General features: G+C 72.0%; 41 protein-coding genes, 1 pseudogene and 1 riboswitch (1 of these 43 running past the window's edge). Of the genes and pseudogenes, 22 read left to right on the top strand and 20 right to left on the bottom strand.

From position 1 onward, the window contains the following. Nucleotides 1–420 carry the 3' portion of an SDR family NAD(P)-dependent oxidoreductase gene (locus JW613_RS28475; protein WP_209213752.1) on the top strand. The gene continues 360 nt to the left of window position 1, outside the view, so the window shows 420 of its 780 coding nt (coding positions 361–780); its start codon lies beyond the left edge, outside the window; the stop codon is at nt 418–420. A gap of 38 nt (nt 421–458) precedes the next feature. On the opposite strand, the gene JW613_RS28470 is transcribed toward JW613_RS28475, so the two are convergent. Then, nucleotides 459–2,759 carry an ATP-binding cassette domain-containing protein gene (locus tag JW613_RS28470; protein WP_209213751.1) on the bottom strand — a complete coding sequence of 767 codons (2,301 nt, stop codon included), beginning with the start codon at nt 2,757–2,759 and terminating at the stop codon, nt 459–461. 149 nt (nt 2,760–2,908) lie between these two features. Between JW613_RS28470 and JW613_RS28465 the strand changes: the two genes are divergently transcribed. Then, nucleotides 2,909–4,327: a cryptochrome/photolyase family protein gene (locus JW613_RS28465; RefSeq protein WP_307866076.1), complete on the top strand. Its 1,419-nt coding sequence runs from the start codon at nt 2,909–2,911 to the stop codon at nt 4,325–4,327. A 4-nt stretch (nt 4,328–4,331) separates the two neighbouring features. Here the strand turns inward: JW613_RS28465 and JW613_RS28460 are convergent, their stop codons facing one another. After that, a complete protein-coding gene (locus JW613_RS28460; protein ID WP_209213750.1) occupies nt 4,332–5,891 on the bottom strand; it encodes a hypothetical protein in 1,560 nt (519 codons plus the stop codon). A 112-nt stretch (nt 5,892–6,003) separates the two neighbouring features. Between JW613_RS28460 and JW613_RS28455 the strand changes: the two genes are divergently transcribed. Continuing rightward, entirely contained in the window at nt 6,004–7,404 is a 1,401-nt protein-coding gene (locus JW613_RS28455; RefSeq protein ID WP_209213749.1) for a molybdopterin-dependent oxidoreductase, read from the top strand. A 35-nt stretch (nt 7,405–7,439) separates the two neighbouring features. After that, entirely contained in the window at nt 7,440–7,952 is a 513-nt protein-coding gene (locus JW613_RS28450) for a hypothetical protein (RefSeq protein ID WP_209213799.1), read from the top strand. On the opposite strand, the gene JW613_RS28445 is transcribed toward JW613_RS28450, so the two are convergent. The 3 genes from JW613_RS28445 to JW613_RS28435 all read right to left on the bottom strand — a co-directional run bounded on the left by JW613_RS28445 (nt 7,904) and on the right by JW613_RS28435 (nt 10,172). Then, entirely contained in the window at nt 7,904–8,578 is a 675-nt protein-coding gene (locus JW613_RS28445) for a class I SAM-dependent methyltransferase (protein ID WP_209213748.1), read from the bottom strand. The two genes, JW613_RS28450 and JW613_RS28445, sit on opposite strands and share 49 nt — an antisense overlap. A gap of 179 nt (nt 8,579–8,757) precedes the next feature. Beyond that, a complete protein-coding gene (locus JW613_RS28440) occupies nt 8,758–9,492 on the bottom strand; it encodes a TIGR04282 family arsenosugar biosynthesis glycosyltransferase (protein WP_209213747.1) in 735 nt (244 codons plus the stop codon). Further along, nucleotides 9,489–10,172, bottom strand: coding sequence for a glycosyltransferase family 2 protein (locus tag JW613_RS28435; RefSeq protein WP_209213746.1), 684 nt, complete (start codon nt 10,170–10,172; stop codon nt 9,489–9,491). Before JW613_RS28435 ends, JW613_RS28440 begins: the two co-directional genes overlap by 4 nt. A gap of 155 nt (nt 10,173–10,327) precedes the next feature. Here JW613_RS28435 and JW613_RS28430 point away from each other — a divergent pair, with 155 nt between their 5' ends. Then, nucleotides 10,328–11,101 (top strand): response regulator transcription factor, encoded by a 774-nt coding sequence (locus tag JW613_RS28430; RefSeq protein ID WP_209213745.1) that lies wholly within the window; start codon nt 10,328–10,330, stop codon nt 11,099–11,101. A gap of 6 nt (nt 11,102–11,107) precedes the next feature. Next, nucleotides 11,108–12,247 carry a sensor histidine kinase gene (locus tag JW613_RS28425; RefSeq protein ID WP_209213744.1) on the top strand — a complete coding sequence of 380 codons (1,140 nt, stop codon included), beginning with the start codon at nt 11,108–11,110 and terminating at the stop codon, nt 12,245–12,247. Here JW613_RS28425 and JW613_RS28420 read toward each other — a convergent pair. Together JW613_RS28420 and JW613_RS28415 are read right to left on the bottom strand one after the other, a co-directional pair. Continuing rightward, nucleotides 12,207–13,436, bottom strand: a complete 1,230-nt coding sequence (locus tag JW613_RS28420) for an NAD-dependent epimerase/dehydratase family protein (protein ID WP_209213743.1) — start codon at nt 13,434–13,436, stop codon at nt 12,207–12,209. The two genes, JW613_RS28425 and JW613_RS28420, sit on opposite strands and share 41 nt — an antisense overlap. 52 nt (nt 13,437–13,488) lie before the next feature. Beyond that, the gene (locus JW613_RS28415) at nt 13,489–15,015 is read right to left on the bottom strand and encodes an MFS transporter (RefSeq protein WP_209213742.1); all 1,527 of its coding nucleotides are present in this window, start codon (nt 15,013–15,015) and stop codon (nt 13,489–13,491) included. Between the two features lie 164 nt (nt 15,016–15,179). Here JW613_RS28415 and JW613_RS28410 point away from each other — a divergent pair, with 164 nt between their 5' ends. Beyond that, nucleotides 15,180–16,100 (top strand): LysR family transcriptional regulator, encoded by a 921-nt coding sequence (locus JW613_RS28410; RefSeq protein WP_209213741.1) that lies wholly within the window; start codon nt 15,180–15,182, stop codon nt 16,098–16,100. 74 nt (nt 16,101–16,174) lie between these two features. Here JW613_RS28410 and JW613_RS28405 read toward each other — a convergent pair whose 3' ends face one another. Beyond that, a complete protein-coding gene (locus tag JW613_RS28405; protein ID WP_307866075.1) occupies nt 16,175–16,828 on the bottom strand; it encodes a TetR/AcrR family transcriptional regulator in 654 nt (217 codons plus the stop codon). A 141-nt stretch (nt 16,829–16,969) separates the two neighbouring features. On the opposite strand from JW613_RS28405, the gene JW613_RS28400 reads away from it, so the two are divergent. Continuing rightward, nucleotides 16,970–18,043 carry an aldo/keto reductase gene (locus JW613_RS28400; RefSeq protein WP_209213740.1) on the top strand — a complete coding sequence of 358 codons (1,074 nt, stop codon included), beginning with the start codon at nt 16,970–16,972 and terminating at the stop codon, nt 18,041–18,043. On the opposite strand, the gene JW613_RS28395 is transcribed toward JW613_RS28400, so the two are convergent. Next, on the bottom strand, nt 18,006–18,920 hold the full coding sequence (locus JW613_RS28395) for an SDR family oxidoreductase (RefSeq protein WP_209213739.1): 915 nt from the start codon (nt 18,918–18,920) through the stop codon (nt 18,006–18,008). The two genes, JW613_RS28400 and JW613_RS28395, sit on opposite strands and share 38 nt — an antisense overlap. Nucleotides 18,921–19,066: 146 nt before the next feature. Beyond that, complete coding sequence (locus JW613_RS28390; RefSeq protein WP_209213738.1) at nt 19,067–19,762, bottom strand: RNA polymerase sigma factor; 696 nt, start codon at nt 19,760–19,762, stop codon at nt 19,067–19,069. Between the two features lie 18 nt (nt 19,763–19,780). Between JW613_RS28390 and JW613_RS36035 the strand changes: the two genes are divergently transcribed. The 5 genes from JW613_RS36035 (at nt 19,781) to JW613_RS28365 (ending at nt 27,152) form a co-directional block, all read left to right on the top strand. Then, a complete protein-coding gene (locus JW613_RS36035; protein WP_245226432.1) occupies nt 19,781–21,754 on the top strand; it encodes a serine/threonine-protein kinase in 1,974 nt (657 codons plus the stop codon). Nucleotides 21,755–21,996: 242 nt separating this feature from the next. Beyond that, nucleotides 21,997–22,914, top strand: coding sequence for a DUF4232 domain-containing protein (locus JW613_RS28380; protein ID WP_209213737.1), 918 nt, complete (start codon nt 21,997–21,999; stop codon nt 22,912–22,914). Nucleotides 22,915–23,084: 170 nt separating this feature from the next. Continuing rightward, entirely contained in the window at nt 23,085–24,410 is a 1,326-nt protein-coding gene (locus tag JW613_RS28375) for a PP2C family protein-serine/threonine phosphatase (RefSeq protein ID WP_209213736.1), read from the top strand. A 149-nt stretch (nt 24,411–24,559) separates the two neighbouring features. Then, a riboswitch (cyclic di-AMP (ydaO/yuaA leader) is annotated at nt 24,560–24,733 on the top strand. A 12-nt stretch (nt 24,734–24,745) separates the two neighbouring features. After that, nucleotides 24,746–26,035, top strand: coding sequence for a M23 family metallopeptidase (locus tag JW613_RS28370; RefSeq protein ID WP_209213735.1), 1,290 nt, complete (start codon nt 24,746–24,748; stop codon nt 26,033–26,035). A gap of 169 nt (nt 26,036–26,204) precedes the next feature. Continuing rightward, nucleotides 26,205–27,152, top strand: a complete 948-nt coding sequence (locus JW613_RS28365) for an aldo/keto reductase (protein ID WP_209213797.1) — start codon at nt 26,205–26,207, stop codon at nt 27,150–27,152. A gap of 51 nt (nt 27,153–27,203) precedes the next feature. Here JW613_RS28365 and JW613_RS28360 read toward each other — a convergent pair whose 3' ends face one another. Beyond that, nucleotides 27,204–27,674 (bottom strand): PPOX class F420-dependent oxidoreductase, encoded by a 471-nt coding sequence (locus JW613_RS28360; RefSeq protein ID WP_209213734.1) that lies wholly within the window; start codon nt 27,672–27,674, stop codon nt 27,204–27,206. A 238-nt stretch (nt 27,675–27,912) separates the two neighbouring features. Beyond that, nucleotides 27,913–28,602: a hypothetical protein gene (locus JW613_RS28355; RefSeq protein ID WP_209213733.1), complete on the bottom strand. Its 690-nt coding sequence runs from the start codon at nt 28,600–28,602 to the stop codon at nt 27,913–27,915. A gap of 429 nt (nt 28,603–29,031) precedes the next feature. On the opposite strand from JW613_RS28355, the gene JW613_RS28350 reads away from it, so the two are divergent. The 4 genes from JW613_RS28350 to JW613_RS28335 all read left to right on the top strand — a co-directional run bounded on the left by JW613_RS28350 (nt 29,032) and on the right by JW613_RS28335 (nt 34,488). Further along, on the top strand, nt 29,032–29,736 hold the full coding sequence (locus JW613_RS28350) for a KpnI family restriction enzyme N-terminal domain-containing protein (RefSeq protein WP_209213732.1): 705 nt from the start codon (nt 29,032–29,034) through the stop codon (nt 29,734–29,736). A 5-nt stretch (nt 29,737–29,741) separates the two neighbouring features. After that, nucleotides 29,742–31,172: a ParB/RepB/Spo0J family partition protein gene (locus JW613_RS28345; RefSeq protein WP_209213731.1), complete on the top strand. Its 1,431-nt coding sequence runs from the start codon at nt 29,742–29,744 to the stop codon at nt 31,170–31,172. After that, a complete protein-coding gene (locus JW613_RS28340; protein WP_209213730.1) occupies nt 31,169–33,001 on the top strand; it encodes a DEAD/DEAH box helicase in 1,833 nt (610 codons plus the stop codon). Before JW613_RS28345 ends, JW613_RS28340 begins: the two co-directional genes overlap by 4 nt. A 200-nt stretch (nt 33,002–33,201) precedes the next feature. Continuing rightward, complete coding sequence (locus JW613_RS28335) at nt 33,202–34,488, top strand: DNA cytosine methyltransferase (protein WP_209213729.1); 1,287 nt, start codon at nt 33,202–33,204, stop codon at nt 34,486–34,488. On the opposite strand, the gene JW613_RS28330 is transcribed toward JW613_RS28335, so the two are convergent. From JW613_RS28330 to JW613_RS28310, 5 genes are all read right to left on the bottom strand, one after another. After that, complete coding sequence (locus JW613_RS28330) at nt 34,429–34,890, bottom strand: very short patch repair endonuclease (RefSeq protein ID WP_209213728.1); 462 nt, start codon at nt 34,888–34,890, stop codon at nt 34,429–34,431. The genes JW613_RS28335 and JW613_RS28330 overlap by 60 nt on opposite strands. A 58-nt stretch (nt 34,891–34,948) precedes the next feature. After that, the gene (locus JW613_RS28325) at nt 34,949–36,235 is read right to left on the bottom strand and encodes a PrsW family intramembrane metalloprotease (RefSeq protein ID WP_209213727.1); all 1,287 of its coding nucleotides are present in this window, start codon (nt 36,233–36,235) and stop codon (nt 34,949–34,951) included. Nucleotides 36,236–37,051: 816 nt separating this feature from the next. Then, nucleotides 37,052–37,786 (bottom strand): tRNA (guanosine(46)-N7)-methyltransferase TrmB, encoded by a 735-nt coding sequence (trmB, locus tag JW613_RS28320; protein ID WP_209213796.1) that lies wholly within the window; start codon nt 37,784–37,786, stop codon nt 37,052–37,054. A gap of 447 nt (nt 37,787–38,233) precedes the next feature. Further along, nucleotides 38,234–39,481, bottom strand: a complete 1,248-nt coding sequence (gene lhgD / locus JW613_RS28315) for an L-2-hydroxyglutarate dehydrogenase (RefSeq protein WP_209213726.1) — start codon at nt 39,479–39,481, stop codon at nt 38,234–38,236. Nucleotides 39,482–39,537: 56 nt separating this feature from the next. Continuing rightward, nucleotides 39,538–41,076 carry an NsdA family TPR-like regulatory protein gene (locus JW613_RS28310; protein ID WP_209213725.1) on the bottom strand — a complete coding sequence of 513 codons (1,539 nt, stop codon included), beginning with the start codon at nt 41,074–41,076 and terminating at the stop codon, nt 39,538–39,540. A 1,340-nt stretch (nt 41,077–42,416) separates the two neighbouring features. Between JW613_RS28310 and JW613_RS28305 the strand changes: the two genes are divergently transcribed. Beyond that, nucleotides 42,417–44,897, top strand: coding sequence for a macrolactam cyclase family protein (locus JW613_RS28305; protein WP_245226431.1), 2,481 nt, complete (start codon nt 42,417–42,419; stop codon nt 44,895–44,897). A gap of 294 nt (nt 44,898–45,191) precedes the next feature. Further along, nucleotides 45,192–46,403 (top strand): annotated as a pseudogene (locus tag JW613_RS37075) (AfsR/SARP family transcriptional regulator); the annotation flags it as partial. 2,072 nt (nt 46,404–48,475) lie between these two features. On the opposite strand, the gene JW613_RS37070 reads toward JW613_RS37075, so the two are convergent. Continuing rightward, entirely contained in the window at nt 48,476–50,224 is a 1,749-nt protein-coding gene (locus JW613_RS37070) for a sigma-70 family RNA polymerase sigma factor (RefSeq protein ID WP_443742845.1), read from the bottom strand. Between the two features lie 172 nt (nt 50,225–50,396). Further along, nucleotides 50,397–51,233 carry a TetR/AcrR family transcriptional regulator gene (locus JW613_RS28290; RefSeq protein WP_209213723.1) on the bottom strand — a complete coding sequence of 279 codons (837 nt, stop codon included), beginning with the start codon at nt 51,231–51,233 and terminating at the stop codon, nt 50,397–50,399. Nucleotides 51,234–51,559: 326 nt separating this feature from the next. Here JW613_RS28290 and JW613_RS28285 point away from each other — a divergent pair, with 326 nt between their 5' ends. Beyond that, a complete protein-coding gene (locus JW613_RS28285) occupies nt 51,560–53,149 on the top strand; it encodes an NAD(P)/FAD-dependent oxidoreductase (RefSeq protein ID WP_372448012.1) in 1,590 nt (529 codons plus the stop codon). A gap of 130 nt (nt 53,150–53,279) precedes the next feature. Continuing rightward, nucleotides 53,280–55,427, top strand: coding sequence for a SpoIIE family protein phosphatase (locus JW613_RS28280; protein WP_209213721.1), 2,148 nt, complete (start codon nt 53,280–53,282; stop codon nt 55,425–55,427). Between the two features lie 80 nt (nt 55,428–55,507). Here the strand turns inward: JW613_RS28280 and JW613_RS28275 are convergent, their stop codons facing one another. Beyond that, nucleotides 55,508–56,875, bottom strand: a complete 1,368-nt coding sequence (locus JW613_RS28275) for an MFS transporter (protein WP_307866078.1) — start codon at nt 56,873–56,875, stop codon at nt 55,508–55,510. Between the two features lie 161 nt (nt 56,876–57,036). On the opposite strand from JW613_RS28275, the gene JW613_RS28270 reads away from it, so the two are divergent. After that, nucleotides 57,037–57,573, top strand: a complete 537-nt coding sequence (locus JW613_RS28270) for a MarR family winged helix-turn-helix transcriptional regulator (protein ID WP_099882475.1) — start codon at nt 57,037–57,039, stop codon at nt 57,571–57,573. The last annotated feature ends 98 nt before the right edge of the window (nt 57,574–57,671 follow it).

Here is a 57,671-nt window from a genome sequence, read left to right as displayed (position 1 = left end):
ACCAACCTCTCCAGCGTCTTCGGCTGCACCCAGGCGGCGGCACCGCTGCTCGCCGAGCAGGGCGGCGGCAGCATCACGCACATCGCCTCCATCGAGGCGGCGCAGCCCGCGCCGGGGCACGCGCACTACGCCGTCTCCAAGGCCGCCGTCGTCACGCACGCCCGAGCAGCCGCGCTGGAATACGGGCCGCTCGGGGTGCGGGTGAACACCGTCTCACCCGGTCTGGTGGAGCGGGACGGCATCGAGGAGCAGTGGCCGGAGGGCGTACGGCGCTGGCGGGCGGCGGCCCCGGACGGCCGCCTGGGGACGGCGGAAGAGGTGGGCGACGCCTGCGTCTTCCTCGCCTCACCGCAGGCCCGCTGGATCAACGGCCACGATCTGGTGCTGGACGGCGGGGTGTCGGCGCGGCCCTCCTGGTGACCTCGGCCGCCGCGCCGCGCCAGGGCGGCGTTGCCCGGTCAGATGCCGGGCTGCCCGCCCTCCTCCCCCACGTACTCGCGCAGGTGCTGGGCGGTCAGCGTGCCGGCCGAGGCGATGAGTTCGGCCGGAGGGCCGGTGAACAGGACCTCGCCGCCGTCGTGGCCGCCGCCCGGACCCAGGTCGATGATCCAGTCGGCGTGGGCCATCACCGCCTGGTGGTGCTCGATGACCACCACCGAGTTGCCGTCCTCGACCAGCCGGTCCAACAGGGCCAGCAGCTGGTCGACGTCGGCCATGTGCAGCCCGGTCGTCGGCTCGTCCAGGACGTAGACGGCGGCCTTCTCCGCCATGTGGATGGCCAGCTTGAGCCGCTGGCGCTCGCCGCCCGAGAGGGTGTTCAGCGGCTGGCCCAGCCGCAGATAGCTCAGACCCACGTCGGCCAGCCGGCCGAGGATCGCCGCCGCCTGGCCGGTGGGGAAGAACTCGTTGGCCTCGGCCACCGACATGGCCAGCACCTCGCTGATGTTCTTCCCGCGCAGCGTGTACCCCAGCACCTCAGGTGTGAAGCGCTTGCCCTCGCACTCCTCGCACACCGAGGCGACCCCCGCCATCATCGCCAGGTCGGTGTAGACGAGCCCGATTCCGTTGCAGTTGGGGCAGGCGCCCGCCGAGTTCGCCGAGAACAGCGCCGCCTTGACGCCGTTGGCCTTGGCGAAGGCCGTACGGATCGGGCCCAGCAGCCCCGTGTAGGTCGCCGGATTGCTGCGGCGTGAGCCGCGGATCGGTGACTGGTCGGCCACCAGCACACCGTCCCGCCCGGACAGATAGCCGTGGATCAGCGAACTCTTGCCGGAGCCCGCCACACCGGTGACGACCGTCAGCACGCCCAGCGGTATGTCCACGTCGACGTTCTTGAGGTTGTGCCGATCGGCGCCCCGGATCTCGACCCTGCCCTTGGGCTCCCGTACCGTCTCGCGCAACTGGGCCCGGTGGCCCAGATGGCGGCCGGTGAGGGTGCCGGAGGCACGCAGCCCCGGGACGTCCCCCTCGTAGCAGATCCGGCCGCCGTCGGTGCCCGCGCCGGGACCGAGGTCGACCACATGGTCGGCGATGGCGATGACCTCCGGCTTGTGCTCGACCACCAGCACCGTGTTGCCCTTGTCGCGCAGGAGCAGCAGCAGGTCGTTCATCCGCTGGATGTCGTGCGGGTGCAGGCCGATGGTGGGCTCGTCGAAGACGTAGGTGACGTCGGTGAGGCTGGAGCCGAGATGGCGGACCATCTTGACGCGCTGCGCCTCACCGCCGGACAGCGTGCCGGCGGGCCGGTCCAGGCTCAGATAGCCCAGGCCGATGTCGACCAGCGAGTCGAGCGTCTGGCACAGCGTGTCGCGCATCGGCGCCACCGAGGGGTCGCTCAATCCGCGCACGAACGGGGCGAGGTCGCTGATCTGCATGCGGGCGCAGTCGGCGATGTTCACGCCGTCGATCTTCGAGGAGAGCGCCGCCTGGCTGAGTCGGCTGCCGCCGCACGCCGAGCAGTCGGCGTAGACGACGGCCCGGTCGGTGAACTCCCGGATGTGGGCCTGCATCGCCTCGCGGTCCTTGGACAGATAGATGCGCTGGATGCGGGGGATCAGCCCGTCGTAGGTGAGATTCGTGGTGCCGACCTTGACCTTCGTCGTCGGCTGGTACAGCAGTCCGTCCCACTCCTGCTGGGTGAAGTCGCGGACCTTCTTGTCCGGGTCGAAGAAGCCGCAGTTGACCATCACCTGCCAGAACCAGCTGTCCACCGCGAAACCCGGAGCGGTGACCGCGCCCTCGCGTACGGACAGCTCCCGGTCGACGACCTGGTCGATGTCGATGGTCGTGGTCTCGCCCAGCCCCTCGCACTCGGCGCACATGCCCTCCGTGCTGTTGAAGCTGAACGCCGTCGAGGTACCGATGTGCGGGGTGCCCAGCCGGCTGTAGATGATCCGCAGCATGGTGAAGGCGTCCGTGGCGGTGCCCACCGTGGAGCGGGAGTTGGCACCCATCCGCTCCTGGTCCACGACGATCGCCGCGCTCAGGTTGCGCAGGCTGTCCACCTCGGGGCGGCCCAGGCTCGGCATGAACGACTGGATGAAAGCGGTGTACGTCTCGTTGATCAGCCGCTGGGACTCGGCCGCGACCGTGCCGAACACCAGCGACGACTTGCCCGAACCCGACACTCCGGTGAAGACCGTCAGCCTGCGCTTGGGCAGGTCGAGGGAGACGTTCGCGAGATTGTTCTCCCGCGCACCCCGCACCTCGATCACATCGTGGCTGTCGGCGGGTACGAGCGGGATGGTCTGAGCCGGCATGTGTTTGCTCTCCTCGGTCCCTGGCCAGGCGCCCCGCACCTGGCCAGTCCTGCTGAAGCGACTGGTCGGCCAGCCTAGGCGCCGGGTCTGACAATCGGCTCGGTGCCGCCGTGCGTAACGCCTTGGCCCGTACGGGAGTTGGGGAACCCGTGACCCCCTCCGCCGCCCTGCCCGCCGTCGCCGTCGCCCTTCTCACCTCCGACCTGCGGCTGCGCGACAACCCCGTGCTGCACGCCGCGCTGGCCGGTGCCGAGGCGGCGGTGCCGCTGTTCGTGCGGGACCGCGCCATCGAGGAGTCGGGTTTCGCCGTGCCCAACCGGCAGGCCTTCCTCGCCGACTGCCTCACCGCCCTGGACGAGGGGCTGCGCGAGCGCGGTGGCCGGCTGGTGGTGCGCTCCGGTGACCCGGCGACGGAGACGGCGCGGCTGGTGCGTGAGTGCGGTGCGCGCGAGGTGCACATCGCGGCGGGGGTCAGCGACTACGCGCAGCGGCGCGAGACGCGGCTGCGTACAGCCCTGGAGGAGGTGGGGTGTGCGCTGCGGGTGCACGACGCGGTGACCACCGTGGTCGCCCCCGGCACGCTCACCCCCACCGGGGGACGGGACCACTTCGCCGTCTTCACCCCGTACTTTCGGCGCTGGGCCCGGGCAGGACGGCGGTCCCCGCTCGCCGCCCCGCGTACCGTCCGGGTGCCCGAAGCGGTGGGGTCGCTCCCGCTGCCCCGCGGACGGGACGTGCGCGGTACGGCGCCGGGGCTCGCGCGCGGCGGTGAGCGCGCGGGGCGGGAGCGGTGGGCGTCCTGGCGCCGCAAGGGCGGGCTCGACCGGTACGGGCAGCGGGACGGCGGCCAGAGCGACCTCGGCGCCGACGCCACCTCCCGGCTCTCCCCGCATCTGCACTTCGGCTCCCTCTCGCCCCTCGAACTCGTCCACGAGGCGGCGGCCAAGGGCGGGACGGGTGCCGACGCGTTCGTACGGCAGCTCGCCTGGCGGGACTTCCACCACCAGGTGCTGGCGGCCCGCCCTCGGGCCGCGCACGCCGACTACCGCCCACGCGGTGACCGCTGGCGGACCGACCGTGGCGGCGGTGCCGCGGCACAGGAGGTCGACGCCTGGCGGGCGGGCCGGACGGGCTATCCGCTGGTGGACGCCGGTATGCGGCAACTGCTGCACGAGGGGTGGATGCACAACAGGGCGCGGCTGCTGGCGGCCGGTTTCCTCACCAAGACGCTCTACGTGGACTGGCGCATCGGCGCCGCACACTTCCTCGCCCATCTGGTGGACGGCGACATCGCCAACAACCAGCTGAACTGGCAGTGGGCGGCGGGCACCGGCACCGACACCCGGCCCAACCGGGTTCCCAACCCGCTCACCCAGGCCCGCACCTGCGATCCGCAGGGCACCTATGTGCGCCGCTGGGTCCCCGAACTGGCGCACATCCAGGGCGCGGCCGTGCATCAGCCGTGGCGGCTGCCCGCCGCCGAGCGGGCCTCGCTCGACTACCCGGACCCTGTCGTGGACCTCGGCGAGGGACAGGCCCGCTTCCGGGCCGCCAGGCAGCCGGACTGAGGCCTCACCAGCCGGTCAGCAGCAGATGGTTGACCGCCAGCGCGGTCGCCGCCTGGGCCGCCAGCCAGTACCGGGCACCCCGGTGGGGCAGCAGCACGGCAGCGGGCAGCAGCCAGGTGAGGAAGGGCAGCCAGATCCGTTCGGTCTCCGCCTTGCTCATGCCGGACAGATCGGCGACAGCGATCGTCAGCAGGGCCGCCAGCACCAGTACGGCGAGCCGGTCACGGCTGCGGTGCCCCTCGCTCCGGGGGGCGCCCACCGCGTGCCGCTCCCGCAGCAGTGCCGCCGCCCGCCGTCCCGCCGCCGTACCGGCGACCAGTGCCCGCCGCGTCCCGGCCACCACCGCGGGCCCGACAGCCGTCACCGCGCAGGCGAGGTTGGCCCACACCCAGTAGCTGTACGGCCTGATGCGGGCGGCGCCCTGGTAGTAGCGCTCGGTCAGCAGCTGGTACCCCTCCCACCAGTTGAAGCCCGCGAGGGTGAAGACAGCGGCCACTGCTGCGACACCCGCCAGCACCCATGGGAGCGGCCGCAGGGTGCGCGACAGCGCGAGGACGGTGAGGCCGAGAAGCGCGCACAGGGTGAGCCCGTACGACAGATAACAGGTGAGTCCGAACAGCAGCCCGGCACCGAGCGCCGCCGTGCGCGGCGCTCGGATCGCGCGCTCGCCCGTCCGGGCGGACAGTGCGAGCAGGGCGAGCGCCCAGGCGGCCACCGCGGTGAAGTAGCCGTCGGCCGACACTCCCACCCACACGGCGGTGGGGGCCAGCACGAGGAACGGCGCGGCCCTGCGCGCCAGTTCCTCGCCGGTCAGGGCACGCAGCGCCACCAGTACGGCTGCGGCGGCCGACGACCCTACGGTGATGACCCAGGCGGACGCCCACGGGCCGCCGCCCAGCCCCACGCGGTCCAGCCCGACGAAGGTGAGCACGGCGGCGGGCGGATGGCCGGCCACATGCGGGACCCAGTTGTCGGGGGAGTGCAGCAGGATGTGGTCGGTGAAGGTGCGCAGGGCCGCGCCCACGTCCCCGAAGCGGTCGACCTCCTGCAGGTACTCGTAGGCGGAGGTCAGTTGGTTCTCCACGCCCCGGTGCCAGCCGTCCACCAGGGCGAGCGACCAGATCCACGCCATCGAGGCGCCCCAGGCGGCCGCGAGCAGCCGGCGCCAGGGCAGCCGGGCCGCGAGCGCGGGCCCGTACCCGAGCACCGCTGCCGCGACCAGCAGCGCGGCCGGGGTGCCCGGACCCAGGTGCGGTTCGAGCTCGGCGTAGTACGGCGGCCAGTGCACCCGCAGCGTGCCGTGCTCCCGCTCGATGGCCCCGCCGATGACGACGGCGGCGGCCACGAGCGCCCCGGCCACCGCCACGGCCCCGGCGTCCGGCACCAGGCCCCGCAGCCCACGCACGCGCCCGCGCCCGCGCCCGCGCAGCCCGCGCCCGGGGCCGCGTACGGCGGGGTCGGCACCCGGCGCCGAGGGGCCGGAGGACTCAGGTCGGGCGGGGAGCTCCGGGCGGTCGGCGGGCGCGGAGCGGTCGGGGCGGGTCGCGGAGGGTTCGACAGGCACATGGGCACGTTAGGCCGCGCGGGGCCGCACGGCGGCCACCGGCGGAGGATGTCAGCGTTTCGTCATGGGTCGTGTCCCCCTCCCGGGCCGTACCGGCGCTTACCGTCACCCCATGGGCGATCACCGCACCCTCTCCCGGCTCCGAACCGTCCGGCAGCACTCCGCCCGGCTCCCCTCGGACCCCGGCTTCTGGCGCAGTCCGATGCGCGGTCCATGGCTGACGGCGGTGCTCGGCGTCGTACTGCTGGCGGGCGTCACCGTGCTGTTCGTCACCGGCCTGCTGTCCTACGCCGCCTACAACCCGGATGTGGCGCCCTCCAACGACCGCACGCCCGATCGCGGGCTGCTCGGCTTCTACCTGTTCGCCTGGCCGACCGACCCGCACTGGCTCTACCGGCTCACCCAGGGCGTGCACACCACCCTCGGCGTGGTGCTGGTGCCGGTGCTGCTGGCGAAGCTGTGGTCCGTCGTCCCCAAGTTGTTCACCATGCCGCCCGCCCGCTCCGCCGCGCACGCGCTGGAGCGGATCTCGCTGCTGCTGCTCGTCGGCGGTGTGCTGTTCGAGTTCGTGACGGGGCTGTTGAACGTCCAGCTCGACTACCTGTTCCCCGGTTCGTTCTACCCGCTGCACTTCTACGGCGCATGGGTCTTCTTCGCCGCGTTCGTGGTGCATGTGGCGCTGCGGCTGCCGAAGGCCGTGCAGGTGCTGCGGGAGGGGGCACCGCGCGACTTCGCCTCGGGCCGGGGCGCCGGGAAAGGAGCAGGACGCGACGAACACCGCGGCGGGCACGGTGACGGACACCGCGACGGGCAGCGGGGGGACGAGGGGGTGCGCGAGCCGGATCGCGACACCGGACTGGTCGCGCCCCGCCCGGCCACCCCCACGCTGACGCGGCGCGGAGCGCTCGGCGCGGTGGGCGGCGGCTCGGTACTGCTGCTGGGGGTGACGGTCGGGCAGAACTTCGACGGCCCACTGCGCCGTACCGCGCTGCTGGCCCCGCACGGCGGCCCCGACCCCGGCACCGGCGCGAACGCCTTCCAGATCAACAAGACGGCCGCCGCTGTCGGCGTCACCCGCGAGGAGACCGGTGAGCGCTGGCGGCTGACCGTCGAAGGTCCGCACGGGCGCAGACTGCGCCTCTCGCGGGCCGAACTGCTGGCGATGCCCCAGCACTCCGCCGCGCTGCCCATCGCCTGTGTGGAGGGCTGGTCGACCTCGGACCAGCACTGGACCGGTGTCCGGCTGCGCGACCTGGCGGAGCTGGCCGGTTGCGCCCCCGGGGACGGGCTGCCCGGTGTCTTCGTCGCTTCGCTGCAGCGCTCCGGAGCATTCCGGCACGCGGGCCTGCGGGACAACCAGGTACGCGATCCACGGTCCCTGCTGGCGCTACGGGTGGGCGGTGAGGACCTCTCGCTCGACCACGGCTATCCGGCCCGTGTCATCGTCCCGGCCGCGCCCGGTGTGCACAACACCAAATGGGTGAACCGGCTGGCGTTCGGAGCGGACCGATGAGGGGCCGGGCCCAGGGGCCCGCCGCGGGCGGCCGGATGGAGGCCGGGCCCGCGCGGGGCGCCGGACGGCTGCGCCGCACGGTGGGCAGCCCGCTGCAGATCGCCCTGCTGCTGGCCTCTTTCGTGCTCACCGCCTACGCGGGTGTGCGACTGCTGGCGGACGACTGGCTGGGCGTGGCCGTATGGTTCGTGGGCGCGGCACTGCTGCACGATCTGGTGCTGCTGCCGCTGTATTCGGTGGCCGACCGGGTGCCCAGGCTCGCGGGCCGGTACGTGAACCACCTTCGGATTCCGGCCCTGTTCTCCCTTCTGCTGCTGTTGGTCTGGTTTCCGCTGATCACCGGACCGGCCGACCGGTACGCAAAGGTCACCGGGCGGCCGGAGGGCAACAACGGCTATGCGATGCACTGGTTGTGGCTGACGGTCGCGCTGTTCGCCGTTTCCGGAATCTGGCTGGCCGCGCGGACGGCGTTCGAGAGGAGACACCGGCGGCGAGTGGTTCAGGGGCGCCGCAGGGCGACGAAGGACCGCCCGCCGCACTCCCACTGACCCGCTGCCGACCACCCGGCGGGCAGTGCATACCGCAGCAGCGCGCGGGTGCCCAGCCGGGCCCAGGGGAACAGCTGTCCCCCGTCGGGGTGGGGGCACGTGCCCCGCCCGTCGTCGATGCGCACCTGTGCCCGCTCGTCCACATCCAGGGGCGAGGTCTCGGCCAGCAGCAACCCCTGCGGGGCGAGGAGCCGGGCGCAGCGCTCCAGCAGCGCCTCGGGGTCGCCGCCGATGCCGAGGTTGCCGTCCAGCAGCAGTACGCTCCCCCACCGGCCCTCGCCGGGCAGCGGGTCGAAGACCGAACGGTGCAGTGCCGTACCGCCGAGGCCGACCGTGCGGGCGACGGCTGCCGGGCTCACATCGATGCCCAGGACCCGGCGGCCGAGCGAGGAGAGGGCCGCGACGAGCCTGCCCGGCCCGCAGCCCACGTCCAGTACCGCGCCCTCGCAGCGGCGCAGCACCGACATGTCGGCCGTGTCCGCGCTCGCGCACCAGCGCTCCACCTCCAGCGGCAGCAGCCAGCCGTCGCTGCGGCGCAGGAACAACGGCCCTTGGCCGGTGCGCAGTGCGTCGGCGTACGGGTCGGCGTTCCAGGGCGCTATCGCTTCGGCTGCCGTGTCGGTCATCTCGGCCGTGTCGTCGGTCGTTCCGGCTGCTCGGGCGGTTTCGGCTGCTTCGGTCGCTTCGCCCGTCGTTTTCACCTCAGCAGTTGCCGCAGCAGTTGCCGCAGCAGTTGCCGCAGCAGTTGCCGCAGCAGTTGTCGTGGCCGTCGTCGTGGGCGGAGCCGTGGTGTGTGCGGTGGCTGTCATGGGGCGGCCGTCCGGTGCGCTGCCGTGCTGTTCGGGCGGGTCCGGCTCGCGGGGACGGCCGGGACGTGCTCGGGGCGCAGTGCGGCGAGCGCGGCGGCGGTCGCGGCGAACCGACTGCCGGGGGCCTCGGCGGCGACCTGTGCGGCGTCCTGGGCGGTGTCCACGTCGCGCAGCGGCGGCAGTCGGCGCACCCGCAGTCCCTTGTGCGCCAGTCGGGCGAGCTGGGCCCGTCCTGTCGTCGGGGTGGACATGGGAACTCCGCGCAGCAGTGCGGGATCGGGGCGGGCCAGACCGAGCGCCCAGAAGCCGCCGTCCAGTGCCGGACCGAACCAGGCGTCGCACTCCTGCCAGCTGTCCGGGCCGAGCGCGGGTGCCAGCAGCGCGGGGGTCAGCTGGGGGGTGTCCATGCCGACGAGCAGCGCCGGTCCGGTGCCCGCTTCGGCGAACGCTCCGGCGAGCCGTTCGTCGAGCCCGCCGGAGCGCTGCGCGACGACGTCGAAACCGTCCGGCAGCCAGGTGCCCGGCCGGCCCGACAGCACCAGCACCCGGCGCCTGGCGGGCATGGCGCGTACGGCCTCCAGGGTGTCGTGCAGTGCGGCTGCGGCCAGCCGGGCCGCCTGGTGCGGCGTACAGGGCGGACACAGCCGGGTCTTGACCTTCCCCGGCACCGGCTCCTTGGCGATGACGAGCAGCGTGGTGGCCCCCTCGGCGGGGCGGGAGGGCGGCGTCACCGGGCGACCCCCTCTCCGGCGGCGGCGGGCTCCTGGAGCACCGCCCGCATGTCGCGTACGGCGTGCCAGGTGCCCCGCCAGGTCCCGGTGACCTTGGACCTGCCGGTGCGGGGGCGGTAGGGCACGTCGCGCTCCTCGATCCGCCAGCCGGCGTCGGCGGCCCGTACGACCATCTGCAGCGGGTATCCGCTGCGCCGGTCGGACAGTTCGAGCGCCAGCAGGTCAGCGCGGCGGGCGGCGCGCAGCGGGCCGAGATCGTGCAGCCGGACGCCGGTACGGGCGTACAGCATGCGGGAGAGCGCGAGATTGCCCGCGCGGGCGTGCGCCGGCCAGGCAGCGCGCGTCTGCGGGCGCCTGCGGCCCAGCACCAGGTCGCTGCGGCCCTCGCGCACGGCCTCGACGAACGGCACCAGCAGGCCGGGGTCGAGAGAGGCGTCGCAGTCGCAGAAACAGACGATGTCGGCCTCGGCGGCCGTCAGCCCTGCGTGGCAGGCGGCACCGAAGCCGCGCCGGGGCTCTGAGACGACGGTCGCACCCCTCTCGCGCGCTGTGGCCGCCGAACCGTCCGTCGAACCGTTGTCCACGACGATGGCCCGCCAGCCCGGTGGGATCCGCTCCAGCACCCAGGGCAGCGCCTGCTCCTCGTCGAGGCAGGGGAGTACGACATCGACACCGGGCACGGGCGTGGCCTCCTTCGGGCGGGTTCGACTACGCCGCACACCCTACGGAGCCATACCGGACATTCCAGACTTCACCTTCTTACGAAACACGGACATCGCCCGTGCTGCCGTCGGCCCGTCTCCCCCTCGCAGCTGCGTGGTGCCACCCTGAGGCCATGCAGCCACCACCCACCGGGCGGGTCCTGGTCGTCGACGACGACCCCACTGTCGCCGAAGTCGTCACCGGCTATCTGCACCGCGCCGGGTACGCCGTCGACCGCGCGGAGACGGGCCCCGGCGCCCTGGAGCGTGCTGCCGCGCACTGGCCGGACCTCGTCGTACTCGATCTGATGCTGCCCGAGCTGGACGGCCTGGAGGTCTGCCGACGGCTGCGCGAGCAGGGGCCCGTGCCGGTCATCATGCTGACCGCGCTCGGTGACGAGGGCGACCGGGTGCTGGGTCTGGAGGTCGGCGCGGACGACTACGTCACCAAGCCGTTCAGTCCGCGGGAGCTGGTGCTGCGCGTCGAGTCCGTGCTGCGCCGCAGTCGGCACGCACAGGACGTACCGCGCCCGGCACCGCCGCTGCGTGCCGCGGGGCTGACTGTCGACCCGCGCGCCCGGAGCGCCACCAGGGGCGGCGTCGAGCTCTCCCTCACCGTGCGGGAGTTCGACCTGCTGGCCCATCTGCTGCGGCACCCGGCACGGGCCTTCTCCAGGGAGGAGCTGATGCGCGAGGTGTGGGGCTGGGACTTCGGCGACCTCTCGACGGTCACCGTGCATGTGCGCCGGCTGCGCGCAAAGATCGAGGAGGACCCCGCGCGCCCCCGGCTGATCCAGACCGTGTGGGGCGTGGGCTACCGGCTCGACCCGGGCGCCACCGCGCAGCCGGGCGCTCCCGTGCGGGAGGACTCCCACGCGCAGCCGGGCGTCACCGCGCAGGAGGACTGAACCACCGTGCGCGACATGCTCCTCATCGCCCTGTTCGCCTTCCTGGGTGCCGCCGGGGCCGGACTGCTGGGCGCACTGGCGCTGCGTGCGCTGCGGCACCGGTCGCTCGTCGTCTCGCTGACGATCGTCCCGACAGTCGCCGTGATCGCCATGCTCGCCGGGACGCTCGCCGTCGCCTGGGCGATGTTCCTGTCCCGGCACGACCTGTTCGTCGTCACCACCGTCGTCGCCATGGCGGCCGTCGTCTCGCTGGCGACCGCGCTGCTGCTGGGCCGCTGGGTGGCGGCGCGCAGCAACGCGCTCACCCTTGCGGCGCGTTCCTTCGGTGACGGGGGCAGCTTCCCCGCGCCCGGCGCGGCCGAGGCGGGCGATCCGGCGGAGTTCACGGCGCTCACCCGCGAACTCGCCGCCACCAGCGAGAAACTGGCCGCATCCCGGGACCGCGAACGTGCGCTGGAGAGCTCGCGGCGCGAGTTGGTCGCCTGGATCTCGCACGATCTGCGCACCCCGCTGGCCGGACTGCGCGCCATGTCGGAGGCGCTGGAGGACGGCATGGTGGAGGACACCGGACGCTGTCTGCGGCAGATCCGTACCGAGGTGGAACGACTCAACGCCATGGTCGGCGACCTGTTCGAGCTCTCCCGCATCCACGCGGGCTCACTCGCCCTGACCACACACCAGGTCAGCCTGACCGAACTCGTCGAAGAAGCACTGGCCGGCGCCGACCCGCTCGCCCGGCAGAACGGCGTCCGCCTGGTGGGTGACGCGGTGGCCGCCGTACCCGTCGAGGTGGACCCGCACGAGATGACCAGGGTGCTCGGCAATCTGCTCGTCAACGCCATCCGCCGAACCCCCGCGGACGGCACCGTGGCCGTGCACGCGCGCACCGCGGAGGAGGACGAGAAGGTCGTCCTGTCCGTGACGGACGGCTGCGGCGGCATCCCCGAGGAGGACCTGCCCCGTGTCTTCGACACCGGCTGGCGCGGCACCCACGCCCGCACGCCCCCGGGCGCGGGCCTGGGACTGGCCATCGTGCGCGGCATCGTCGAGGCCCATCAGGGCACGGCAGCGGTCCGCAATGTGACCGGCGGCTGCTGCTTCGAGCTCACCTTGCCGAGGGCGCTGCCGAGCGCGGAGACGGGGTGACGGGGCGGGTCCCGCCCGTGGTGCCGCGTTGCTCGGAAGGACGCGACGCCCGCGAGGCCTCGACCGACGCCTGCGACGCCCCGACCGACGCCCGAGGGGCCCCGGCCTCCGTGCCGGACGGTGCCCTCATGCCGGCCGCCGCGAACTCCTTCATCCCCTCCGCGAAACCGATGCGCGCGCGCCACCCCAGTTCGCGGGCGGCCCGCTGCGAGGACGCCGTGATGTGCCGTACGTCGCCCAGCCGGTACTCGCCCGTCACCACGGGGTCCGGGCCGCCGTGGAACTCGGCCAGCGCGGTGGCCATCTCCCCGATGGTGTGCGGGTCGCCGCTGCCGGTGTTGTAGGCCGCGAAGGAACCGGGGCCGTGCGCCGCCCCTCCCGTGTGCACCGCTTCCAGCGCCGTGAGGTTGGCTGCGGCGATGTCCCGCACATGGACGAAGTCCCGGCGCTGCGCGCCGTCCTCGTAGACGGTGGGTGCCGCCCCGCGGGCGAGCGCTGAGCGGAAGAACGAGGCGACCCCCGCGTACGGGGTGTCGCACGGCATCCCGGGCCCGTAGACGTTGTGGTAGCGCAGCGACACCGCACGCCCGTCGACGGCCCGGGCCCACGCCGCCGCCAGGTGCTCCTGCGCGAGCTTGGTGGTCGCGTAGGTGTTGCGCGGGTCCAGCGGCGCGTTCTCACCGACCAGCCCGGGCCGAAGCGCGGCGCCGCAGTTGGGGCACAGTGGTTCGAACCGCCCGGCGCGCAGGTCCGGCACCGCGCGTGGTCCCGGCCTGACGACGCCGTGCCGGGGACACTCGTAGCGGCCCTCGCCGTAGACGACCATGGAACCGGCCAGCACCAGTGCACGCACGCCCGCCCGCTCCATCGCGGTCAGCAGCACGGCGGTGCCCAGGTCGTTGCAGCTGACGTACTCGGGGGCGTCGGAGAAGTCCTTGCCGAGCCCGACCATCGCCGCCTGATGGCACACCGCGTCCACACCGCGCAGCGCCTCGTCGGCGACGTCCGGATCGCGTACGTCACCGCGCAGCTGCCGCACCCCCGGCACGGCGGCCGGTGGTTCGGCAGCTCTCCCGTGCGCCGAGGGCAGCAGGGCGTCCAGCACGACCACCTCGTGGCCCGCGACCGTCAGGGCCTCCACGACATGGGAACCGATGAACCCGGCACCGCCGGTGACAAGAACGCGCATACCGCCACGCTAGGCGCGCACGGGCGCCGTGGACCGGTACGCGGCGCCCGTGTCACCGCTCCGTAAGAACCCCGCCGCTACCGGACCGGCCCTGCGCGGCCGGTACCTCCGCCGCGTCCGGTGCTCCTGGTGTCCCCGGGTCTTGCGGCGTTCCCGGTGTTCCCGGACCTCCGGGTGCGGCCGGTGCGCGTCGGCGGCGCAGGCCGAACGCCCCGACAGCAGTGGCCAGCAGCGCCGCTGCCAACGGGACGAGGAGCCCCGCACGGTAGCCGTCCAGCAGAGCGGCGGGTGTCTGCGCACCGGTGCCCGCGGCGTTGGCCGCTGCCGCTCCGGAGAGGCCGAGCGCGGCTCCGAACTGGACGGAGGCGAACAGCAGGGCGCCGGCCACTCCCTGCTCCTCCTCGGCGATCGAGTCGGTCGCCATGATGGCCAGCGGCCCGTAGGCCAGCGCGAAGGCGAGCCCGACCAGGAGCAGGCCCGGCAACATCACCGGATAGGGCCACTGCGCACCGACCGGCAGGAACCAGGCGTAGGCCGCGGTGGCGGCCAGCAGCCCCGCGAAGGCCACTCGCGCACTCCCGAAGCGGTTGACCAGCCGCGGCACGACGGTGGGGGCGAGCACCGCGTCCACACCGGTCACCAGCATCGCCAGGCTCGTCTCCAGCGTCGTCCAGTCGCGCAGTTCCTGGAGGTAGAGGACGACGAGGAACTGGAAGCCGAAGAAGGCGGCTGCGAAGAGCAGCGCTGTCGCGTTGGCGCGCACGAGGGGGCCCGAACGCAGCATGCCCAGCCGTATCAACGGTGCGGCAGTGCGCCGTTCGATCAGCACGAACAGTACGAGGAGTGCCGCACCGGCGGTCAGCACGACCAGTGTGTGTGGCCAACTGCTGTGCGAGGCCCGTTCGATGCCGAGCACCAGCAACACGAGCGCCGCCGTGACCGTCACCCCGCCGGCCAGGTCGAAGCTGCGGCGCGGTGCGGAGCCGGTGCGCTGCCCGGCCTCCGTGCCGGTCCCGGTCCGGGGCTCGTGCGGGACGAGCACCAGCGTGGCGGCCAGTATCAGGGCGGAGAGCGCGACAGGGGCGAAGAACACCCAGCGCCAGCCGAGCATGGTCAGCAGCCCGCCGAGGACCAGCCCGGTGGAGAAACCCGCCGCACCGGTCCCGGAGTAGATGAGCAGCGCCTTGTTCCGCCGCCTGCGCTCGGTGAAGCTCGTGGTGATCAGGGACAATCCGGCCGGCGTCATGAACGCTGCCGCGACACCGGTGACGAAGCGGGCCGCGATCAGCGTCCAGCCCTCGCTCGCCAGGCCCGCGAGCGCGGAGAAGGCGAGGAAGACACCCAGCGACAGCACGAACATCCGCCGTCGGCCGTACAGGTCGGCCGCCCGCCCGCCCAGCAGCATGAAGCCGCCGTAGCCGAGCACGTAGGAGCTCATGACCCACTGCAACTCGCCGATCGGCATCCCGAGCTCGGCGCGGATGACGGGCAGGGCCACGTTGAGCATGGCGACATCGATGCCCTCCAGGAAGACGGCACCGCACAGCACCAGCAGGATGCCCCGTTCACGGGTGGACATCCGGGTTTCTGAGGAATCACGGGTTTTCTTGAGAGTTGGCACGCTCTCACCCTCCGCCGAGTGGGCGGGGGGAACAACGGCGAACAACGCAACGTTGCGTTCAGCCGGACTGAACGATCCGGACTGAACGATCCGGACTGAACGATGCGGGGGGCGTCACGGGGATGGAACGCGATGAAGTGACATGCCTGCTGATCCTGGCCGAAGAGCTGCACTTCGGTCGCACCGCGGAGCGCATGCACCTCTCCCGGGCCCGCGTCAGCCAGCTCGTGCAGCGGCTGGAGAGACGGGTGGGCGCTCCGCTGTTCCACCGTACGAGCCGCACCGTGACCCTCACCGGACTGGGGCGGCAGTTGCGCGACGACCTCGCGCCGCACCAGCGCGCCATGGACGAGGCGTTGGCGCGCGCCGCGGCGACGGCCGCGCGGCGGGCGGGAGAGCTGCGGGGCATCCTGCATGTGGGCTTCTCCGGGCCGCTGGCCGGTGAGGTCGTGATGCGTGCGGCGAAGCTTCTGGGCGAGCGGTGGCCCGGCCTCGCCGTCGAGCCCTGCGAGGTGCCGCTGGCCGACCCGTTCGGCAAGCTCAGGGCGGGAGCCTTCGATGTGCAGCTGGCCGAACTCCCGGCCGGGGAGGCCGACCTGGTGGAGGGGCCCGAACTGTTCAGCGAGCCACGGGTGCTGGCCGTGCCCGCCGGGCACCGGCTGGCGCTGCGCGGCGAGGCGTCCCCGGAGGACCTGGCCGAACTGGGGGAGACGCCCCTGCTGACCCTGCGCGAGGGGGTGCCGGTGCTCTGCCGCGAGCAGTTGGCCCCCGCGCGGACGCCCGGGGGCCGCGCGATCCCGCCGGGGCTGCCGGTCACCAGCGTGCAGGAAGCCCTGGTGCTGGTGGCGGCGGGCAAGGGCGCCCTGCTGTCGGGCGCGCACGCGGAGACGTACTTCGCCCATCCCGGGGTCTGCTACGTCCCCGTACCGGAGGCCGCGGCGCTGGCGTACGGGCTGGTGCGCCGGCGCGGTCCACTGGCGCCCCAGTTGCAGGCGTTCACGGAAGCGGTGGCCGGGACGGCACCGCCCGCCGGACGGCCGTAGGGGGCGGGTCGGGACCGGCCCCGGCAGGCAGGGCCGCAGGGGCTCCCCTGGGGCCCACTCAGCCCGCCGCGCGGTCACTGCTCGCGGCGGAAGACTCCCGCGCAGGCCGCTGCGTACGCCGACCGGGCCGCGCGCTCGGCGGCTGCCCGGTCGAGCGGGGCGCCGGTGGTCAGCAGTTGGTAGTACAGCGGCGCGGAGACGGCGCGGATGACCTGTTCGGGGTCCGTGTCCGCCGGCACCTCGCCCCGGTCGGCGGCCTGCCGCACGCATGGGGCCCACTCGGCGACCCGTGCCGCGTAGAACCGGTGCAGTGCCTCGGCGGCGGTGGTGTCGCACGTCGCGGCGGCGATGACGGCCTTGAACAGCGCACCTTGCCGGGGGTCGGTCAGGGTGCGGCACACCAGCGCGGCGTTGGCCGCCAGGTCGTCGAGCAGGGTGCCCGTCTCAGTACGGGGCTCGGACTGCTCGGCCATGTCGTCGAGCAGGTCCGCCAGCAGCGCGGTGACGGTTCCCCAGCGCCGGTAGACGGTCGTTTTGCCGACCTGCGCGCGGCGGGCGACCTCGGCGAGGTCGAGGTGGGCGAAACCGTGCTCGGCGAGCGCGTCTCCGGCGGCGCGCAGCACGGCTTCGCGCACCCGCGCCGTGCGCCCTCCGGGGCGCACCGTGCCGGGCACGGCGCCGGTGTCCGGGGCGGTCGTCTTGCGCCGGCTCTCCGGCCCAGATGTCACAGCGGGTCTCCAGTTCCCTTAACGGCTTCTCCCTGTTACGGTACTGGCAGCAGTTAACGGAACTCCGGTCCCGTTAACACCTGGCCCGTGCGCGCAGAAGCATGTATGCGGGCACCTGTAAAGAGGAAGAGGGAACGAGCCATGGAATACCGACAGTTGGGCGCTTCCGGCCTGCGGGTCCCGGAGCTGAGCCTGGGAACCGGTGCCTTCGGCGGCCGGGGCCCGCTCTTCGGGGAGTGGGGCGACACCGACGCCCGCGCCGCCCGCCGCCTGGTGGACATCGCCCTCGACGCCGGGATCACGATGTTCGACAGTGCCGACGTCTACTCGGCCGGTGCCTCCGAGGAAGTGCTGGGCCAGGCCGTCAGGGGTCGGCGCGACCAGGTGCTCATCTCCACCAAGGCGGGCCTGCCCATGGGCGAGGGGCCCGGCGAGTACGGCACCTCACGGGCCCGCCTCATCAGGGCGACCGAGGACGCCCTGCGCCGCCTCGGCACCGACTACATCGATCTCTTCCAGCTCCACGCCCACGACGCCGCGACCCCGCAGGAAGAGGTCCTCGCCACCCTCGATCAGCTCGTCCGCGAGGGGAAGATCCGCTACACCGGGGTCTCCAACCACTCCGGCTGGCAGCTGATGAAGTCCCTCGCCACAGCTGACCGGCACGGCTACCCCCGCCACGCCGCGCACCAGGTCTACTACTCCCTCGTCGGCCGGGACTACGAGTGGGAGCTGATGCCCCTGGGGCTCGACCAGGGGGTCGGCGCCCTCGTATGGAGCCCACTGGGCTGGGGGCGGCTGACCGGAAGGATACGGCGCGGGCAGCCGCTGCCCCAGGAGAGCCGCCTGCACCGCACCGCCGCCTTCGGCCCGCCCGTCGACGACGAACTCCTCTACCGCGTGGTCGACGCACTCGACGCCGTCGCGCAGGAGACCGGCAGGACGGTGCCGCAGATCGCGCTCAACTGGCTGCTGCGCCGTCCGACCGTCTCCTCCGTCATCGTCGGCGCCCGCGACGAGGAGCAGTTGCGCCAGAACATCGGCGCGGTCGGCTGGAGCCTCACACCCGAGCAGGTCGCCAGGCTGGACGAGGCGAGCGCCAAGGACGCGGCGTACCCCTACTTCCCGTACCAGCGGCAGGAGGGCTTCGCCCGGCTCAGCCCACCGCCCGTCACCCTCAACCAGCCGACTCCGGCCGGTCACCAGGCGGCGTGATCCGGGACGGTTCGGGTCGGTCCGGCCGCCGGGCCGCCAGGAACTCGGCGAAGGTGACCGTCCCCGCTGCGTGGTCCGGGGCCAGATTGCCGCCCCGGCGGAAGGCCCGGGCCGTACGACCGGGAAGGGGGAGGTCCACCACCCGGCGGGTCCGCCCGGTAGCACGAAGCGTCGCCTCGGCCAGTTCCCGTGCGGTGTGCACCGCCGGCCCTCCCATGTCCGGCACCCGGCCGGCGGGCTCGCCGCGCACCAGATCGGCGAGGCGGTGGGCGACCTCGGTGACCTCCACGGGCTGGCAGCGGAATCCGGCGGGCGAGAGGACGAAGGGCAGCCGCCGCTGCGCGGTGGTCACCCTGGCCACCAGATCGTGGAACTGCGTCGCCCGCAGGATCGTGTACGGCAGCCCGGATTTCTCCAGCAGTCGCTCGCTCGCGAACTTGGCCTTGTAGTACGGCAAAGGGACCCGGTCGACGCCGACGATGGAGATGTAGACCAGGTGCGGAACACCGGCCTGCTGCGCCGCCTCGACCACTCGGGAGAGCACTTTCGCCTCCCGCCTCTGGTCGGTGGCACAGTGCACGATCGCCCGTACACCGCTGACGGCGGCGGCCAGCCCGATGCCCTTGGTGAGGTCGCAGACCGCCCACTCGCAGGGCCGGTCGTCCTCCGCCGGACGCGGGTGCCTGCTCATGACGCGTACGGGGACACCGCCCGCCAGCAGCTCGGCCACGAGCGGACGGCCGAGGGTGCCCGTGCCACCGGTCACCAGTACGGGCCCGTCGACGGGGGCGGGCTCAGGATCGGGGCCGGGGCCGGCGCCGGGGCCCGGCCCGGAGGTCGGATCGGCCGGGCTGTTCGAGTCGTTCGCGGGGGCCATGGAACGCGTACCTCCCGGGTCGGCGTCGCGCTGTCTTCCTGGGACTCGTGGGGGCTTATGGGACTCGTGGGAGTCGCGCTGTCCTCATGAGAACGGGACAACGGCCCCAAAGGTGACAGCCCGCCGGGCGGGAGGCCCCGGAAGGGTCACAGCTCCTGCGAGGTGAGCCACGGCCGGATCTGGCGACGGGCGTGGTGCAGCCGGGACTTGACGGTGCCCAGCGGGATGCCGAGCCGGTCGACGATCTCGGCGTAGTCCATCTGGCACAGATCGCGGTAGACCAGCGGCGCCACCAGATGCGGACTCTCCTGCTCCAGCCGCTCCAGCGCTTCGAGGAGATCCACGCGGGAACCGGCGATCACACTCGTCGTACGCGGATCCGGGCGGTGCTCCGGCGCCCCCGTCTGGTGGGGGAGCGCGGGCTGCTCGACCGCGCGGCGCTTGAGCTCGCGGTACTTCTGGCGTGAACAGTTTGCAACGATCGTGTGCAGCCAGGTGCTGAAACGGCTGCGACCTTGGAAGCGCTCGATGTGCCGGGACACCTGCAACAGGACGTCCTGGGCGGCTTCCTCGGCGTCCTCCCGGAAGAGCAGGAACCGGCCGCAGTGCCGCACCACGTCGGGGCGGATGGCGCGCAGCAGGGCGTCCAGTGCCGCGCTGTCGCCGGTCGCCGCACGGGCGGCGAGGGCTTCGGTGTCGTTGGGCGCGGGCGGTTCACCGGCCGTCGGCGGACCGCCGCCGGCCGCCGACGGACCATCGGGCGTCGACGGACCGCCGGAACCCACTGGCTCAGGCCGTCCGGATGGCTGGTTCACGGCGCGGGGAGAGGACGGTGGGCACATCCAGGCATCATAAGGGGCATGCCTTCACCTGATCAGATCGGCCGCTACCGGGTCGACCGTCGTCTCGGCTCCGGCGCCTTCGCAGTCGTGTGGCTCGCACACGACGACCGGCTGGAGGCGCCCGTCGCGGTCAAGGTGATGGCCGACAACTGGGCCCACCGCATGGACATCCGGGAGCGCTTCCTCGCCGAGGCGCGGCTGCTGCGCAAGGCGTCGTCGGGCGGTGTCGTCCAGGTCTTCGACGTGGGGGAGCTGGACGGCGAGAAGCCGTACTTCGTCATGGAGTACGCGGACCGGGGAACGGTCGCCGACCGCATGGCGGCCGGACCGCTGCCGGTGGACGAGGCGGTACGGCTGACCGCCGAGGCGGCCCGTGGCGCCGAGGCCCTGCACGAGGCGGGGGTGGTGCACCGCGACATCAAGCCGTCCAATGTGCTGCTGACCAGCGGGGGACCCCAGGGGCGCGAGCGGGTGCTGGTCGCGGATCTGGGCCTGGCCAAGAACCTCGCGCACGCCTCGGGGCTCACCGTGGTCGCCGGCTCGGTCGGATACATGGCACCCGAGCAGGCCGAACCCTTCGAGGGCATCGACGCCCGTGCGGACATCTACAGCCTGGGCGCCGTGCTCTACCACCTGGTGACCGGCGCGACCCCGGGAACGCCGGACCGGGTGATGCCGCTGGACGAACTGCGACCCGGACTGCCCTGGGCGGTGACGGAGGCGGTCGCGCGGGCGATGGAGCCCGACCGCGAGCGCCGCTGGCCCACCGCCGCCGCCTTCGCGAACGAGCTGGACCGTATCGCACACGAGTTGGAGCGGGCTGCGGCCGGAGCGGAGCGGACCGGGGACGACCCGGAGCCCGGGACGCCGGGCCGGAGCCAGGACGCAGGTCCGGCCCCGGCTGCCGCGGACCCGGACCCGGACGGACGTGACGGCAGCGGCGCGGGATCGTCCATCGGCGCCGACCGCCGCACGTCCGCGGCCGCCCCGCTCTCCTCCCTGGCCGTACGCCCCGCGTCCGAGGGAGCCGGACAGCCGCCCGCGGTCGCGACGGAGTCGCCGTCCCCCGCGCCGGGCGGCGCCGCCTCCGAGGCGTCCTCCGCAACCTCCTCCGAGGCGTCCTCCGGGCCTTCGTCGGAGGCGCCGAGGTCCGCCGCGAGGGAGGCGCCGACGACGGACGCGTCCGTGGCGCGGGACGTGCCTCCCGCCGTGAGCGCGCCGGAGCCGGAGCGGGAGCCGCAGTCGCAGTCGCAGTCGCAGTGGAAGCCGCCCGAGGGTGACCGGTTCCGGACCGCTGCCGCGGACGAGGGGTCGCCGCGCCGTCGCCGCAGGTGGCGTGCCGTGGCCATGGGGACCGTCGTCGTCGTGCTGACGGGCGTGGGGGTGGCCAGCGCGGTACTGGCGCCCGACGGTTCGCGGAAGCCGTCGCAGGTACGGGTGAACGACGCCAGCGGTCGGATCAGCGTGCGGATTCCGGGGGAGTGGGCGAAGGAGACGGCCGACTCGGGCTGGCACCCGTCCTCGCTGGGCCTGCCTGTGAAGGACGCTCCCGGGCTGCTCGTCGCGCAGGATGTGAGCCGCTGGCAGGACCTCACCTCGGCCACGAACGGGGTTTTCGTCGGGCTCGGTTCCTCCCCCGAGGACGAGGACAAGAGCGGCGCGAGCGCCCAGGACAGCGGTAACAACGCGGGCAATGCCGACAACGCGGATAGTGCAGACAGTAGTGCGTCGGAGACGTTGCCCGCCAAGGTGGCCGAACTCGACCACCGAGGCTGCCAGTACGCGGGGAGCAGCGAGTTCAAGGGCGGGGACTGGCAGGGGCACGTTCGTACGTGGTCGGCCTGCGGTTCCCCCGGACACTCGCTGAAAGAGATCGGCCTGACCTCTCGGCAGAAGGGAAAACCGCCGGTGTACGTACAGATCCGGTGCGACGAGGACTGCTCGGCCAGAACGGACCAGGTGCTGAACAGCCTGCGTGTCGACGTCTCTTAGCTCGCTCCCACCCGTCTCGTCGAGCGACTTCCGACTCACCTGTCCCAGCGCTGTGTCCCCCACATCGGGGGCTTGTGAAAAAAGGTCGCGGCGGCCGTGAACTTTCCCGCCAAGCCGGTCATCTAACGCGGTGTACGGCGCGAAGGCCCGGGGACACGCTGGGTACGAGAGCCGGCAAGCGTGTGATGCCGCCGGGCAGTTGGACGACCGCGAGACGCGACGACCAGGGAGTGACGGCAGCCATGACGAAGCGCCAGGACCCGACGACGACCCCGCAGCTCTCCTCGACCCCGCAGCTCCCACGGATCTCGCCGAACGCGTCGGCTGCGCCGGCCTCGTCGGCCTCGCCAACCTCGTCGGCTTCGTCGACTCCGCAGACCTCGCCGCCCGGCGCGCGATACGCCCCGTTCCGGCGGCGGCGCCGGGTGGCTCGTGTCGCCGCCGCCGCGACGGCGGTGCTGGCGGCGGGCGCCCTGGTGGTCGGCTGCAGCAACGACTCGGAACCCGACCCGCACAAGGTCAGCGGCGAGGCCACGCCCGCGGGCGGCGAGGACTCCGACGGCGCCTCCAAGGGCGGTGACGGCACGAGCGGCAGTGAGGCCGGCAGCGGCGAGGACGGAGCCGCGGGCGGTTCGGAGGGCAGCGACTCGGACGGGTCGGGCGGATCCGGTTCGGGCGGCGACGACTCGTCCTCCTCGGCCTCCTCCTCGTCCGGCCGGAGCGGCTCGGGGTCCGCCTCCGGGTCCCGGTGCCACACCTCGGATCTGAAGGCCTCCTTCGGGCGGAACCATCCGGGTGCCGGACAGAAGAATTTCGCCGTCATCCTGACGAACCGGTCCGACAGCACGTGCACCGTACGCGGATACCCGGGGCTCGCGTTCGTCAACAGCAGCGGCGAGCAGGTCTCCTTCGACCCGAACCGGACGGGCGGCCAGGTACGGACCGTCAAGCTGTCGCCCGGCAAGAGCGCATGGGCTTCGCTCTCGTACACCAATCCCGAGATGACGAACGTCACCACCGTCACGCCGAGCGCCGCGAAGATCACCCCGCCCGACGAGCGGGCCTCGTTGCGGGTGCCCTGGTCCGGCGGACCGGTCACGAACACCGGCAAGGCGTCCGTACCCAAGATCGGCCCGCTGGCCCCCGGCACCGGCGACTAACCTCCCTCTCCAGCCCGCCCCCTCCCCCCTTCCGGTCCCTTCCCCCGCCCGGTTCCTGAGTGGCCTACGTCGGCAGGTGGTCGGGCCTGCCGCGTGGTACGGAGCCGGCCCGTACCCACTTCCAGCGCTCCCGACTGGCCGGGAGCCCGCTCTCGGGCGAGATTGGGAGCGTGCGGCAGAGGGAGGCCGGGACGGAGACGGCGACCGGGTACGACGACAGCGGCGGACGGCTGTGGCGCTTGGCGCGGCAGCTTCCCGCCGCGCTGTTCGCCCTGGGCATCGTGCTGGAACTGGCGACACCCAGGGATGTGGCCATCTCGGCCCCCTTCGCCGCAGCCCCGTTGGCTGCCGCGGCCGTCCTCTCCCTCTGGGGCACCGTCCTGACGAGTGTCCTCGCCTCCAGCGCCACCATTCTGTTCGCCTTCTTCCACGACACGGGCAGCACTGTCGAGGCCGAGGCCAGGTCCGTCACCAATCTGACCGTCTCCGCCCTCGCGGTGGGTGTCAACTACGTGCTGCGACGCAGCGGCAGCCGACTGGCTTCGGCGCGCGGCGTGGCCGAGGCGGTCCAGCTCGCCGTGCTGCCCGCTCCGCCTTCCCATGTCGGCGACCTGGTGGTGGCCACCCGCTACCGTGCGGCGCAGGCCGAGACCCGGGTCGGCGGGGACTTCTACGCGGCCGAGGAGACCCCGTACGGCGTACGGCTGCTGCTCGGTGACGTACGGGGCAAAGGACTCGACTCGGTGGCCGCCGTCGTCCTCCTCGTGGGGGTGTTCCGTGAGGCCGCCGAGCAGGAGGAGACGCTTTCCGACGTGGCCGCCCGGCTCGACCGGGCCCTTAGGCGGGAGGGGCGGCGCCAGCCCGGCACGGCAGGGCTGGAGGGCTTCAGCACAGCCGTGCTGGTGGAGATCTCGGCCCCGTCCGGCAGTCCGGCCGCCTCCGGCAGCACAGCTCCGGCCGCCTCCGGCAGTACAGCTCCGGCCGCCTCCGGCAGTACAGCTCCGGCCGCCTCCGGCAGTACAGCTCCGGCCGCCTCCGGCAGTACAGCTCCGGCCGCCTCCGGCAGTACAGCTCCGGCCGCCTCCGGCAGTACAGCTGGTGGCGGCCCCGCGCGCGGCGAGGGCTCCGTGCTGCGCCTCGTCAACCGGGGTCACCCCGCACCGCTTCTGCTGCACCGGGGCAACGCGTCCCCGCTGGAGCCGACGGTTCCGGCGCTCCCGCTCGGGATGTCCGATCTGGGGTCGTGGCCGGAGCACATCGACGAGTTTCCCTTTCCCCGGGGTGCCCAGCTGCTCCTCTACACCGATGGCCTGTCCGAGGCCCGCGACTCCGACGGCGACTTCTACGACCCGATCGAACGGCTGTCCAACAGCTACTTCGACCATCCCGAGGAGTTGCTGGAGACGGTGCTCATCGACGTCGCGGCCCACACGGGCGGCCGTTCGGTGGACGACTTGGCACTGCTCGCCGTCGCCCACGACTCCTCGACCCCGTAGAACGTCGGCGGACCGGGCGGCCACCACCAATTACCGGGAACAGCTTGGAATCACAGCCACTGTTCTATTAACGTCCGATAACGCAGCACGGTCGTCACTGTCGTCACGGAAGACGGCACCGTGCGCCGTCGCCGAATCCCGCATACGGGGCACCAGCAGCGCCCAACTGCCTGGACAGCACCGTGGGAACCGGGGAACCACCCCTTCTCGTCAGCCGGACGAGGAGGATGGGGTGAATCGGACGCCCTTGCGTGAGGACGCCCGTAGGAGACCTTCCTGCTCCGAACCCGTCAGCTAACCCGGTAGGCGAGAAGGAAGGAAAGGAGAGCGCCCCCGTGGCCTCCAGAACGCAGGGCTTCGCCGGCCAGGCCCCCGAGGTCGTCGCGTACGACCCGCACCTCGACCGCGCCGGCACCCCCACCAACTACGGCCCCTCGACCCCCTCCACCCCCTACGGCTCCACCCCGTACGGCTCCGCAGCCGCGCAGCCGGCCGCCCCCGCCCGGTCCGCCGCCCCCGCCCGGTCCGCCGGTCCCCACGTACCGTCCGAGGCGCCGCCGGAGGGCGAGCCGTGGGACGAGTGGAACCCCACCGAGGAGTCCACCCGGTCCCTGCGCGGTCGGCACCGGGTCGCCAAGCAGCGCGCCGGAGGCATGGCGCGCGGCGGTGCCGTACTCGGGGTCGGAATGATCGCGGCGGTGGGTGCCGGTGGTATGGCCACCGCGCAGGACAAGGACCCCGGGACGATATCCGTGCCGGACCTGGACACGGCGGCCGACGCCGTCCGCGACCTTCCCGACCAGCTGCCCGACGCCGAGGACCTGCCCGGCATCGGCGCCCTGGTCGCCGACGACGAAGCGGACGGCGCCACGGGATCGGACGGTACCGGGGACGGGTCCGTCGGTCCCCTCACCCAGGCCGGGCTCTCCGCCGAGGACAAGGCGGCGGGCAGGACCGACGCCGGCGAGGTGCTGCGGGCCCGCATCCTCGCCCAGGCCGAACAGCACCGTGCCGCCGCCGACGAGGAGGCCCGGGAGGAGGCCGCACGGCAGGCGGCGAGCGAGGCGGCGGCGGAAGCCGCGAAGCGGGCGGACGCCGAGGAAGCCGAGGAAAAGGCCGAGGCCGAACGCGCGCGGGAGGCAGCGGCCGAGAAGAAGCGGGAGGCCGCCGAACGGGCTGCCGAGCAGCAGCGCAAGGCGGAGGCCCGGCGCCGCGCCGAGCTCGCCCGCAGCTACACGGCGCCGCTGGCCTCGTACCAGCTCACCGCCGGGTTCGGGCAGGCAGGCGGCATGTGGCAGAACGACCACACCGGCCAGGACTTCGCCGCGCCCAACGGCACCCCCGTCAAGGCCGTCCACAGCGGCACGATCAAGGAGGCGGGCTGGGCCGGTTCGTACGGCTACCGCATCGTGCTGAAGCTGGAGGACGGGACCGAACTATGGTTCTGCCACCTGTCGTCCATGACCAAGTCGGCGGGCGACAAGGTCGGCACGGGCGATGTCATCGGCCGCGTCGGCTCCACCGGAAACTCCTCGGGCCCGCATCTGCACGTCGAGGTGCGGCCCGGTGGCGGCGACCCGGTGGACCCGCTGTCGTGGCTCCGCGACAAGGGCGTCAACGTCTGAGGCGGTGCGGGCGCCGATGACCGATGCCGCCCGAGTGCCGATGTCGCCTGCGGCCCGTCGGCCCGTCGACCCGATGGGCTGATGGGCTGAGGGCCGAAGGGCCGCCGGGGGCGGTCCGGTGCGCGGTCTGTGTCACCGTCCGCCCCCGCGTTACGGTCGCGGCATGCAGATGAATGCCGACAACAAGATCGGTCAGCTGTCCGTCTCGCCGCTGGTGCTCGGCGGCAACGTCTTCGGCTGGACGGCCGACACCCCCACGTCGTTCGCGGTGCTGGACGCCTACACCGACGGCGGCGGCAACACCATCGACACGGCCGACGTGTACTCGGCCTGGGTGGAGGGCAACCAGGGGGGCGAGTCCGAGGCGGTCATCGGCGAGTGGCTCGCCGCACGCGGCCCGTCCGTACGGGACGGTGTCGTCATCGCCACCAAGGTCGCTCGCCACCCCGACCACACGGGGCTCGCCCCGGCCACCATCAAGGCCGCCTGCGAGGACTCGCTGCGCCGGTTGCGGACCGACCGCATCGATCTGTACTACACGCACTTCGACGACGAGTCGGTGCCGGTCTCCGACATCATCGGCGCTCTCGACGACCTGGTCAGGGAGGGCAAGGTCCGCGAGATCGCGGCCTCCAACATCTCGCCGTCCCGCCTCGACGAGTCGCTGGCGTTCAGCGACCGGGAGGGCGTCGCCCGGTACGTGGCGCTCCAGCCGCACTACAACCTGGTCTCGCGCGACACCTACGAGGGAGAGCTGGAAGAGCTCGCCCGGCGCGAATCCCTCGCCGTACTGCCGTACTACGCGCTGGCGTCCGGCTTCCTCACCGGCAAGTACCGTCCGGGTGAGGCGGCGCCCGAGGGGGCGCGCGCCGGCAACGCCGCCCAACTCCTCGCCACCGAGCGCGGGCAGCGCGTCCTCGCCGCGCTGACCACCGTGGCCAACGCCCACCAGGTCTCCGAGGCCACCGTCGCCCTGGCCTGGCTCGCCGCCCAGCCGACCGTCACGGCCCCCATCGCCAGCGCCCGCACGGTCGAACAGTTGCCCGCGCTGATGGCCCTGGCCGATCTGCGGCTCACCAACGACGAACTGCGCCTGCTCACGGACGCGTCGGCGTAACCCTCCCCGGCCTCGGGCCAGGGAGGGAGCCGGGCGGGACTGGGCGCCGGCTCAGCCCCGCCGCGGCTGCCCGTACACCCGCTCGACGCCGAGCCGCACCACCTGCCGCTGGTCCGCCACCATGGCGGCCCGGTACTCGTCCCAGTCCGGGTGCTCGCCCTGGATCGCGCGGAAGACCTCGATCAGCTCCTCGACGGTCGCATCGTGCGGATCCCGCGCGACGGGCGTCAGCTCCGCCGTCCCGTCCACCACCGTCCACGCCCACCCGTCGCTGGACGTCACGTGGTAACTGGCCCGCGGATCCCGCGCCAGATTCCGCGCCTTGGCGCGGTTCGCCGTGACGGAGACGCGCAGCAGCCGCCTGTCCGGGTCATAGGTGTGGTTGACGTTCGAGAGCTGCGGCCTGCCGTCCCGCCGCAGCGTGGCGAGCACCCCGCGGTCGTACTCCGTCAACAGCCCGAGCAACACACCCTCGACCCGCTGCTGGGAGCCGTCACCTTCAGTATCGGTGGTGCTGGCCATGTGAGCCTCCTGAAGCTCTCAACCTCCGGACACTGTCCAGCCCCATGTTCCACGTCCCACTCCAATCCGCCCATCAACACGACCACAAAGACAAAGAGGAGCCACCCCACAAGAGGCTCCCTCCAGTCGGCGTCTCGCCCCGATCGGAGCGGCCACTGACGCTGTTCTCCGGGCATTGGGCCATGAGCGCTGCGCGACTCCGGTCCCGCTGTGGATGTTGTATCTGCTGCCGGAGTCCTCACGTGGCGTTGCCGGCGTGGCCAGGGGGCATTGCGGCGGTGAGCAATCTGGAGGCAGCGCTGGGCAGGTCGTAGGGGTCCAGGAGGTCCCGGGCCGCATGGATCACGCTCAGCTTGTCCTGCTCCCGCCCATAGATCCGGGCGAAGTCGTCCGCCAGCGCTCGCTTTCCCTGGTGCTGCAGGCTGGCCACAATGTTTGCGGCCTCGGGGGGGCCGAGTACGTCGGCACCGGCGTGGAGGACGTCCAGTGTTTGGAGTGGACGGCATCCTTCCTGCTTAAGCAGGTCGGCAAGGAAGACTTCTGTGCGAGTGCTCGAAGCGCGCACCTGCCGGTCCCCCCTCGGAGGGGGGACCGGCAGGTGTTTCCTCGCCCGCTTGTGCTCCTTGAGGCAGCGTTCCGGTGCGCTGAGAGCTGCTTGGTAGTGCAACGTCAGCAGTTCCCGCCGACTGACGGGTGTGTGGCCGATGAGGCGGCACGCCACCTCGTGCAGCTCCACTGTGCGATCGCCGACTATCTGTGAGCCGGACAGCAGCTTGGAGAGGTAGCCGGGGCTGCAACCCATCTCATGGGCAAACTCCTTGTCTGAAAGCTGAGTAGCGTCGACCAGTGTCCGGAGCTGGCAGACGTGCGCCCGGACCTCGTCGGTGGCTGTGTCATCAATCGGACAGCGCTGATTCTTTCTTGGCATGGTGGTGCCTCCCCTGCCGGTGGAGACGAGACGGCTGGGACTCCCACTAGTCAGACGCGTAGGGCAGCGGGGCCACACGTGTGGTGACGGTGTGACCTAGAGCCCGCCAAACGAAATGACAGATGATTGCCGCGTAGTCCCCCTGTGGAAAACGACTGAACACCAACATTTATCAGACGGTGAGCCGGAATTCCAGATGTCTGCCGTCGCGAGAAGTGTTTCCAGTTAACTGGAAACACCGGCTTGCGTTGTGGAATTGGAAACATGCCCTGGCAACTGGAAAGACCGGATATTTTGCGGATACCACTGGACTTTCAGGCGCCAGCTCAGGTATTGATGGGTCTGGTCCCGCAGGGCTGCGGGCCCAACAGGGTGCCGTCATTCCATACCCTTGCCGAGCCCTGCCTTCCACGAGCGATTGGAGCCTCCATGTCTCTTCCGGATTGGCGTGACTCAAATAAATACGGCAGCATGATCAGGGCGGCTCTGTGGCTGGAGGCAGAGGTAGGTGAGGGCGGCATCTTCACCAAGACGGAGCTGCGTAACGCGTTCTCGGACGTGTCGCAGATCGACCGGCGGATCCGCGACCTGCGCGACAGGGGATGGCAGATCGACACTCGGCGCGAGGACCCCACTCTGAAGCTGGATGAACAGCGTTATGTGAAGAGGGGTGCCGAGGTCTGGATCCCCGGACAGGGGAAGGCGGCAACCAAGTCAAAGGCCAGCATCACGGCAACGCAGCGGGCGAAGACGATGCGGGAGGACAACTACCTCTGCCGGTCCTGCGGTATCGGCGCCGGCGAGGAATACGGTGATGGGGGCGCCCGTTCGCAGTTGGACATTGCCCGCCGCCAGGTCAGGCTGGCAGACGGCACCTTGACGACGCAGTTGGTCACGGAGTGCAACAGGTGCCGTATCGGTGGCCGTTCGAGGGCGGAGGATATTCAGGCGCTGCTAGGGGAAATCAAGACCCTGTCGAGCATCGAGAAGGATGCGCTGGCGCGGTGGATCAAGGCGGACCGGCGTGCCCTCAGCGCACTTGAGCGGCTGTGGGGGCTCTACCGGACGCTTCCTGAGGAGTCGCGTGCGGCGGTGGCCGCCGCAGTGAACGATGACGCAGCACAGGAAGGCTGAGACGGATGAGCACGGCACCCGAGTACCCGCTTCCTCCGCGTAAGGAGCGGTTCGAGCATCTCTTGAAGTTGCGTCTGGATGAGACCAGAAAGGCGGGGGGAACGCGGGAGACAGTAACTGTCGACTGGAATGGTAAGTCGCTGCACGTCGATGTGATTGACTTGCCGCTGGACGAACTCCTCTACAACCCGGCAACCCATCGCATTCGTGCTCAGTGCAGCCACGACAGGGCTCGGCAGCGGACACTTGAAACCGAGCCCTGGCGGACAGAAAGCCAGGACTACCTCGGGTCCTTGCTGAAGGCTACGCCGACGGACCCCGGAAAGCGGGACCCCGACTTTGACAAATTGAAGGAAGACCTCCGCGAGTACGGGCAGAATGAGCCCGGGCTCGTTACGCACCACGGCATTCTGGTCAACGGCAACACGCGCGCTGCGGCTCTGCGAGAACTTGGCATCACGACAATGCGGGTAGGCGTCCTGCCAGCCTCCTTCACTTGGGATGACATCACCGCTGTGGAGCTTTCTCTACAGCTTCGGAACGATAGCCGCCGAGAGTACTCGTACATCAACAGGCTTCTGGCTATCGACGAACGGATCAAACTCGGCCTCTCCCGCGAGGCGATTGCCAAGGAGTTTCGCTGCACCACGAAGACCGTGGATCAGCACGTATGGGTCCTTCAGCACATCAGGGATCAGATCGCGCGCAGCGAGTCAGAAGGGGTGGCCCTCCCCCTCGTCGTCTTCGAAGGTATGCAGGAGCGACTGAAGGAGCTGCACCGGGACTACATGAACTTGGCGAAGACTAACCCCGATGGCGCGGAAGTGCTGAAGGAGTACCGAACGTCTGCCATACTGCTCGACTTCGCCAAGACGGACGTGCGCTTCATCGACGAGGGGTTTTTCGACGACCATCTCGCCAAAGAGCTGCCTGAACACTTGGTACCCACCGTTGCTGACTCGCCGGGGGCCAAAGTTGCTATCCCTGGCCTCGATGTTTCCATGCCGGCGGTGTCGCCACGGGTCGAGAAAGCCCGGAGCATCACCAGGCAAATCCGGCAGGCCAGGGCGCGGCTCAGCGCCCGTCACGTGGATGAGGGTGCGAAGCGCGAAGCGCTGAACGTACGAGAAGAGTCCAGGAAGGCCTTTGACGAGGCGCTGACCTCCGCCGGCCGGGTGGCGCGCCTCCGCAAACGGAAGCAACTGGCTCCCGAGCGGCTCAAGGAAGCGACGGCTTCCCTTGAGCTGTGTATCGGAGAGATTGTGAAGGCCAAGGGTGCACGAGTCTTTGACGAAGAGGATTTCGATGAGGCCGTGCTGCAATTCCGTGCTGTTTTCCAGCAGCTAGCCACTCAGGCTGGCAGGGGCAATGACAGCCCCGGGGCTGGTGTCTCCTGGCTGCTGAAGGCCGCAGCCCTCAGGGAGGACCACGAGTGAGCGTTCCGGCAGAAGAGTTCTCACTCCAGCTTGGCTTCGATGTGAGCCGGACTAAGGCGGAGCTTCGGGTTCCGGAACAGTATCGCTCTGACCTTGTCCAGCTAACCGCCCGATTCCGTACCGGTCGGCAGTTGGGTCCCACCTCGGCCCTCGTGGACCTTGAAGACCTTCTGTCGGGGATCAATGTTCTGGCGAGCTGGCCCGCCCCCGAAGAGGTGCAGTGGGACTCAGATCTGAGTGCCCTGGTCGTGTCCAGTCTGCAGGACGCCGAAACTGCTGAGAAGCAGCTCAGTTCTGCTGACACTGACACGGGCCTCCTCACCCGGGAAGAACTCGATATCCGTCTCGGTTCTGACTGGTCTGCGCCGCTGACTGAGTTTCAGCGACGGGATATCAGCAAGTTGCTTGCTCTCCGGCACGGGGCCAATTTCAGTGTCCCTGGAGCGGGAAAGACCAGAGCCGCTCTGGGACTCTACGCCGTGGTGCGGACGGAGGGCGCGGCTAAGAGGCTGCTCGTCATCAGTCCCAAGTCTGCGTATGAGTCATGGATCTATGAAACTGGGACGTGTTTCTCTCCTGGCCTGCGCTACTGCAAGCTTGACAGTGGTGAGGACCCCCATGCAGAAGTGCTGATCGCGAATTACGAGCGCTTGGACCGTAATCTCGCCTACCTCGCGGCGTGGCTACGCGAAGAGCCGTCCGTGCTCATCCTCGATGAGGCACACCGGATGAAACTCGGAGCCAAGGGCACTTACGGGGCGGCGTGTATGGCACTCGGGCCTCTTGCGAAGCGGCGGCTCATCCTGACAGGTACGCCGGCTCCGAACGGAGCCAAGGACCTTGAGAACCTTCTGGGCTTTGTCTGGCCAGGGCACGGGCAGCGGGTGGTGACTCAAGCTGTGGCCGGCGGGGACCTGGCCCACGCGAGCGCCGTTCTCAGGCCGCTCTTCACCCGGACGACCAAGCAGGAACTCGGGCTACCGCCAGTTACGGCTCACATCGAGCGAGTGGACCTGCCTCCGCTTCACGATGAGATCTACCGTGCCTTGGTGGGGGATCTCTCGGCGCGGGCGGAAGCGTCATCGGATGACTTCGCGGCATTGGGTAAGTCAGCTCTCCGCATGCTGATGGCCGCCACCAATCCGGCGCTGCTGCTTGAGGGAAGCACTAAGCATGAGCCGGTTGAGTACAGGCTGCCTCCTCTGGACGTCCCCGAGAACGGGTCCCTGTACCAGTTGCTGCAGGACTTGCCTGACTACGAGCTGCCCCCCAAGTACCGTGCGGCCGTGGGTCTCGTGGCGGAAAACGTCGCCCGTGGCCGTAAGACTCTCATCTGGACCACTTTCGTGCGCAGCCTTACCTCGTTGGCGAAGCTGTTGGAGGGCGAGGGATACCCGGCAGCAGTTGTGTATGGCGGTACTCCCAACCGGGAGGAGGAGATCCGTCGGTTCAGGGAAGACCCCGATTGCATGGTGCTTGTGTCGAACCCAGCCACACTCGGCGAAGGAATCAGTCTCCATCAGGTCTGCCACGACGCAGTCTACGTAGACCGGGACTTCATGGCCGGCCGCTACCTGCAGAGTCTCGACCGTATCCACAGACTGGGACTGGCTGACGATGTGGAGACGCGGATCACAGTGCTGGCCGCCCGTGACACCATCGACGAGGTCGTTGAGACCCGGCTGAGGGACAAGCTGGAGTTCATGTCAAAGGTTCTGGACGATCCGGAGGTTCAGCAGCTTGCGGACCTCCAGGACGCGCCTGCGGGGGTGGGAGGTCTGGATATCGCCGATGTGCGAGCGGTGCTCAAGCATATCGGGAAGGCGTAGCGGGTCCGGCCCGCAGCGGCCAGGCGGATGTGTGGCCTGGCCAGCACAGACAGTGTCCAGAGGTGACGGAACCCTGGCGTGCTGCGGGACTTCCGGCAGCAGAGACGGGCACATGGTGTGTTGCCAGCTCCTAGTAGTGACAGAGAATTCTGCGAAACTTGGTGCAGTTGCTGTGAGTCACGCTGGAAGGAACCACGCCGATGAGTGCGAGCGATCGCGGTGCGCAGGAGCCGCTGACCTCGGTAGAGATCTGCGCCGGGGCAGGCGGACAGGCGATCGGGCTGCATCGAGCGGGCTTCCGGCACCTGGCTCTCCTCGAGATCGATCAGTACGCATGCGCCACCCTCGCTGAGAATGTCGGCAATGACGATGAGTGGGAAGGTTGTGAGGTTCTTCAAGGGGACCTGAAGGACTTCGATGCGGGCCGGAAGATGACAGCGCTCCCCGCCCCGAAGGGACAGAAGGGCGGTCGCCCCCTTGAAGAGGGCGAACTGGACCTTCTGGCTGGGGGAGTGCCGTGCCCGCCGTTTTCCGTCGCCGGGCATGGGCTTGGCCGGGACGATGAGCGGGACTTGTTTCCCGCCATGCTGAAGCTCGTTGGGGCGTTGATGCCTCGCGCTGTCCTCATCGAGAATGTGCGCGGGATTCTGCACGAGAAGTTTGACACGTACCGTTCAGAAATCACGCACGAGCTGTCAGAAAAAGGGTACGCCGTCTGTGGGTGGCGATTGCTGGAAGCTCGTGACTATGGGGTTCCGCAGCTTCGCCCAAGGTCCGTTCTCATTGCCATTCGCAACGATGTCATGGTGGGAACCGAGAAGTTTCCTTGGCCAATTGGTGTTGCGGGGCAGCGGGCTGATCTATTCGAGGCGCTCCAGCCAGAAATGGTCAGACGGCGGGATCTTCTCGTGCAGAAATTCCCAGCCCGTGGTGCCGAAATCAAAGCGGCGTACGAGAGGTGGGAGAAGCGAGCGCGGGAGAGCGTGCGCATCGCACCTACGCTGGTCGGTGGCTCGAAGAAGCATGGCGGCGCGGACCTCGGCCCCAATCGCGCCAAGAAGAGCTGGCTGAGCTTCGGAGTGAACGCGATGGGAGTGGCGAACGAGCCAGAAGAGGTGAAAGATCTAGACCGGGATTTTCTGCGGCCAGAGGGGCCGATGCTGACCGTGCGACAGGCCGCCAGCGTGCAAAGTTTCCCTGCCCATTGGAAATTTTCCGGTGGAAAGACGGCGAAGTATCGCCAGGTTGGAAATGCTTTCCCTCCGCCAGTTGCCAAGGCGCTGGGACTGGCCATTGCATCGGTCCTGCGTCCCGAGTTGAAGGATCAGCTTCTCTCGGAGCTTGAGGTCGATTACTGCAGCGTGCGGCGAGGCGAGCCAGAATTTATGCAGACAGAGCTCGTTGAGGAAGTGGATGAAATCTCTGCCTCACTTGTTACGACGCCTGTTTCTTACCGCAGTGATGATTTTTTCAGCGCAAGCGTCTGACTCCTCGTGCTCCCAGAACCGGAGCACGAGCCAGCCAGCCTCTCTGAGCTTCTGATCAGTGTCGCGGTCGCGTGCGATATTGCGCGCTACCTTGTCTGACCAGTACCCCGAGTTGGTTTTCGGCGGCACGTAATGCTCGGCGCAGCCATGCCAGTAGCACCCGTCAATGAAGACCGCGATCTTCGCTGAACGAAAGACCAGGTCTGCGGTGCGCCGGAGGTCGGGCAGCGGACGCGCGCTGACGCGGTACCGGGCGCCCCGTGCGTGCACGAGTTGCCGGATCCTTCGCTCGGGAGTGGTGTCGCGACTCTTGATTGCCTGCATGTTCCGCCGACGCGCTGCGGAGGACGCCCACGATCCCTCGGGGAGCGATTCAGTCTTGACGACTTCGGAAGAGGACACAGAGAGAGCCTAAACAACCGGCTGGGTCAGGGAGGCCGGAGCCGAGCAGTTATGTGCCTCAGCGCGGTGGCGGGTACGGCGCCCACATTGGGATGGTCGGGCGGCTCAGGGCGAGGGCGGCGCTGGTGGTGGGGGGGCCGGCCAGGGGGCGGTTGGTCCAGAGGCGTTGGAGGAGTTCGTGCTCCCGGGCGGCGAAGTCGGGGGCGGTGGCGCCGTTGTCGGCGCGGGAGCGGAGCTGGGCCAGGGCGGTGGCGTCGTGCTGGTAGGCGGTGACGGTGCGGGCCGCCTCGGGGCCGTGGCTGCGGCGGGCCATGGCGCGGGCCATGGAGCGGGCCCGCATGGAGGAGAGGGACCAGGGTTCCGGCTCGCTGAACCAGCCGGCGGCGGCGTAGGCGGGCAGGGTGTCGCGTACGACGCGCAGCTCGTGCAGCCGGGACCAGATGGCCAGCCAGGTCAGCGCGCCGAAGACGGGGATCATGAAGAGGCCGTACACGGCGAGGAACGTGTAGTTGGCGAAGGACGCGGAGCCGTTCCATATCGCGTGCAGCAGCACCGCCGTGAACCAGCCCAGCAGCGGCAGTATCCAGCGCAGGGCACGCCGTCGTCGCGGCAGGGCGGCGATCATGCCGAAGGCGATGCCCGTCATCGCCGTGAACAGCGGGTGCGCGAAGGGCGCGAAGATGATGCGGATGAGGAAGGTGCCGGCCGTCGCGGAGCTGGAGAGGCTCTCGGGGTCCAGCATCGTGTCCTCCCCGTACGCGGTGCCGAGGTAGAGGATGTTCTCCGTGAAGGCGAAACCGGCGGCGGTGATGCCGGCCGCGGCGATGCCGGAGACGACGCTGTCGAGGTGGTGGCGGCGGAAGAGGAAGAGCAGCAGGATGGCCCCTGCCTTGGTCGTCTCCTCGACGATGGGGGCTATGACGGTGGCGCCCAGCGTGTCCGCCTGGTGCGGTGAGTCGACGACGACTGAGGATGCCAGCCAGTCGGTGGCGAAGCCGTTGGCGAGGATGGCCACCAGTGTCGCGGCGCAGGCGCCCCAGGCGAAGGCGAAGAGGTGGTTGCGCCACGGCGCGGGCTGCGGCGCGTTCAGCCAGCGGAAGGCCGCCAGCAGCAGCGGTACCGGGAAGAGCGCCAGGCCGAATCCGACCAGCAGGCCCTGCGTCCCCGTCTGTTCGCGGACCAGCGCCAGGATCATCAGTCCGCACAGCCCGAGCAGCACGATGACTGCTGTGGCGCGGAGGGGACGCTGATTGCGCTGCCACCAGGACGGCACCGGGTGCGTCTGCATGGTGTGCGCGGGACCCTCCTGCCCGGCTCCGCCGGCGCCCGTGGGGGTGGTGCGCATGTTGTCCGTGGACGACGGGTGGGGCGAGGAAGGTGAGTGGGCTGCGGGGTACGGGTACGGGTTCGGTGGCGCGCCCTGGCCCTGGCCCGGTGGCGCGGCCACCTCCGGGTAGTGGGGGCCTGCCGGGGGAACGGTGCCGGCCGCCCGGGGGGCGCCCATCGCGCCGGCGCCCTCGCCCGCAGCGGGCTTCGGCCCACCGGGTGCGGGGGGCTGCGGGGTCGCCGCGGGTACGGCCGGAGGCGTCGCGCTGTACGGGGCAGGGCCGCCGTGTGGGGTTGTGCTGTGCGGGGCCGGGCCGTACGGGGCCGGGCCGTGCGGAGGCGCGCCGTACGGAGAGGTGCCGTACGGGTTCGTGCCAGGGGGGCTCTGCGGCGTCGGCGCGTACGGATCCGTGGGTGCGTACGACTCCGCGGGTGCGTACGGGTCCGCGGGCGCATAGGGGTTCGCCGGTGCCGGGTCGTGCGTGGTCGCGGGCATCGGCGGGGGCGTCCAGGCAGGCTCCGGCTGTGCCGACTGCGTGCCGTCCTCGGGCCGCGATCCACCCCGCTCCGTCTCCGGTACCCGGTCCTGGGGGCTCTCCGGCCGGCCAGGAGGTGCGGGCGGGACGGACGCGGGGCCGTCGGAAGGCCCGGGCGTCCTCGGGTTCGGCGGCGCGCCGGGGGCGCCGTTTGCCTCGTCATGCACCCATTGACAGTAACCAGTGTGGGTGACGGCCGCTGCGGCAGCGCCACAACCGGTGCCCGGCGGCCGTAACGCCTCAGCCACCGGTGCCGGGGCCGGGCGGGTGTCACCGCCGCGGCGTACCGCGTGCGGCGCTCAGCGGCGTCGGAAGAGCAGGTCGCGGACCTTGTGGCCCTTGTCCAGCCCCTGCCCCTCGAAGCGGGTGAGCGGGCGGTTCTCGGGCCGGGGCGCGAAACCGCCGTCCGCCTGGGTGTTCTCGTACTCGGGATGGGCACTGAGTACTTCGAGCATCTGCTCCGCGTAGTTCTCCCAGTCCGTCGCGCAGTGCACGAGCGCGCCGGACCGCAGCGGTCCGGCGGCGAGGTCGAGGAACTCGGGCTGGATCAGGCGCCGCTTGTGGTGGCGGGCCTTCGGCCACGGGTCGGGGAAGTAGATCCGCAGTCCGGAGAGCGAGTCGGGGGCCAGCATCTCCCGCAGCAGGATGATCGCGTCGCCGTTGCCCACCCGTACGTTGCTGAGGCCCTGCTCGTCGGCGAGGCGCAGCAGGTTGCCCTGGCCGGGGGTGTGGACGTCCACGGCGAGTACGCCGGTGGCCGGGTCGGCAGCCGCCATCCGGGCCGTGGCCTCGCCCATTCCGAAGCCGATCTCCAGCACGACGGGCAGCTCCGGGTCGCCGAAGAGCTCACCGAGGTCGAGCTTGTGCAGCCCGTCCACGTCGAACCCCCATTGGGGCCACAGCCGCTCCAGCGCCGTGCGCTGCCCCTTGGTCACCCGGCTGCGGCGGGGCTGGAAGCTGCGGATACGGCGTTCGTGGTGGGAACCTGCCGGGTCGGGGGAGGGCCCGGCACCTGGTGGGAACATGCGCGCCATCACCCGTGGTGCCCGTCCGCCACCGGACCCGGCCGAGCCGTCGTCGGCCTGCCGCGGACCGTCGTGAACGTCCTTGGAGCCGTCATCATCAGCGTCCTTCGGTTCGTCTCGGGAGCCTGCCGGGTCGACCGGAGCACGGTCCTGGTCGGGCTGAGGGGCCGGGTGCACCCGGCCGTCGGCGTGGGCGTGGGCGCGGGCGTGCGGGACGGCGGGGTCGTCGGGCTGGGGGAGGTTCTTGCTGTCGGACACGGTGTCTCAATTTTACGGGGAGGTGGCGAGGCGGAGGCGCGAGGCTCCGACAGCCACCGTAGGCACCCGCCCACCGTAGGCACCCGCCCACCGTAAGCACCCGCCCACCGTAGGCACCCACCGTGGGTCCCCGCCCACCGTAGGCGTGCCCGAGAACGGAACGAGGCCCGCCCGCGGGCGCCGACCCCGAGCCCGTGGTCAGCCGTCGCCCAGTGCTCCGGCCACCCGGCGGGCGATCTCCCGTCCGATGGGCAGCGAGGCGGTGGCCGCCGGGGACGGTGCGTTGAGGACGTGGACGGTGTGGGGGCCCTCGGCGAGGAGGAAGTCGTCGACGAGCGTCCCGTCCCGCAGGACGGCCTGGGCGCGTACGCCGGCGGGTGCGGGGCGCAGATCGGCTGCCGTCACCTCGGGCAGCAGGCGCTGCACGGCGGCGGTGAACGCCGGGCGGGAGAGCGAGCGCCGTACCTCGCCGGCTCCGTACCGCCAGTGGCGGCGGGCCATCCGCCAGGTGCCGGGGTGGGTGAGGAGCCCGGCCAGTTCGGCGGGGCGTACGGTCGGCCACGCGTATCCCTCGCGGGCCAGTGCCGGGACGGCGTTCGGGCCGACGTGTACGCCGCCGTGCACGCCGCGCGTCAGGTGGACGCCCAGGAAGGGGAACGCCGGGTCGGGTACCGGGTAGACGAGTCCGCGCACCAGATGTTCCCGCTCGGGTGCCAGTTCGGAGTATTCGCCGCGGAACGGGAGGATACGGGCCTGCGGGGCGTCTCCGGCGAGTCGGGCGATGCTGTCGCAGTGCAGCCCGGCGCAGTTGACCAGGGCGCGCGTCCGCACCACCGCACCGTCGGCTGTACGGACGGCGACCCCGCGGCCCGGGCGGCGGTCGATCGCGGTGACCTGGCCGGCGGCGCCGTACCGGGTCTCGGTGCCCGCGTCCCGCGCCAGCCGGGCGAGCTGGGCGGTGACGGCGGCGAAGTCGCACACGCCCGTCGTGCCCACATGGATGGCCGCGAGGCCGCGTACATGCGGTTCGTGCTCGGCGATCTGGACCGGCCCCAGCTCCCGTACGGGGATGCCGTGCTGTCTGCCGCGTTGGATCAAAGCGTGCAGCCGGGGCAGTTCCCGGTGTTCGGTGGCGACGATCAACTTGCCGGTCACCTGATGCGGAATGCCGTACTCCGCGCAGAACTTCACCATCTCCGCCGCGCCTTCGAGCGCGAACCGAGCCTTGAGGGAGCCGGGCGGATAGTAGATGCCGCTGTGGATCACGCCGCTGTTCCGCCCGGTCTGGTGCCGCGCGGGGCCGGGCTCCTTCTCCAGGACGGTGACCCGGGTGCCGGGCGCCCGGCGGGTGAGGGCATGGGCGGTGGACAGGCCGACGATGCCCGCGCCGATCACGAGCACGTCGCAGTCGAGTCTTCCGGACGTCGAGGACACGCCCCCCATCATGAACTGCCTCCGCCTTCCCGGCTCACGTGCCTCCCCGGCTCACCCGTCGGACCCCCTCACGCCGGGGTCATCAGCAGCGGTCGCGCCCGCTCGCGCAGCTCGGCGACGCGGGGCTCGTCCCCGTACGGCTCCAGGCGGTGCAGCAGATCGCGGACGTACTCCGTGGTGCGTGCCGAGGAGATCCGGCCGGCGACCTCCACGGCGCGTACCCCGGCGGCGCAGGCGGCATCCAGGTTGCCCGACTCCAGCTCGGCGACCGCCGAGACGACGAGCCGCAGCCCGTGCGAGCGGACGAACTCCTCCTTCGGCTGGGAGAGCGCCTTCTCGGTGAACCGGCGCACCTGGCGGGGCGCCTTGAGATCGCGGTAGCACTCCGCGGCGTCGGCGGCGAGCCGGTCGTAGGAGTAGAAGTCGAGCCAGGAGGGATCCGCGTCGCCGTCCCGGGAGCGCTCCAGCCAGCTCTCGGCCGCCGACAGGGCGGCGGCGCACGCCTGTGCGTCGTTCGCCTTGGCGTGCGCGCGGGCCTCGACGAGCTGGAAGAAGCTCATCGTCCGCGCGGTGGCCAGTCCGCGGTTGCGCTCCAGCGCGGCCTGCGCCAGGTCCACGCCCTCGTCCGCGAAGCCCCGGTAGGTCGCCTGGAGCGACATGGAGGCGAGGACATAGCCACCCAGCGGCACGTCGGCGGCGGCCCGGGCGAGCCGCAGCGCCTGGATGTAGTACCGCTGCGCGGCCTCCTGCTGCCCGGTGTCGAACGCCATCCAGCCGGCGAGCCGGGTCAGTTCGGCCGTCGCGCCGAACAGGGAGCGGCCCACCTCGTCGGTGTAGGCGCCGAGCAGCAGCGGCGCGGCGTCCACCCGCAGGCACTCGGGGACCATGGACGAACGCCAGTCCCCGCCGCCGTACTTGGAGTCCCAGCGGCGCGCCTCGTCCGCCGCCTCGCGCAGCTTGGAGACATCGGTGTGCCCGACGCGCAGCGGGGTGCCGCCCCCTTCCGCGTCGCCGTCCCGCCCGTCCCGGCCCTCGCGCAGCCGCCCTTCGGCGACCGCCAGGAGCCCCCCGTCGGCGGGGGAGTCCGCTCTGGCCCCGTCGCCGGACGGGTGGGCTCCCTCCAGATATTCGACGTGGCGGGCGACCGAGCTGTCGGCCGGGGTTATGAGCCAGCGCGACGCCGGGGTGGCGTACGCGCTCACGGCGAACGAGCCGGCGAGGGACTGCCAGATGCTGCCGCCGCCGCGCCGCCCGGCGAGGTCGAGACGGTAGAGGTCGGTGGCCGACTTGACGGCGGCTCCGACGTCGCGCGGGAAGGCCAGCCCGACCTCGGGGGTCGGATCGGCGTCCGCGAGACCGATCTCGTGCAACGGCACCGGACGGCCGAGCTTGCTGCCGATGGCAGCCGCGATGAGGTGGGGTGCCGCACCTTGCGGCACCATCCCCTTCGAAACCCAGCGGGCCACCGACGTCTTGTCGTACCGAAGAGTGAGGCCGCGTTGGGCCCCCAGATCGTTGACCCGTCGGGCGAGTCCGGCGTTGCTGATCCCTGCGAGGGCGAGGACGGTGCCGAGTTTCTCATTCGGCCCGCGTGACTCCCTGGACATGCGCACCCCTGACCACACCGACGACCGCCCCGCGGCTGCGGCGCGGGGCCCCCTCCCGTCACTGCGCACTGCGCGGCGCGGAAAGCACTGCGAACACAGCGTAGTTCGCCGGATCCCGACCGTTAAGAGGCGTCATGCCGGATGGCGAGATCTATGTCCGTACGCGTGTACGTGCGGGGGTCACGTGCCACCCCCATACTGCCCCGCTCGGACCGGCCGGAATCGTGCGCGCCGTCCGTGGGACGCACGGCTTCGTCGGCGCCGGTCGCCGTGCCCCGGGTGTGTGGCCGTGCGCCTCGTCATGCGCCTGCCGGACACGAAGGAGGGAGAGGTTCGATGGGAGTCGCGTGGGTCGGCCCGCTGTACATGGTCAGTGGGCTGGGGGACACCGCCGCCTCATTCCCCGCGGGCGGCGGTCCGGGCCGGGAGGTGCGCAACGCCCCTCCCGGCCCGGCAACGGTACGGGGACGGAACGAGGCCCGAGGGGTGGGTGCCTCGCCGGGGAGGCCGTGCGGAATCCCCGGCCACGGAACCGTGGCGGAACGGGCGCGGCACCGCGCCGCAGCCGCCAGGACCTCCGCGCCGCATACGCGCGGACGTGGGATTTCCGTGGGTAACACGGCGGGCGGGGAGCGGGTTTTCGAGCGCGCTCCCCGCCGGGCGACGCTGCCTCCCGGCCGCTCTGCGATCTCTTCCGCCGCGCCCCGGCGGACATGCCGTGCGTCGTGTTGTGCCGTGCTGTTCCGCCCTGGGCCGCGCTGCTCGCTCTTGAGCGTCTCGGCCGTCCGGGCCGCGTGCCCGTCGTCCGGGGGCGCTGCTCCGGCCGGTCGGCCGGGCGCTGCGCCGACGCGGCACGACCGGAACGCCGCTTGCCGTGTGCCCCCTTCCCTGCTTCCGTGCCCCGCGCATGCGACGGGGTTGCGCGCCCCGCGTACACGTCCCGTGCGGATCGTGTCCTTCCGTCGCGCTCACCCCGGTTGCCTTCGGTACGCCGCCCGTTCGCCGTTGCGTGGCGAGCGGTCAAGACGGCTGTCACGGCGCGGTGGGGACCGCTCATATTTGGCCGAATGACATCGGTCGCGTGTGCGGTGCCGGATGCGGACGCCAGTGGTATATGCCGCTGCCGTTCCGGCAACGCGCGGGCTCCTCGGGGGCGCTGTGCGGCGGAAGAGGAGCGGCGTACTGCGCTCAGGTATGCGCCCCTTACACGCCTCTCGTGCGCCACTCTCGTGGCACCATAGCCGCAACGGCAGCGGTTTCCGGGCGGCAGACACCCGCCGCCCCGGGCGCCCGCGCGGGGTGCGGCAGACAGCCGCGGAGTGACGCGAAGGCAGGCGGCGATGCGTTGGTTGGTGGGGTGGAGCAGCGCTGCGGCAGCGCCCGCCGGCCGTCGCGGGTCCGCCCGCTCCACCGCCAACGGGGGCCGCAGGGCAGCCGGTTACCCCGACCCGCACGCCGATTCCCGTACCGGCCACCACGCCGGCCGCAGCTCCGGCGACGCGTACGGCTCCCATGATCGGTACGGCTCTCGTGATCCGTACGACGCGCACGGTCGGTACGGCTCCTCCGACCCGTACGACCCGTTGGACCGCTCCGACCCCTACGACCCGTACGACTCGTACGGTCCCTACGGGCACGCGCCGCACACCGCGCACATCCCCGACGGAGGTGAGGGTGTCCTCCAGCCCGTCGGCGCCCAGGTGTTGTGGGGCGGCCCCGATCCGCTGTGGGCCGTCGGCGACTGGCGGCCCGACGAGATCCGCGTCGTCGAGGCCCGGCCCGGCGACCGGCTGGCGGTGTTCGGCTGCTGCGGCGCCACCGACGAAGAGCTGCGCCTCGGACTGATCGCCGCGCGCGGAGGAGCGTTTCGCCACCTGACCGCATGGCCCGGCAGCTACACCGCCGTCGCCTGCGTGGGCCGCCGCATCACCATCGCCGCGGACCTGGCGGGCGCCCGGCCCGTCTTCCACGTCCCCTGGGCAGGCGGCACCGCCTATGCGACGGCCGCGCTGCCGCTCGCCGACCTCGTCGAGGCCGAGCTCGACTTCGGCCACCTGGCCGCTCTGCTGGCCTGCCCGGAGGCCCCGGAAGCGCTGGGCGAGGGCACCCCCTACCGCGGGGTGCGGCGGGTGCCGCCGGGGCACGCGCTCATCGTGCGGGACGGCGGCAGCCGGGAGGTCACCAGTTACGAGTCGTCCGCCTCGCTCGTGGTCGGCGCCCCGCCCGTCGCCCCGGAGGCCGCGGTCGCCGGTGTACGGGACGCGCTCGTGGAAGCCGTACGGGCCCGGCTCACCGCCCCCCGGCACGCGGCCGAACACGACATCGACGTGGGCGCCGTACGCGATCCGGGCCCGGTGCCCGGCATGGGCCCCGCCGACCGGCAGCGGGCGCGCGGTGGTCCGGCACCCGGTGTCGGCGCCGACCTGTCCGGCGGGCCCGCCTCGGGCACCCTCGCGCTGCTCGCCGCCGGGCTGCCGGGTACGCCGGGCACCGTCTTCGGTTCCGGCGCGGCCGGCGCCGGCGAGCGGCTGCTGGCCGTCACCTTCAACGACCTCACCCTGGGCGGCGCCGCGCACCCGGGCGGCGGCGCCGATCCGAACGGCACCGCGGGCGCCGACAGCCACCTCGCCGAGTTGGAGCGGGCGCACACCATCGCGGACAACCCGCGGCTGCGCCATGTGGTGGTCACCGGCGGCGAAGAGACCCTGCCCTACGCGGACCTGGCCAACGGTCCACTGACCGACGAACCGGGACCCTCCCTGGTGACCGCCGAACGCCATCGGCACCGCCTCGGTGCGGGCAGCGCCGACCACTTCCTCGGCGCGGGCGCCCGCCAGGTCATCGACGCGCACCCGGCCCGCCTCGCCGATCTGCTGCTGGATCGGCGGCGCCGCCATCTGGTGCGGCCCGTCGCCGCGTTGGCCCGTGCCGAGGGACAGGCGCAGGGCCAGGTCGCGGGCCGGTCGCTGCGGGTGCCCGTCACCATCTACCGGGCCGCGCGCAGGCTCGCCCGTACGCCCTACCGGGACGGGGTGGTGGAGACGGCGGCGCAGCTGCGCGACAGTTCGTTCACCGCTGCCGCCTTCGCGGCGTACCCGGAAGGCGGCGAGAGCGCGGTGGACGCCTCCGTCGCCGCGCTCACCTGGTGCCGCCCCGGGCCTGCCGCGCGCTGGCTGACGGGGGAGGCGCTGGCGGAGGTCTCGCTGCGGCTGGAGGCCGCCGCACAGTCCCGGCCGTCCGTCGAGCGGCCCGGCGAACGGCGGGCCCGGGCCGCGCTCGCCCGCGCCGCAGCCGACCACCGGGTACTCGAACAGGCGGTGGAGATCCGCAACCAGCGGCTGCACTCCCCGTACTTCGACAACCAGGTTGTCCGTGCGGCCAGGGAGCTGCCCGAAGCGCTGCGCGTACGCCCGGGGGCGCGCGCCTCCATACTGCGCGCGGCACTCGCGGGTGCAGGTGTGCACGACGTCCCTCCCGGCTGGGGCGCACCCACCCACGCCACCCACCACGCCGCCCTCCGCACGGGTGTACGGCTGGCCGCCGAGCAGCTGCTGGAACTGTTCCGGGCGCCGCTGCTGGCCGAGGCCGGCCTGGTGGAGGCCCGCGTCGTACGCCAGGCGATCCAGCGGGTGGCCCGCGGCGACCAGCTGCCCGTGGAGGGCATCGCCGACCTGGTCTCCATGGAGCTGTGGCTCAGCCGCCTGCTGGCCCGGCGCGGCACCTGCTGGACCGGTGCCGCCGCGCCCCGTCACCGTGCCGCGGCGGCGGGCGTCCACCCCGACGCCCGCTACGAACGGATCCTCCCGCCGACCCCGGGGTGACCCGGCGAGCCCCGCCGCCGTCGGCCGGTTCGGGCCCTGCCAGGGAGCACACCGGGCGGAGCCCCATGGAAAAAAGCACGCGGCTGTGTGGGCGCCTACAGGGACAATGGGCGGGTGCGGTATCTGATCCTGGGGGCGAGCGAGGCCCGCGACGAGGCCGGACGGCCTCTCCCACTGGGCGGGCAGCGGCTGCGTGCGCTGCTCGCCGCCCTCGCGCTGCACACCCACAGCCGTGCGCCCGCCTCCCCGGAGACGCTGATCGACGAGGTGTGGGGGGACGCGGAGCCCGCCACCATGCCCGAGAACGCCCCGGCCGCGCTGCAGGCGCTGGTGGGCAGGCTGCGCCGGGCTCTCGGCAAGGACGCCGTCGAGTCGCTGCCCGGCGGCTACCGGCTGCGGGTCGACCCGAAGCGCGACGAGATCGATCTGATCCGCTTCGAACACCTGGCCGTCGAGGGGGAGCGCGCCCTGGAGGCCGGCGACGCCGAACGGGCCTCCGCCGTGCTCCGTGAGGGCCTCGCGCTGTGGCGCGGTCCCGCGCTCGCCGACCTTCCCCATCGAGCCACCGTCGCGGCCCGCGCCGAGGCGCTGCGGCACACGGCCCTCCAGCGCCGCCTCGCCGCCGACCTCGCGCTGGGCCGGGCAACGCGGGTGCTGCCCGAGCTGCGCGAGCTGGCGCCCGAACATCCGCTCGACGAGCCGTTGCAGACGCTGTATCTGCGTGCCCTGCACGAGAGCGGTCGTACGGCCGAGGCGCTGGCCGCCTACGAGTCCGTACGCCGGGGCATAGCCGCCCGGCTGGGTGCCGACCCGGGGCCCGAACTGCGCGCGCTGCACACCGAACTGCTGGCCGCCGGCACCCCGGGCGGCGCCGCCACCTCACCGGCTCCCCGCCCGGCGGCACCCGGGGCGGGCTCCGCGGCTCCCGCGTCGGGCCCGACGGCCCGCGGCCCGGATGCCTCAACGGCGGGCGCGTCGCCACCGGCGGGCGCCTCGATGACGGGCGCGTCGGCGACAGGCGCCGGTGCCGCGCCGGTCGACTCCGAGGGCACCCGCGCCATGTCCGCCCGTCACCAGGGGGAGCACGCCTCACCGGGGGCCGCCGAGCACCGGCGTGCCGACCCCGCCGCCCGGACACCGCTCGGCAACCTCCGCGCCCGGCTGACCAGCTTCGTCGGACGGGAGCCCGACATCGCCGCCATCGGCGCCGACCTCGGTGCCTCCCGGCTGGTCACGCTGATCGGCCCGGGCGGCTCGGGCAAGACCCGGCTGGCCGAACAGGTCGCCGCGACAGCGGCATGCGCCGAGGCGGCGCCCTATCCGGACGGCACCTGGCTGGTGGAGCTCGCACCGCTCGACCACCCCGCCGCCGTTCCCGGTGCCGTGCTCAGCGCCCTCGGACGGCGGGTGACCGCACTGTCCACGGCCGCCACCGAGGGCACCCGCCCGCTGGGTGGCGAGGGAGACGCAACGGCACTGCTGGTCGAACACCTGGAGCAGCGCCGCCTGCTGCTGGTGCTCGACAACTGCGAGCACGTGGTCCACGCAGCAGCCACCCTCGCCGAGACGCTGCTGGCGCACTGCCCCGGCCTCACCGTGCTGGCCACCAGCCGTGAACGTCTCGGCGTGCCGGGCGAGAGGGTGCGCCCGGTCGAACCGCTGCCGCCCGCGTCCGCGCACCGCCTGTTCGCCGACCGGGCCGCCGCGGCCCGCCCGGGGTTCCGTACGAGCGAGGACCCGGAGGCCGTGGCGGAGATCTGCCGCCGTCTCGACGGACTGCCCCTCGCGATCGAACTGGCCGCGGCCCGGCTGCGCTCGCTCACCCCGCGCCAGATCGCCGACCGTCTCGACGACCGCTTCCGGTTGCTGACCAGCGGCAGCCGTACCGTACTGCCCCGGCAGCAGACCCTGCGGGCCGTCGTCGACTGGTCCTGGGACCTGCTGGACGAGCGCGAACGCACCGTCGTACGGCGGCTGTCCGTCTTCGCGGGCGGCTGCACCCTCTCGGCCGCCGAACACGTGTGCGCGGACGGAGCACCCCAGGACGCGGAAGGGCCGGCGACGCCGGACACCCGCCCGGAACAGGGACGCCTGCACCCAGACGATGTCCTGGACCTGCTCTCGGCCCTCGTGGACAAGTCCATCCTCGTCGCCGACCAACCGCCCGCCCTCTCCGGTACCGGCGTGCGCTACCGCATGCTGGAGACGATCCACGACTACGCCCGCGAGCGCGCCGCCGAACACCCCGACGACCGCCAGGCGGCCGAGGAGCGGCACACCGCCCAGATCCTCCGCTTCTCCAGCGCGGCGGAACCCCGCCTCCGCTCCGCCGAACAGCTCTCCTGGCTGCCCCGGGTCGAGGCCGACCTGGACAACATCCGTGCGGCGCTGCACCGCTCGCTGCGCAACGGCGACCGCCGTTCGGTCGTCTCCCTCGTCCGCGGCACAGGATGGTTCTGGTGGCTGCGCAACTACCGTGACGAGGGTGCGCACTGGGTCGAGGCGGCCTTGTCGATGCTTCCCGCCGGAAGGGACGAGCGCGACGAGGACGAGGAAGTGCTCTTCCGGGAGTTCCAACTGCTCCACTACTTCCTGCTGGCCGAACACCACACCCAGGAATTCCTCAGCGACCCGCGCCACCAGGCCGTAGCCGAAGAGGTCGTCGCGACCTTCCGCGAACCGGGCCCGGTCGCTGCCCGCTTCCCCGGGATGCTCTGGCCGTTCACCGGCTACCTGATCGAAGGAAGCAAGGGCGTGGCGGCCCTGATGGAGATTTCCGTCGCCAACTGCCGACGCCACAGCGAACCGTGGGACCTGGCGGTCGCCCTGCTCTTCCGCGCCCATGTGCAGATGGACCTGCCCGGCGGAGTGCCCGCCACCAAGGACGACCTCCCGGAGATCAGCGCCCTGGCGGAGAGCACGGGCGACCGCTGGCTGCTGAGCCAGATGTGCGGACTGCGCGCGGAAGTCGCCCTCCAGGAGGGCCGCTACGACGACGCCCGCGCCGAGTGCGAGGTCGCCCTGCGCCACGCCCAGCAGCTCGGTGCCCTCACCGAGATGCCGCTGCTGCTCGCACGCATCGCCGACATCTGGTTCCGGCGCGGCGACACCGAGCAGGCCGACCAGCTCGCCCAGCGCGCCATCGAGGACGCCGAACGGCTGGGCATCAAGGACGCACTGACCATCGCCGTCTTCGTCCGCGCCGTCGCGGCGACCGAGGCCGACGACATCGAACGGGCCCGCCAGCTGCACACCCAGGCCCGCAAACACGCGTCCATCGGCACGCCGCCCGCGATGTTCGAGGTCATGATGTGCGTGCTGGACGCCCGTATCACCGCCTGTGAAGGGGCCGAGCTGCTGCCCGAGGCCATCCGGAAGATCCGCACCGCCATCCGTACCGGGCTGGAGGTCGGCATCCCCGAGAACCTCATCGGCCAGGCCCTGCTGACCGCCGGCTACATCCTGCACCTGGACGGTCGCCACGCGCTGGCCGTCCAGTTCGCCGACGCGGCCCAGCGGCTGCGGGGCGACCTGCCCGCGAGCGTTCCGGAACTCCGGCTCGACGGCACGATCCGCGCCTACTCCGGCAGCGGCGCGGACGGGTGCCCGCCGCTCACCGGCGCAGCGGCCGTGGAACGGCTGGACGAGCTGTGCGACCGGCCCACCGCCGACATCTCCAGCGAGGGCAGCGTGTCCACCGAGGGCAGCGCACCATCCGGCGAGGGGTGACGCTCCACCACCAGCCGCACCTGGCGTTCCCCGTCGCCCGCGCTGAGCGTGACGGTGTCGCGCGTGACCTCGATCAGGTGGTGCTCGGCCGGTGGGGGCGGCGGCTCGGGACGCTGGCGCGGGGGCGGCGGCACCTCCGGCTCGGGACGCCGCGGCGGTTCCGGAGGCGCCGGTGGCTCGGCCGCCGGGTCCGGCGTCGGGTCCGCCGTCGGCTTGGGTGCGGGGCGCGGCGCGGCCTGCGGCGGCGCCGGTTCGGGTGCGGGCGGTTCGGGCTGCGGCTCCTCGGCTTGCGGCCCTTCGGGCTGCGGCTCGGGACGGGGCGCCGGATCGGCCTTCTTCGGCGGCTGTCCGGGCGCGGCGGGCGGGGCGGGGTGCCGTGCTTGCGGCTTCTTCGGGGGTTCGCCGTCGCCCCCGGTCAGCGCGTAGGCGAGCACCGCACCGGCTGCCGCGGCCACGCCCAGCCCGATACCGGCCTTCGCGGGGGCGCCGAGCCCTTCCGAGGCCGCACCGCCCGCACCCGCCCCGCTCGCTCCCGCACCCGCACCGCCGCTTCCGGCAGCACCTCCCGCGCCGCCGGCAGCAGCACCTCCCGCGCCCGCGCCTCCCGCGGCCGCCGTCGTCGCACCGCCACCCAGCAGTGCAGCGAACGCCTTCGCGCCGCTCGCCGTCCCGAACCAGCCCACCAGGGCCACCGGGACCAGCAGCCTGATGTGCTCGTTGAGGTCCTTGACCTCCGACGCCGCCTGCCGGCACGCCGGGCACTCCTCAAGATGCCGGGCCAGCCCCCGCTCGGCCCGCATCCGCAGCCCGCCGCGCGCGTAGGCGCCGAGCCGGTCGGCGTAGCGGGCGCACTCACCGCCCTCCGTCAGCGCCCGGTTCACATGTGCCTGGAGGTACGCCTGCTTGAGATTCTCCCGCGCCCGGTGCGCCGCCGTCGCGGTGGCGCCGCGCGACTTTCCCAGCAGCGGCGCCACCTCCTGCGGCGGAACGCCCTCCACCGCGGTGTGCCACAGCAGCATCCGGTCGTACTCGGACAGGCTCCGGAACGCCCGGACGACCAGCCTCTCCTCGGCCTCCCGCATCGCCCGCACCTCGGCGCCCAGGTCGAGGGTCTCCTCGTGTCTGCTCGCGGAGGCGGCAGCCGCCGACTGCGCGAAGGCCGCGAAGTCGTCCACCAGCCGCTCCCGCCGCCGGGTGCGCGCCCAGTCCGCCGCCACATGCCGTACGGAGGCGAGCAGATAGGCCCGCGCCGAGGCCTCGGGGCCCTTGCCGCCGCGTACGGCCTGCAAGGTGCGCGCGAAGACCTCGCCGGTCAGATCCTCCGCCGTGTCCGCGTCCCGACAGCACGTGCGGGCATAGCGGCGCACCGGCTCGGCGTGCCGCCGGTACAGCTCCTCGTACGCCGCGTCGTCGCCCTCCCGCATCCGGGAGAGCAACTCCATGTCGGAGACGCCGTGCCGGGCGTGCCCGTCGCGTCCCGGTGAGGTGCCCTGCCGCCTGCGCTGCTCGGGCACCTGACGCGGGACGGGGTGTCCGGACGCCCCCCGGGAGGAACCCGGGCAGGGCTTACCGGGCTCCCGCTCCTTGTCACCACCCATAGCCGCGACTTCCGTACCCGCCCTGCGTGCTGACCATCGCGTCAGCGTGGCACAGCACCCGCGGACAGGAACCCGACAAGCAGACCAACCACCCGTTCGGGTCTTCTCGCACGGCTCTCCGAATGAAGAGGCCCTTTACGGGGAAGCCGCGACCTCGCGGGAGGAGCCGACGTCAGCGCACGCTGCGGGAGCGCAACCCCTCCAGCAGGATGTCCAGCAGCCGGGTGGAGGCCGCAGCCTGCTGTGCCGCGTCCGGCAGCGAGGGGGCGGCGGTCGCTATCACCAGCAGCACATCGCCCACCGTCACATCCGGGCGCAGCTCGCCCGCCTCCCGCGCCCGTGCGACCAACTGCCCGACGACCTCGAGCAGTTCCGCCGCTCCCGGGTCGTCGTCCAGTCCGTCGTACGCGGCACCGGACTCGCTCAGCGGGGCGGGGCGCTCCACCAGCCGCAGGTCCGGCTGCGAGCCCTCGGTGTACGTCGGCGCCTCGACGTATCCGCCCTGTACGGAGGTGCGCTGCGGCGGCACCCGCAGCGCACTGTCGGCACGGGTCTCCGCCCGGAGTATCCGCGGCGGCAGCAGCCGTCCGGCCCCCGAGGCGACGGAGGTGCGCAGAAAGCGGGAGAGCGCCGACCAGGGCTCCTCCTCCTGGCCCAGCGCGGCCCTGGCCTGCTCGGTCAGCCGCGCCGTCTCTTCCTCGGCTATCCGCCTGACCAGTACGTCCTTGCTCGGGAAGCGGCGGTAGACCGTCCCGACCCCCACCCGCGCCCGGCGGGCGACGTCCTCCATCGGCGCTCCGTAACCCAGCTCGCCGAAGACCTCGCGCGCGGCGCGCAGTACATGTTCGAGATTCCGCTGTGCGTCCACTCTCAGCGGTGTCGTGCGCCGGGCCGCCGCGGTCGCGGTTGCGGCCGCGGCGGCGTGCGCGGTGGTCTGGCCCTCCGGAACGGCGGAGACAGCGGTCGGCGCCGCTCCGGCACGAGAGCCGTGAATACCCTGAATGTGCATCGTTGTTCCCCCGGTAAATCCATGTCTCCCCCCGGAGACCCCCGCGTCCGCGGGGTCGGAATACGGCGCACTGGTCCATAGGCCGTACCCGCTGGGATACGAACATAGTTGAGCCCACCCCGAGAGAGAAGAGGGCGTTCGGGCACGGCCCGTCCTCCTCGGCGCCCCCGTACCGGCCGTACCTTGCCCGCACGCCCCGCGTGCCCCCCGCACTCCGGCGGTGACCTGCACGGACCACATCCCGTACGAAGCCGGTGGTACAACGTGCGCCCGGCGCGGCCCGGTCACATGATTGACGTGTCCTGTGGACAAACGAGGGGCCGAGGGTGCGTCATGGTCAGGTGACGAAGGCCACGAAGGAACCTGCGAAACCCGCGCGCATCCTCATCGTCGGCGGCGGCTACGTCGGCATGTACACAGCGCTGCGCCTCCAGCGCAGACTCAAGCAGCGGCTCCGACAGGCCGTCGGCGCCGACGGAGCCCCCGCCCCGGACGCGCCGGACGCCCTCGGTGGGCCGGACGCGCCCGTAGCCACGTCACTGGAGTCCGCCGACGGGGTCGCCATCACCATCCTGGACCCCGACCCCTACATGACCTACCAGCCGTTCCTGCCCGAGGCCGCCGCCGGGTCGATCTCCCCAAGGCATGTCGTCGTCCCCCTGCGCCGGGTGCTGCCGCACTGCCAGGTCATCGTGGGCGAGGCCCGCACCATCGACCACGACCGCCGTGTCGCGCACATCTCGACCCTCGCCACGGCCGAGTCCGACGCGGCCCGCGCGGCACACGCGGCCCCCGGAGAGCGGCCCGAGCCGCAGACCCTGGAACTGCCCTATACCGAACTGGTGCTGGCACCGGGCTCCGTCTCGCGCACCCTCCCCGTCCCCGGCCTGGCCGAGCACGGCATCGGCTTCAAGACGGTCGAGGAGGCCATCGGGCTCCGCAACCATGTGCTCGAACAGCTCGACATCGCCTCCTCCACCCGGGACCCCGCCCTCCGCGACGCGGCCCTGACCTTCGTCTTCGTCGGCGGCGGCTACGCGGGCGTCGAAGCGCTGGCCGAACTGGAGGACATGGCGCGCTACGCCTGCCGCTACTACCACAACATCTCCGCGGACGACCTGCGCTTCCTGTTGGTGGAGGCCAGCGACCGGATCCTGCCGGAGGTCGGCGCCGAGATGGGCGGCTACGCGCTGCGCGAGCTGCGGGCCCGCAACATCGACGTACGCCTGCAAACGCGCCTCGACTCGTGCGAGAACAGGGTCGCCGTCCTCAGCGACGGCTCCCGGCACCCGTCCCGCACCCTGGTGTGGACGGCCGGGGTCAAGCCCCACCCCTTGCTCGCCCGCACCGGGTTGCCCGTCACCGCGCGCGGCAAGCTCCGATGCGAGCCCACACTGCGCGTCCAGGGGACCGCACACGCCTGGTCGGCGGGGGACGCCGCGGCGGTCCCCGACCTCGCGGCGGAACCGGCCGCGGAACGGGTCGCGGAACCGGCCCAGGACCGGGCCCGGGGCGCGGCGCCGGCGGACGGCGCGGAACGGCCGCTGTGCGCTCCCAACGCGCAGCACGCCGTCCGCCAGGCACGCCGCCTCGCCGACAACCTCGCAGCGGTGTGCGAAGGCCGGGAACCCACCCCCTACCGCCACTCCTACGCGGGGTCCGTCGCCTCCCTCGGACTGCACAAAGGCGTCGCGCACGTGTACGGACGGAAACTCAAGGGATACCCTGCCTGGTTCATGCACCGCGCCTATCACCTCAGCCGGGTGCCGACCTTCAACCGGAAGGCACGCGTGCTGGCGGAATGGGTGCTCTCCGGCCTGTTCAAGAGAGAGATCGTCTCTCTCGGCTCGCTGGAGCACCCCCGTGCCGAGTTCGAACTCGCGGCGGGCACCGTACGGCGCCCCGACAAGAACTGAGGGGTTCCACCGGCGCGGTGGGCCACACTGGACATGTGACCATGGGTGGGCCCGCGTCTGCGAAGCGTGACCCCGAAGCGGCCCGAGCAACCCGAGCGAACACAGCGAACCACACAAGGAATCGGACGACGTGAACTTCACGCGCTGGAGCGCCCGACTGCCCGGCACACAGCGGCGCACCGCTGCCGCCCAGGCCGCGATAAAGGCGCGAGCGCAGTCGACCGGGACCTCCGGCAGCGGCACGGACGAGGTCGGCAAGGGCGGCGACGCCGACGACGCCGACGACACGGCCAACGACGCCGGGAACGGTGACGCGGGCGCCGGCAACGACTCCGGCATCGACAGCGACAGCGGCGACGGGAACGGCAGCGACAGCGGCGAACAAGCGGCCGGGACAGCCTGCCCGGCAACCGCCGACCCCGCAGTCGCCGACCCCACGGTCCCCGACCAGGCAACGGCCCCCGGCCGGTCCACGCAGTCGGCGTCCGGGCGGTCGACGCACGCGCGTCACCAGGACGCTCGAAAGCGCCCTGCCGGTCCCGAGGGCCTTGAGGGTCCCGAGGACACGGAGACTCCCACCGTCCCCGCCGCACGCAACCGCCCGCCCGCCGAGACCGACCCCGAGACCCACCCCGGGGCCGCTTTTGGGGACGTTCCCGAAACCGACCCGGAAACCGCCCCCGAGGCGGACCCGCAGTACGCCCAGCACGCTTCAGCGTCCGGAACCGAACCCGAACGAGCGGCGTGGAAGCGCAGACGTGCCATCGACGCGCTCCCCGTACGCGCCCTGCTCGGGCAGGTCCCCGCACTGGTGGCCGTCGTGCACGGCCCCGAGCACCGCATCGCCTTCGTCAATGAGGCCTACAGCCACGTCTTCGGCCCCCGCCCCACCGGCGCTGCGGCCCGGGAGGCGCTGCCCGAGCTGGTGGAGCTGGGCCTGCTCCCGCTGATGGACCAGGTGCGGCGCAGCGGGCGGCCCCGCACGGTCAAGTCCCGCCGGGTGTCCCCGCAGCAGGGCGCGCCGGGCAACAGGCGACGTCCGGGCTACTACACCTTCACCTGCACCCCCATCACCACATCGGGTGACAGCGGCGTGCTGATCTTCGCCGCCGACGTCACCGACCAGGTGCAGGCGGTGGAACGGCTGCGCGCCAGCGAGCGCCGCCAGCGGGAGGCCGCCGTCACCCTCCAGCGCAGTCTGCTGCCCCAGGAGTTGGAACAGCCCGACGACCTGCGGGTCGCAGCCACCTACCAACCGGGCGGCACGGACGCGGCCGTCGGTGGCGACTGGTACGACGTCATCACCCTCGGGGCGGGCCGCACGGCACTCGTCATCGGCGACGTGATGGGGCGCGGCGTGCGCGCCGCCGCCGTCATGGGCCAGCTGCGCACGGCAGTACGCGCCTATGCCCGACTCGACCTGCCTCCGCACGAGGTCCTGCAACTGCTCGACGGCCTCGCCGCCGAGATCGACGCCTCCCAGATCGCCACCTGCGTCTACGCCGTCCACGACCCCAACGAGGGCTGCCTCCGCTACGCCTCCGCCGGGCACGTGCCCATCCTCGTACGCGACGCCGACGGCACCGTCCACCGCGCCTCCGAGCACACCGGCCCGCCACTGGGCACCGGCGGCTGGCTGCACACCTCGGGCAGCCTGCCGCTGCCCGAGGGCTCCACCGCCGTCCTCTACACCGACGGTCTGATCGAACGTCGGGACGCCGACATCGACGAGGGCGTGGCAGCGCTGGAAGGCGCCTTCGCCGGCGCCACCGGCTCCCCGGACATCATCTGCGACCGGCTGCTGCGCGCCCTGGGCATCAGCGAGGACCACGACGACGACGTGGCACTCCTCGTCTTCCAGCACCCGGTCCGCACGGGTCCCGACGCCGAGCTGTTCCACAACGCGGCGCTCGACCTGCTCGGCGGCACCGAAGCTGCCCCGCGCGCCCGTGCCTTCGCCTCGGGCGTCCTGGCCTCCTGGCGCTTCCCCACCGAACTCCGCGACCTGGGGGTGCTGGCCGCCAGCGAACTGGTCGCCAACTCCCTCCAGCACGGCACCCCGCCCATGCGGCTGCTGCTGCGCCGTACCGACCGGCGTCTGATCATCGAGGTGACCGACGGCGACGAACACCTCCCCCGCCGCTGCCGGGCCGAACCGGCCGACGAAGCCGGACGCGGTATCTCGATCATCGCCACGATCGCCTCGGCGTGGGGGAGCCGTCGCACCCAGGGCGGCGGCAAGTCCGTCTGGTGCGAGTTCGCCCTGCCGGGCAGGTAGCCGGCTTTCCGGCTGCTGCCCGGCAGGGGGCACGTACTGCGAGCGCTTCCCGCGCTACGGAAGCGCGCTACCGATGCGCGCTACCGCACCGCGTCGACGCGCGGTTCCGCTACGCGCTGCTCCTCGGTGCCCGGTTCTGCGACGTGCTGTCCCTCGATCCGCTGTCCCTCGACCGGGCGGGACGCCTCTCCGCGGGCCACGATGACCGACCCGGGCCGGTCCTCGCGCTCGGACAGCCGCCGACCGAGCAGCAGCGCCAGCCCGGACACGCCCAGGCAGCACACCACCAGCAGCACGATGTACGCCGACCAGGCACCGGTCGCGGCGAGCGCACCGCCCACGGCGGGCCCCACGGCCAGTGCCAACTGCTTCACCAGCGCGAAAGCGGAGTTGTACTGGCCCACCAGCCGGGCCGGGGCCAGGTCGGCGACCAGGGGCGCCACCGTCGGCGACAGCATCGTCTCGCCGACGCCGAACAGCGCGTATGTACCGATGAGCAGCGCGGTGGCCACCGCCTGCGCTCCGTGCACGAGCCCGGAAGCCCCTGCGGCCACCCATGCGACGGTCCAGATCAGGCCCACCAGGGCGACGACCCGGCTGCGGCGCCGGCGCTCGACGAGTCGCAGCACCACGAACTGCGCCAGCACGATTATCGCCGTGTTGGCGGCGAGCGCGATCCCCAGCGTGGAGGTCGAGATCCGGGTGACCTCCACGGCGTAAGCGGACAGCCCCGACTCGAACTGCCCGTAGCAGGCGAAGAAGATCACGAAGCCCAGGACGCACAGCAGCACCATCGGCCGATCCCGCAGCAGCACACCCCACCCGGAGCCACGCGCAGCGCCCTCCGTCCCGGTGCCCTCGTTGTCGACCGTCGCCACCGGACGCGCCACCCGCACCGTCATCAGTACGGCGAGCAGCACCAGGAACATCGTCGCCTCGATGACGAACAGCAGGGTGAAACTGGCCGGGTCGTGCTCGTCGACGAGCATCCCGCCCAGCAGCCCACCGACCCCAAGGCCGAGGTTGTTGAGGAAGAACTGGGTGGCGAAGGCGCGTGACCGCGACCCCTGCGACGAGCACCAGACGATCATCGTCGCGAGCGCCGGCTGCAGTACGGCGATGCCGGCGCCCATCACGGCGGACGCGACCAGCACGGCGGGCGCGCTCGACGACAGCCCGAAGCCCAGCGCGCCGAGCGCGGCGGAGGCCGCACCGACGACAACCATCACCAGCGGTCCGCTCCGGTCGATCACGCGCCCCGTGAAGGGCAGCACGAGCAGCGCGGCGGCCGCGAACGCGGCGAGCACCGCACCCGCGGTGCCGTCACCGAGCTCCCGCACCCGCGCGACGTACACGAAGAGGAACGGCACCGTGAAGCCGTTGCCGAAAGCTGCCAGCGCGTTGCCGAGCTGGATCCGTCGCAGCGCGGCGGCCGTCGCCGTGGACACAGCCGTGGTCACACTCACCTACCTAGGTCGAGAAGGGAAAAGGGGTACAGGTACGAGGTCCCATGAGTACAGGGACGAAGACTTCGAAGCTAAAGTTCGATGCTAAAGAGTACACAGGGCAAGCGTTTAGAGCGAATGAGTTGCCGTGCGATACTGCACACATGCCGGACCGACAACCGACGCTCGACGAGCAGATCGCCATCTACCAGCGGGAGTACCGCGACCTCGACCCGCAGGTGGAGAAGGTGGTCAACGCCCTGAGCAGGCTGGACCGCCGGATGAACGTGGCCTACGGCCGCCAGCTCGGAACGCTCGGCCTCAGCAGTCCGGAGTGGGAGGTCCTCAAGGAGCTCGTCATGGCGGGCAGTCCCTACCAGCTCTGGCCCGGCACCATCGCCAAGCGGCTCGGCCTCACCCCCGCGGCGATGACCCACCGCATCGACCGGATGCTCACCCAGGACCTGGTCACCCGCGAACGGGACCCCGACAACCGGGTCCGCGTGATCATCGGCCTCACCGACACCGGACGCGAGAAGTGGCTCGAGGTCATGCGTATGGCGTCGGTCTTCGAGGAGGACCTCCTCCAGGACCTCTCCACCGAGGAACGCGTACAACTCGGCGAACTCCTCACCCGACTCCTCCGCCGCGTCGAACACGCCCAGCCGGACGCCGGCGGGCGCCTCACCGACCTCGACTGACGCCCTGCCGGGCGCAGTTGCGTTCGGCTCGGCTCCGGTTGACAGCGCGACACGTGATCCGTAAGGTTCACCGAGTTGTCAGCAGCCGGTCACGGTTT

The sequence above is a fragment of the Streptomyces smyrnaeus genome (genome assembly GCF_017676345.1).
Lineage (GTDB): Bacteria > Actinomycetota > Actinomycetes > Streptomycetales > Streptomycetaceae > Streptomyces > Streptomyces smyrnaeus.
Note: the sequence above shows the minus strand (reverse complement) of the source record. Positions and strands in the feature narration are given on the sequence as shown.

Excerpts from the sequence above, each read along its gene's own strand:
- JW613_RS28305 (WP_245226431.1), top strand. The coding sequence starts at position 42,417 with ATGCGTTGGTTGGTGGGGTGGAGCAGCGCTGCGGCAGCGCCCGCCGGC.
- trmB (WP_209213796.1), bottom strand. The coding sequence starts at position 37,786 with ATGGCGCGCATGTTCCCACCAGGTGCCGGGCCCTCCCCCGACCCGGCA.
- JW613_RS28290 (WP_209213723.1), bottom strand. The coding sequence starts at position 51,233 with ATGCACATTCAGGGTATTCACGGCTCTCGTGCCGGAGCGGCGCCGACC.
- JW613_RS28395 (WP_209213739.1), bottom strand. The coding sequence starts at position 18,920 with ATGGCCCCCGCGAACGACTCGAACAGCCCGGCCGATCCGACCTCCGGG.
- JW613_RS28420 (WP_209213743.1), bottom strand. The coding sequence starts at position 13,436 with ATGCGCGTTCTTGTCACCGGCGGTGCCGGGTTCATCGGTTCCCATGTC.
- JW613_RS28455 (WP_209213749.1), top strand. The coding sequence starts at position 6,004 with ATGGGCGATCACCGCACCCTCTCCCGGCTCCGAACCGTCCGGCAGCAC.
- JW613_RS28410 (WP_209213741.1), top strand. The coding sequence starts at position 15,180 with ATGGAACGCGATGAAGTGACATGCCTGCTGATCCTGGCCGAAGAGCTG.
- JW613_RS28365 (WP_209213797.1), top strand. The coding sequence starts at position 26,205 with ATGAATGCCGACAACAAGATCGGTCAGCTGTCCGTCTCGCCGCTGGTG.
- JW613_RS37070 (WP_443742845.1), bottom strand. The coding sequence starts at position 50,224 with ATGGGTGGTGACAAGGAGCGGGAGCCCGGTAAGCCCTGCCCGGGTTCC.
- JW613_RS28350 (WP_209213732.1), top strand. The coding sequence starts at position 29,032 with ATGTCTCTTCCGGATTGGCGTGACTCAAATAAATACGGCAGCATGATC.
- JW613_RS28430 (WP_209213745.1), top strand. The coding sequence starts at position 10,328 with ATGCAGCCACCACCCACCGGGCGGGTCCTGGTCGTCGACGACGACCCC.
- JW613_RS28345 (WP_209213731.1), top strand. The coding sequence starts at position 29,742 with ATGAGCACGGCACCCGAGTACCCGCTTCCTCCGCGTAAGGAGCGGTTC.
- JW613_RS28360 (WP_209213734.1), bottom strand. The coding sequence starts at position 27,674 with ATGGCCAGCACCACCGATACTGAAGGTGACGGCTCCCAGCAGCGGGTC.
- JW613_RS28400 (WP_209213740.1), top strand. The coding sequence starts at position 16,970 with ATGGAATACCGACAGTTGGGCGCTTCCGGCCTGCGGGTCCCGGAGCTG.
- JW613_RS28355 (WP_209213733.1), bottom strand. The coding sequence starts at position 28,602 with ATGCCAAGAAAGAATCAGCGCTGTCCGATTGATGACACAGCCACCGAC.
- JW613_RS28325 (WP_209213727.1), bottom strand. The coding sequence starts at position 36,235 with ATGCGCACCACCCCCACGGGCGCCGGCGGAGCCGGGCAGGAGGGTCCC.
- JW613_RS28380 (WP_209213737.1), top strand. The coding sequence starts at position 21,997 with ATGACGAAGCGCCAGGACCCGACGACGACCCCGCAGCTCTCCTCGACC.
- JW613_RS28310 (WP_209213725.1), bottom strand. The coding sequence starts at position 41,076 with ATGTCCAGGGAGTCACGCGGGCCGAATGAGAAACTCGGCACCGTCCTC.
- JW613_RS28470 (WP_209213751.1), bottom strand. The coding sequence starts at position 2,759 with ATGCCGGCTCAGACCATCCCGCTCGTACCCGCCGACAGCCACGATGTG.
- JW613_RS28415 (WP_209213742.1), bottom strand. The coding sequence starts at position 15,015 with ATGTCCACCCGTGAACGGGGCATCCTGCTGGTGCTGTGCGGTGCCGTC.
- JW613_RS36035 (WP_245226432.1), top strand. The coding sequence starts at position 19,781 with ATGCCTTCACCTGATCAGATCGGCCGCTACCGGGTCGACCGTCGTCTC.
- JW613_RS28450 (WP_209213799.1), top strand. The coding sequence starts at position 7,440 with ATGGAGGCCGGGCCCGCGCGGGGCGCCGGACGGCTGCGCCGCACGGTG.
- JW613_RS28390 (WP_209213738.1), bottom strand. The coding sequence starts at position 19,762 with ATGTGCCCACCGTCCTCTCCCCGCGCCGTGAACCAGCCATCCGGACGG.
- lhgD (WP_209213726.1), bottom strand. The coding sequence starts at position 39,481 with ATGATGGGGGGCGTGTCCTCGACGTCCGGAAGACTCGACTGCGACGTG.
- JW613_RS28335 (WP_209213729.1), top strand. The coding sequence starts at position 33,202 with ATGAGTGCGAGCGATCGCGGTGCGCAGGAGCCGCTGACCTCGGTAGAG.
- JW613_RS28270 (WP_099882475.1), top strand. The coding sequence starts at position 57,037 with ATGCCGGACCGACAACCGACGCTCGACGAGCAGATCGCCATCTACCAG.
- JW613_RS28445 (WP_209213748.1), bottom strand. The coding sequence starts at position 8,578 with ATGACCGACACGGCAGCCGAAGCGATAGCGCCCTGGAACGCCGACCCG.